Below are 57671 nucleotides of genomic sequence, written 5' to 3'. Positions count from 1 at the left end.
GTGGTCCCGGGCCAGGGCGGTGAGCCGCCCGTGCAGCTCGGGGTCCACGGTGAACTCGATGCGACCGCCGCGGTGGGACGGGCTGGCCGGGCGGATCCGGTCGGCGGGCAGGTCCAGCTCCTCCGGGACACCGGCGAGGGCCTGCTTCCAGAAGTCGAGCTGGCGGCCCAGCTCGGCCTCGCCCAGCACCTCACGCTGCCAGAGGCTGTAGTCGGCGTACTGGACCGGCAACGGCGGCCACGACGGCTGGTTGCCGGCCGCGCGGGCCGCGTACGCCGTGGCCAGGTCGCGGGCGAGCGGTGCCCGGGACCACGCGTCGCTGACGATGTGGTGGGTGAGCAGCAGCAGGACGTGCTCACCCTCACCGAGGGCGAACAGCACGGCGCGGACCGGGATCTCGGAGGCCAGGTCGAACCGGTGCCGGGACGCGGCGGCCAGCTCGCCCGCGAGGGACTCCTCATCGGTACGAACGACCGGCAGCTCCACCGGTGCCGGCGGCAGCACGATCTGCACCGGACCCGCGCCGTCCTCGGCGAAGATGGTCCGCAGGCTCTCGTGCCGGGCGACGACGTCGGCGAGGGCCGTCCGCATCGCCGCCGCGTCGAGTTCGCCGGTCAAGCGCAACGCCACCGGCGAGTTGTACGCCGCACTCGGACCCTCGAACTGGTGCAGGAACCACAACCGCTGCTGAGCGAACGACACCGGCACCCGCTCGGGGCGCGGGCGGACCGCCACGACGCGCGCCCGGACCCGGTCGGGGTCGGCGGCGTCGAGGGCGTCGGCCAGGCCCGCCACGGTCGGCGTCTCGAACAGCTGCCGCACGCCGACCTCGACGTCCAGGACCGAGCGGATCCGGCTGATCAGGCGCGTGGCGAGCAGCGAGTGGCCGCCGAGGGCGAAGAAGTTGTCGTCGATGCCGGCCGACTCCAGGCCCAGCACCTCGGCGAACAGACCGCAGAGCACCTCCTCGCGCGGGTTGCGCGGGGCCCGCAGGGTCGCCTCCAGGTCGTACGCGGGGGCGGGCAGCGCGCGGCGGTCCAGCTTGCCGTTCGGCGTCAGCGGGAACACGTCGAGGACCACGAACGCGGCCGGGACCATGTAGTCGGGCAGCAATTCGGCGACCCGCTCACGGAGGCCGTCGGCGTTGCCGCGGACGTACGCGACGAGCCGCTTGTCGCCGGGCCGGTCCTCGCGCACCAGGACGGCGGCCTGGGTGACGGCGTCGTCGGCGGCGATCACGGACTCGATCTCGCCGAGCTCGATGCGGTAGCCGCGCAGCTTGACCTGCCCGTCACCGCGGCCGACGAACTCCAGCTGACCGTCGGTGTTCCAGCGCACGACGTCGCCGGTGCGGTACATCCGCGCGCCCGGCCCGTCGAACGGGTTGGCGACGAACCGCTCGGCGGACAGCCCCGGCCGCCGCCAGTACCCGCGGGCCAGCCCGGTCCCGGCGATGTACGCCTCACCGGGCACCCCGGCCGGCACGGGCCGCAGACCGGCGTCGAGGACGTAGACGCGGGTGTTCCAGAACGGGCGTCCGACGGGCACCGGCCCGGCGGGTGCGGGAGTCCCGGCCGCGAGCCGGTACTGGACGCTGTTCACGGTCGCCTCGGTGGCGCCGTACACGTTGAGCAGGTCGGCGCCGGGGTGCCGGGAGCGCCAGCGGTCGGCGGCCTCACCGAGCAGCAGCTCACCACCGAGCATGATCAGCTCGCTGGGCGACACGTCGTCGGGCAGCGCGTCCAGCATGGCCAGGACACTGGGTGTGCCCTTGAGGAAGGTCGGGCGCGGCCCGTCGGCGGCAGCCCGCTCGTCGAGGTCGGCCACGCGAACCAGGCCACCCGCGACCAGCGTGGTGTAGAGCGCGGTGACCGTCAGGTCGAACGAGATCGGCGAGTGCAGCAGCGACGTGCCGGACATCGCCGGGTAGGCCTGCCGCGCCCACTGCAGATAGGCGCCGAGCGACCGGTGCTCGATGACCACACCCTTGGGGCGCCCGGTCGAGCCGGAGGTGTAGATGACGTAGGCGGGGTGCCCGAGCCGGACCGGCGGCAGGTCGGCCGCGGCGGCTCCCGCGGGTTCCAGGTCGTCGACGAGCAGCAGGGGTGCCTCGGCCGGCGGGAGCGCAGCGGCCGAGGCAGCCGTCGTGACGATCAGCGCGGGCTCGGTGTCGGCCAGCATGAAAGCGATGCGGTCGGCGGGGTGGCTCAGGTCGATCGGCAGGTACGCGGCGCCGGTCTTGAGGACGGCGAGCAGCACGACGACCAGCTGGGCGTCGCGGGGCAGGGCGATGCCGACGAACCGTTCCGGTCCGGCGCCGCGCTCCCGCAGCGCCCAGGCCAGCCGGGTGGACCGGGCGTCGAGCTCGGCGTAACTCAGCACGACCGGCCCGGCCTGGACCGCGGCGGCGTCCGGCGTCCGCGCGACCTGCGCGCGGAACAGGTCGAGGAGTGACGCGTCGGGCACGTCGTGGGCCGTGTCGTTCCACTCCCGCAGCACGGTCCGCTGCTCGTCGGCGGTGAGCAGGTCGAGCCGTCCGACCGGGCGGTCCAGCCCGGCGGCGAACTGTGCCAGCACCCGGGCCACGCGCTCGACGATGCGCCGGGCGGCGGGTTCGGCGTACAGGTCGGGGCGGTAGCTCAGGCGCAGCTGGACGGTGTCGCGGGCCGCGGCGATGAGCAGTAGCGGGTAATGGGTGGCCTCACGGTTGTTGCCCGCCGCGACGGTGATGCCGACACCGAGCTCGCTGCCCGCGTCGGCGGCCGGGACGACCGGGTAGTTCTGGAACACCATCGAGGTGTCGAACAGCTCGGTGTGCCCGCTCTCACGCCGGATCTCGGCCAGACCGAGGTGCTCGTGGGCCGTCCGGGCGGCCAGCTCCCCCTGAACCCGGGTGAGCAGCGCACCGGCGGTCTCGGCCGGGTGCAGCCGGATCCGGGTCGGCACGGTGTTGATGAAGAGACCGACCATCGTCTCGACACCGTCCAGCTCGGGCGGGCGGCAGGACACCGTGCTGCCGAAGACGACGTCGTCACGACCGGTGAGCTGCCCCAGGACGATGCCCCAGGCCGCCTGGACCATGGTGTTCAGGGTGACACCGTGCTGCCGGGCGACCGCGGTGAGCCGCTCGGTCTCCGGCGCGGACAGCAGCGTCTCGACCTCAGCACCGGTGACGGCGGTGCGTGCCGCGCCCGGATGGACCAGCGTGGGCTCCTCCAGCCCGGCCAGGGCCGTGCGCCAGGCCTCGCGGGCGGCGTTGTTGTCACGGGCGGCGAGCCAGGTCAGATAGTCCCGGTACGGCCGGACCCGCGGCAGCGCGCCGGCGTCACCACGGGCGGCGTACAGGGCGAGGAGCTCGCCCATGAGCACCGGCAGCGACCAGCCGTCGAGGAGCAGGTGGTGGTTGGTCAGCACGAACCGGCGGCGGCCCGCGCCGAGGTCGACGAGGGTGAAGCGCAGCAGCGGTGGCTTGCTCACGTCGAAACGTTTGACCCGGTCGGCGGCCAGCACCTCCGCGACGGCCTCGTCCTGGGCGGCGCCGGACAGACCCGAGAGGTCCACGTCGGTCCAGGGTGTCGGCACGTCCCGGACGACGAGCTGCGCCCAGTCGCCGCTCTTGCGCTGACGGAACGCCGCCCGCAGGTTCGGGTGGCGGCGCAGCAGGGCGTCGGCCGCCAGCCGCAGGACCCCGGCGTCCAGGGTGCCGTCGATCGTGAACGACACCTGCACCACGTACGGGTCGAGGTCGTCGCCGTCATAGACGCTGTGGAAGAGGAAGCCCTCCTGGAGCGGCGTGAGCGGCAGGATGTCCTCGATCTTGCGGTGGTTACGGCTCACAGCTCGTCCTCTTCCTCGGCGTCGAACTCGTCCTGGAACTCATCCTCGAATGCGTCGATCTCGTCCTGGGTGACGGCCAGCGGCACGTCGGACGGCGTGAGCCCGCCCGCGCCCGGACCGTCGGCGTGGGCGACCAGGGCCTCCAGCGCCTCGAACCACAGACCGGCCAGCTCGTCCACCTGCGCGGTCGTGAGGAGCTCACCGGCCCAGGTCCACATCGCGGTCAGGCTCGGCCCGTCCGCGGTCTCCTCGGTGCGGGCGTTCAGGTCGACGGTGTGGGCCAGGGGCAGGCCGTCCTCCTCGCCCGGCACGGCCTCGAGGCCGAAGACCGGCGTCCAGCCGGCGGACCCGGGCGCCGGGGCGGCGAACCGTCCCAGGTAGTTGAATCCGGCCTGGGGTGCGGCTGTCCCGGCAAAACCGGGGGCGGCGCCCGGGTCGAGGTGGCGGGCCAGCCCGTGACCCAGGCCCTTGTCGGGGATCGCCCGCAGCTGCTCCTTGACCCGCTTGAGCACCGCTCCGGCGGCCGGTCCCCCCGCGAAGGCGTCGGCCAGGTCCACCGGCCCGGCGTCCAGCCGGACCGGGAAGATCGCGGTGAACCAGCCGATCGTGCGGGACAGGTCGGCGCCCGGGACCAGGTGCTCCTCGCGGCCGTGACCCTCGAGGTCGAGCAGCAGCCCGGTCGTCCGGTCACCGCGCCAGCGGGACCAGGCCAGCACGAACGCGGTCAGCAGCACGTCGTTGATCTCGGCGTGGAACAGCGCCGGCACCCGGGTCAGCACCGCCTCGGTGACGACCGGATCCAGGTGCCGGGTGAGCGACCCGGCCGTTCCGTACGTGTCGACGGCCGGATCCAGCGGGCGGGCGCCGAGCAGTGGGTCGCTGTGCCGCAGCACGTCCCGCCACCAGCCGGCCTCGGCGGCCCGCAACGGGTCACCGGCCGCCGCGACGAGCCCGTGAGCCCAGCGGCGCAGGGACGTGCCGACCGGCTGCAACCGCACCTCGGTGCCGGCCTCAGCAGCGCTGTACGCCTCCATCAGGTCGGGCAGCAGCACCCGCCAGGACACGCCGTCCATGACGATGTGGTGCACGAGCACCAGCAGCAGCCCGGCGGTGGACGGGCCCCGGTCGAACCAGACGAGCTGCAGCTGGACGCCGCGAGCCGGGTCGAGGCGGGACCGGGCGGCGTGGCCGTGCTGCCGGACCAGGGTGTTCAGGGCAGGCTCGTCGAGGTCGGTGGCGTCCACCCGCGACACGAGGGTCGTGGCGTCGACGCTGCCCGGCTCGGGCACGGTCAGACTCCACGTGCCCTCGGTGTGCAGGCGGGCCCGGAGCGCATCGTGGCGGTCGACCACGGCCTGCACGGCGGTGGTCAGCGGTGCGACCGCCAGGGTCGCCGGCACCTGCAGGACGATCGACATGTTGAAGGTGTCGACCACGGCGGCCGTGGTGACCCGGTCGGCGAGCCAGTGCATGATCGGGGTCGCCGGGACGTCGCCGTAGGCCTCGCCCGGCGCCTCCGCCGGGGCGGTGCCGACCTCGCGGACGACCGGCGCGAGGGCCTCGACCGTGCGGTGCTCGAACACCTCCCGCACCGACAGCTCCAGACCGGCCCGCCGAGCCCGGCTGACCAACTGGATCGACATGATGCTGTCACCACCCAGGTCGAAGAAACCCTCGTCCACACCGACCTCGGCCACACCCAGCACCTCGGCGAACAACGCCGCCAGGAGCTTTTCCCGGTCGTCGCGCGGACCGCGGCCGGTGCTGCCACCGAACTCCGGTGCGGGCAGGGCGGCCCGGTCGAGCTTGCCGTTCGGCGTCAGTGGCAACACGTCCAGCAACACCACGGCCGCCGGCACGAGATAGCTGGGCAGGTGCTCCTCGAGGTGAGCGCGCAGCCGCCGGCCGCCGTCGGGGCCGAGGTCGTGCTGCGGGTCCGGTACGGCGTACGCGACGAGGCGTGTCCCACCCGGCAGGTCGTCGCGCGGGACGACCACGGCGGTCGTGACGCCGGGATGGGCGGCGAGGACACCCTCGACCTCACCGGGCTCGACCCGGAAGCCGCCGATCTTGACCTGGTGGTCGCCGCGGCCGAGGAACTGCAGCTCCCCGTCGCGGGTCCACCGGACGAGGTCGCCGGTGCGGTACAACCGGTCCCCGGGTGCGCCGAACGGCGAGGCGACAAACCGTTCCGCGGTGCGCCCGGGGCGGTTCAGGTAACCGCGGGCCAGCTGAGCGCCACCGACGTAGAGCTCACCCGGCGCGCCGAGCGGAACGGGTTGCAGACGGGCGTCGAGGACGAACACCGTGGCGTTCCACAGAGGACGGCCGATCGGCGCGGTCGCGGGCCAGGCAGCCGGATCAGCGGGCATCGTCGCGGTGGTGACGGCGTGCGTCTCGGCCGGACCGTAGACGTTGTGCGCCCGGCGGTTGCCGCCGGCCGCCCAGGCCCGCAACTCGTCACCGAGCTGGAACGCCTCGCCGCCCTGGAAGACGTCGGTGAGCGTGCGCAGGTCACTCCCCCGGTCGGCGGCGGCGGCCAGTACGGCGTCGATGACCAGGCGCGGTGCGAACAGCTCGTTGACGGCGTACCGGTCGATCCACGCGGCCAGCTCGTACGCGTCGTGGCGTACGTGCTCGGCCGGCAGGACCAGCGTCTTGCCGGCCACGAGCGCCTGGAGGATCTCCTGGACGGCGAAGTCGAAAGAGACCGCGAGGAACTGCGCCGTCCGGGTGCCGGGGGCGGCCGGGTACGTGCCGGTGTGCCAGGCGAGCAGGTTGGTGAGCGAGCCCATCGGCATGACGACACCCTTGGGCGTACCGGTGGAGCCGGAGGTGTAGACCACGTAGGCCGGGTGGCGGGGGTCGAGCGGGCCCCGCCGGTCGGCGTCGGTGATCGCGGTGCCGGGCTGTCCGGTGACGGCTGCGGCGGTCGCCGGGTCGTCCAGGACGACAGCCCGGGAGGTGCCGTCCAGGCGGGGCGCGATCGCCGTGTCGGTGACCACCGCGACTGCGCCGCAGTCCGCGACGACGGCCCGCAGGCGCTGGTCGGGCACGGCCGGGTCCAGGGTCAGGTAGGCGGCGCCGGTCTTGAGCGCGGCCACCATGGCGACCACCATGCCGGGCGTGCGGGGCAGCGCGATCGCGACGACCTGTTCCGGGCCGGCGCCCAGGCCGATCAGGTGACGGGCGAGCCTGTTCGCGGCGGCGTCGAGCTCCCCGTAGGTCAGCTCCGCGCTGTCCGCCAGGACCGCAAGCTCGCCGGGCCGGGCCGCCGCCTGCCGCGCCAGCCGGTCCGGGACCAGATCGGCCGCAACCGGGTGTGGTGCGCGGTTCCAGTGCCGCAGGACGCGGTCACGGTCGGCGTCGTCCAGCACGTCGACCCGGGAGACGGGGACGTCCGGGTCGGCGGTGACACCCGCGCAGACGCGCAGCAGCGTGGCCAGCATCGCCTCGGCGGTGCTGCGGTCGTACAGGTCGGTGCTGTACTCGAGCGCGGCGGTCAGGCTCTGCGGGGTGCCGTCCGGGGCGTACGCCTCGTCGAAGAAGAACGACAGATCGAACTTGGCGCGGCCGGTCTCCGGTGCGCCGGCCTCGACGGCCAGCCCGGGCAGGCGCAGCGCCGACAGCGCCTCGGTGTTGTCGTCGAAGCCGAGCAGCACCTGGAAGAGCGGGTGCCGGGCCAGCGAGCGGGCCGGGCTCAGGACGTCGACGAGACGCTCGAACGGGACGTCCTGGTGGGCGTACGCGCCGAGGTTGGTCTCCCGCACCCGGGCCACGAGGTCGCGGAAGCTCGGCTCGCCGCTGACGTCGTTGCGCAGCACCAGGGTGTTGACGAAGAAGCCGACGAGGTCCTCGAGGGCGGCGTCGGTGCGCCCGGCGATCGGCATGCCGATGGGCACGTCGGTGCCCGCGCCGAGCCGGCTCAGGGTGGTGGCCAGCGCCGCCTGGACGACCATGACCAGGCTGGACCGCGTCTCGCGGGCGAGCTCCCGCAGCGCGCGGTGAAGCTCGGCGGGGACCCCACGGCTCACGCGGTCGCCGCGGTACGATTGCCGCGGCGGCCGCGGGCGGTCGGTGGGCAGCTGCAGTTCCCCGGGCAGGCCGGCCAGGGTCTCCCGCCAGTAGCCGAGCTGGCGCCCGAACTCGCTGCCCGGGTTGTCCTCGGCGCCGAGCATCGTGCGCTGCCACAGGGTGTAGTCGGCGTACTGGACGGGCAGCGGGGCCCACGCGGGGGCCGATCCGGCGGCACGGGCGGCGTACGCGGTGGTGAGGTCCCGGGCGAGCGGGCCCATCGACTGGCCGTCACCGGCGATGTGGTGCAGGACCACCAGCAGCACGTGCTCGCCGGTGCCCTCGAAGAGCGTGACGCGCACCGGCAGCTCCCGGCCGAGGTCGAACGGCTCGGCCGCCGCCTCCCGGACGGCCTCCTCGCGACCGGCGGACGGCAGAGCACGGACGATCAGCTCGGGCCGGGCCCGCTCCCCGGGCAGGACCACCTGGTACGACCCCGACTCGTCCTGGGCGAACACCGTACGCAGGCTCTCGTGCCGCAGCACCAGGTCGGACAGGGCCGCCGTGAGCGCCGAGCGGTCGAGGTCACCGGTGAGCCGCAGCGCCACCGGGATGTTGTAGGTGGCACTCGGGCCCTCGAGGTGGTGCAGGAACCAGAGCCGCTGCTGGGCGTAGGACAGGGGGAGCCGCGCCGGGCGGGCCGCCGTCTCGATCGCGGGACGGGTGGCCGTGCTCAGGTGCGGCAGCAGCCCGGTGACGGTCGGGTGCGCAAAGAGCGTGCGGATCGAGACCTCCGCGCCGAGTTCGGCGCGGATCCGGCTGAGCAGGCGCACCGCCGACAGCGAGTGCCCGCCCCGGGCGAAGAAGTCGTCGTCGACGCCGATCGCGTCCGTGTCGAGGGTCTCGGCGAACAGCGTGCACAGGATCTGCTCCTGCGGCGTCCGCGGGGCCCGCGACCGCACCGCCGGCACCACGACCGGCTCGGCAGGAGTGAGACCCGGCCGCGTTCCCAGAGCAGGAACGTCCACCTCGGACAGACGTTGCCGTGCGTCGGCCGCGACCGAGGTGAGCACGGCGGCGAACCCGTCCGTGAGCGCCCGGACGGTGGCCGGGTCGAAGAGTCCGGCGGCGGCGTCGAGATCGACGCGGACACCCGCGGGCCGGCCGTCGGGGGTGAACCGCTCGGTCAGCTCCAGGTTGAGGTCGAACATCGCGTCGGCGCCCGGCACCGGCAGCATCCGGACGGCAACACCGGGCAGGTCGGTCACCTCGGCGACCACGGTGGCCGGATCGGCATGGTGCAGCGTCAGGCAGACCTGGAAGAGCGGGTGCCGGGCCAGCGACCGCGGCGGGTTCAGCTCCTCGACCAGCCGCTCGAAGGGGACGTCCTGGTGGGCGTAGGCGGAGAGGCTGGTCTCCCGCACCCGGCCGAGCAGCTCACCGAAGGTCGGGTCGCCGGTCGTGTCGGCCCGGATCACCAGGGTGTTGGCGAAGAAGCCGACCAGGTCCTCGACCGCGGCGTCGCTGCGCCCGGCGATCGGCGTGCCGAGCGGGATGTCCTCCCCCGCCCCGAGCCGGGTGAGGAGGGCGGCGAGGGCGGACTGCACGACCATGAACAGGCTGGCACCGTGCTCACGTGCGACCGCGTGCAGCGACTCGTGCAGCTCGGCGGGCAGGTCGGCCGAGGCCCGCTCGGCGTGCGCGGGCATGTCGTCGTGACGGGCCCGGTCGACGGGCAGGGCCAGCTCGGCGGGGAGACCGGCCAGGTTCTGCCGCCAGTAGCCGAGCTGTTCACCCTCGGTGTCGAGGACCTCGTGCTGCCAGAGGGTGTAGTCCGCGTACTGGACGGGCAGCGCCGGCCAGGACGGCTCGCCGCCGGTGAGCCGGGCCCGGTAGGCCGCGGCGAGGTCACGGGCGAGGGGCCGCATCGACCAGCCGTCACCGGTGATGTGGTGCAGCACGAGCAGCAGCACGTGGTCCTGCGGGCCGAGGACGAAGAGCCGGGCGCGGATCGCCGGTTCACCGGCCAGGTCGAAGGGCTGCGCGGCCTCGGCGGCGAGCCGGTCCGGCAGGGCGGCCTCGTCCAGCTCGGCGACCGGCAGCGGCACCGGCGCCTGCTCCGGCGTGAGGATCACCTGGTGGAAGCCCTCGTCGTCCGCGGCGAACACCGTCCGCAGGCTCTCGTGCCGGACGACCAGATCGTTGAGCGCCGCGGCCAGCGCGGTGCGGTCCAGCGGTCCGGTCAGCCGCAGCGCGCCCGGTGCGTGGTAGGCGGTGCTGTCCTGCTCCAGGAGATCGAGGAACCGCAGCCGCTGCTGGGCGAACGACAGCGGCACCCGGCCGGGCCGGGGCCGTGCGGTGATCGGGGACCGCCCGGCCCCGGCCCTGTCCAGGCCCGCGGCCAGACCGGCGACGGTCGGGCTGCGGAAGACCTGGCCGATGGTCAGCTCGGCGCCGAACACCGACCGGACCCGGCTGACGAGCCGGGTCGCGAGCAGGGAGTGCCCGCCCAGGGCGAAGAAGTCGTCGTCCGCGCCGACCCTCGGCACACCGAGGGTCTCGGCGAACAACCCGGCCAGGATCTCCTGACGCGGCGAGGCGGGCGCGCGGCCGGCGACCGGCGCCTGCTGCGGGGGTACGGGCAACGCGCGCCGGTCGACCTTGCCGTTCGCCGTCCAGGGCAGCTCGTCCAGCCCGACGATCGCGGACGGCACCATGTACGCCGGCAGCCGCGCCGCCAGGTGAGCGGTCAGCGCCGAGGGATCGACCGTCCCGTCCGCCGCCACGACATATGCGACGAGCCGCTGGTCGCCGGGCCGGTCCTCGCGCACGACGACGGCGCAGCGGGCCACCTGATCGGCGCTCGCGAGCACCGCCTCGATCTCACCGGGCTCGACCCGGTAGCCGCGGATCTTCACCTGGTCGTCGATGCGGCCGAGGTATTCGAGGTTGCCGTCGGCCCGCAGGCGGGCCAGGTCGCCGGAGCGGTACATGCGGGCGCCGGGGCCGGCGTAGGGGTCGGCGACAAAACGCTGCCCGGTCAGGCCGGGACGGTTGACGTACCCCCGGGCCAGGCCGGTGCCGCCGATGTAGAGCTCCCCGGTGGCGCCGGCCGGCACCGGCTGCAGCGCCGGGTCGAGCACGTACAACCGGTTGCCGGGCAGCGGACGGCCGATCGGCACCGCACCCGCCGGTGTGTCGTCGCCGGGCTCGAGCAGGTAGTCGGCGCAGTTGACGGTGGTCTCCGTCGGCCCGTAGTCGTTGAAGACGGCGGCCTGCGGGTGCCGCGCACGCCAGGGTGCGAGCGCCTCACCGAGCAGTTGCTCGCCACCGAGGACCAGGGCGCCGGTCGGTGAGGCGTTGTCGCCCGGGCCCTCCAGCAGCGCGAGGTGGCTCGGGGTGGCCTTGACGAAGGCGGGCGGCCGGCCGTCGTTCGGAAGGTCGGCGACGTCCACGCAGCCACCGGCCACCAGGGGTGTGAACAGCACCGTGACGGTCAGGTCGAAGGAGATCGAGGAGTGCAGCAGGGCTGTGCCGGCCGCCTGCGGATAGCGGTCGCGGCAGGTGGTGAGGAACTCCCCCAGCGCCCGGTGGTCGATGAGCACACCCTTGGGCCGGCCCGTCGACCCGGACGTGTAGATCACGTACGCGGGATGCTGGGGCAGCAGGGGCGTCCGGCGCTCGGCATCCGTGACGGGTGTGCCGGGCAGACCCGCCGACGCGGCGAGCACGGCGGTGTCGTCGACCAGCAGCACCGGGCGCGCGTCGTCGAGCACGGCGGCGATCCGGTCCGGCGGGTACGACGCGTCGATCGGCAGGTACCCGGCACCGGCCTTGAGGACGCCGAGCAGCACCACCATGAGGTCGGCCGAGCGGGGCAGGTGGACGCCGACCAGCCGCTCGGGCCCGGCGCCGCGCCCGATCAGGTAGCGGGCGAAGCGGTTGGCGCGTTCGTCGAGCTCGGCATAGGTGAGGGCGGTGCCCGCCTGCCGGACCGCTACCGCGTCCGGCGTCCGCGCGACCTGCTCGGCGAAGAGCTCGGGCAGGTAGTGGCCGGTGTGCAGCGGCGCGGTCTCGTTCCAGGTGTGCAGGAGGTGGTGGCGTTCGGTGCCGTCGAGGAGATCGACCGCGCCGATGCGGGTCGCCGGGTCGTCGCCCAGGGCCGTCAGCAACCGGACGAGCCGCGTCTGGTGCGCCTCGACGGCGGCCGCGTCGTAGAGGGCGGGGTCGGCGTCGAACTCGAGGCGGACGCCTGTTGCGGGCGTACCATAGAAGTTGATCTTGAGGTCCTGGACCGGGCCGGTCGCGAGCGGGTGCGGCACCGCGGTGAGCTCACCGAGGGCGAGGTCCCCGCCGAAGCCCATGACGTTGACCGTCGGACCCCAGAACGCGCGCTCGCCGGTCAGGCCGAGCTCCTGGAAGAGCTGCTCGCCGCGGAACCGCTGGTGCCGCAGGACGTCCGCGAGCCGCCGCGCGGCCTGCCCGGCGAGCTCGGCAAACGTGTCGCGGGAGGACACCGTGAGCCGGATCGGCAGCACGTTGACCAGCGCGCCCGGGGTGGTCAGCGACGTGCGCCCGCGGCGACCGGCGAGGGGCAGGGCGAAGACGATGTCCTCGCGGCCGGTCAGCCGGTGGTAGTAGGCGGCGACCGCGGCGATCACGGCTGCGGGCCAGGTGCTGCCCACGGCACCGGCGGCCGCCGCGAATCGGGTCGCTGTCTCGGGCGTGAGCGCACGGATGCGGCGCAGCTGCGTCGGCACCGCGCCGGCGCTACGCCCGGCGAGCCCCGCCGGTTCGGGACGGTCCGCGAAGGTGTTCAGCCAGTAGTCGCGGTCGGCGGCGTAGCGGCGGGTGGACGGGTCGACGGCCGCGTCCGCGTGCACCTCGTCGAGGGTCGTGAACACCCGTGGCGGCGGCGCCTGCCCGGCGGCGAGGGCGGCGTAGACCTCGGCGACGCGGGAGGCATAGACGGACTGCCCGAAGCCGTCGAGCACCGCGTGGTGGTAACCGTGGAACCAGAGCCGCCGGTCCGCCCCGAGCAGCAGCACGGCCTGGCGGCTCAGCGGTCCCCGGCCGAGCGGACGGACACCGGCCATCGCGGCCCGCATCCAGCTCTGCGCGGCCTCCTGCGGGTCGGCCTCCGCGCTCAGGTCGACGACCTCCAGGGGTTCGGGCTCGGCCGGGCCGACCAGCTGCCACAACTCGTCGTCGATGGTCTCGAACCGCGACCGCAGCGCCTCGGTCTCGGCGACCGCGTGCCGGACGGCCCGGTCGAGCAGGACGGGGTCCGCCGCACCGATCTCGTAGTAACAGCCGCAGTTGTAGAGAGGACTGTCCGGCAGCACCTGCTGCGCGACCCAGATGCCCAGCTGGGCGGCGGAGACGGGACGACGATCGACCGATACGTCGGTCATGGTGGCGGGATCCTCTCGCGGTCGGGCGGTGACGCTCAGGCGGAACGCAGCTCGGCCACCAGGGCCGTGCTGAGGGCGTCGATCGTGGGGTGGTCCCAGATCAGGGTCGGATCGAGCGAGACGTCCAGGTGGTCCTCGAGCTCCGCGGCGATCGACAGGGCATAAACGGAGTCGAGGCCGTAGGACGTCAGCGGCAGGTCCGTGGCGATGGTGGCCGCGTCGAGGCCGAGGTGACCGGCGACGCAGTCGACGAGCCAGACGCGCAGGCTGTCGAGGGTGGGTGCGGTGCTGAGGTCTGACATGACGCTCCTCAAGGGGATCAGGGCCGGTCCGGCAGCGGCCGGCGGCTCAGGTCGAACGAGCGGTTGCCGTGGTAGCGGTCGAACAGGTCGTCGACGAGGTCCGCAGCGGGTCCCGGCGGGGTCCGCCAGCCGCCGCGGTCGCGGTGCAGGGCGGGCGCGTCGACACCCGGCAGCAGCGCCCGGACGTCCGTCACCGGGGCGGGTCCGGCGGTGCCGAGCGCCAGCAGGTCGTCCTGGGTTTCGCGGAACAGCACCGGGAAGATCGCCTGCTCGCCGACGCGGATGTAGAACCGGGAACCGAGCAGGACCGACAGGCCGTCCATCGCCCCGAGCAGCGCCTGCGGCACCAAACCCCGGGCCACGCGGAGGTCGGCCGCTGCCAGCAGGCGGTCGCAGAGCAGCAGATCGGCCAGCACTCCGGCCAGGGCCGAGCGCAGGTACGGGATCTCGGTCGCCGGGCGGTCGTAGAGGCGACGGGCGCGCAGGTGCCGGAGTGTGATGCGCAGACCGCTGTCGACGGCGCCGATCGCCGCGCCGAGCCGGCGCCGGTCGTCCACCGCCGGGTGAGCGGCCCGGGCGGCCCGCGGCGACCGGCGGTAGAGCGCCCGCAGGTCCTCGCCGGTCCCGGAGCCCGCGGGCAACGCGGCACCGGCGCCGATCGCCGCGAACCCGTACGGGTTGGCGGCGTCGTACGGGTCACCGAGCAGCTGGTCCAAGGTGGTCATCGGGCACCGACCCCGGTCAGGGCCCGCTCCAGCAACGCCACGAGACGGGTCTCGCCGGCGGGCCGGGGCTCGTGCAGCCACAGGTGAATCCCGGCGGCGGCGGCGTAACAGAGCTCGTAACGCTCCGCGAGCTCGAACGCGGCCGGCGGCACGGCGTGCGGCCGGATCGTCAGCGCCGCCATCTCCTCGTGCACGCCGGTGGTCGCCGCGACCACCCGGTCGACGAGTCCGGTCAAACGGTCCGAGGCTGTCATCGCACGGGCCGCGCCGGGCAGAGCGGTCAGCACCGAGTTGCCGTCGGTGACCAGCGACAGGGCACCCGGCCGGAAAGGGCTGGGCGCCGCGTCCGGGGTGGTCACCTCGGCCAGGCCGGAGACGTTCCACTCCCCCTTGCGCCAGGCGCGGGACAGCCGCCGGAACTGGTCGATCAGGGAGTTGCGGTTGACCAGGCTGGACCCGTCGAAGATGCCGATGATGCGGGCGTCGCGCTCCAGCTTGGCGAAGGCGCCGTGCCGGAAGTCCGCACCCAGCAGGCCGTACGGGCCGAGGGCGACGGTGAGCCGGGCGATGAGGTCGTCGACCTGGGCCGGCACGAACGCCTTGGCGACGGCCGAGTGCACGCTGAGCTCGCGGGGCAGACCCGTGATGGCCCGCACCGCGACCGTCGCTGCCGCCGAGGCGAGGTCGAGGGCGGCCGCCGCGTCGGCGAGCACCCGCTGGATCGCGGGCCGGTCGGCGAGGGGACGCCCGTCCACGACCGTCTCGCGGGCGAACGCCCCGGCCAGCTCCAGGGCGTGGTCACCGGCGCCGAGCGACATCGCCACGCAGGCGGTCCGCGTGATGTGCAGCGCCTTCAGGATGATCTCGATGCCGTGCCCGACCGGTCCGATCACCGCGTCCGCCCCGACCCTGGCATCGCGCAGGACGATCCCGCTGATGTCCGCGCCGCGAACCCCGTACGTCGGAACCTTGGGCGAGGGTGTCAGGGCGCCGGGTTCCAGCCGGTTCTTGTCGAGCAGGAAGAGCGTGAAGCCCCGAGGGCCTCCGGCGGGGTCCGTCTTCGCCAAAACGGTGACCAGCTCCGCGCGGGTCGCGTTGTTGATCAGCCACTTCTCGCCGTCGAGGGTCCAGCCGTCGCCGGCCGGACGGGCGGTCACCTCGCCGCCGAGGAGGTCGCTGCCGTGGGCGCGTTCGGTCAGGGCGCAGGAGACGACCGCACCGGCCCGGATCCGCTCGCCGAGCCGGGCGGCGGCAGCGGGCTCACCGGCGATCCAGGTGGCGACGGCACCGAGGTAGGTCTTGCCGTGCGCGACCGCCACCGTCAGATCACGGCCCGCGACCTCGCGCAGCAGGGTGGCGACCTCGTCGAAACCTCGCAGCACACCGCCGTGCTCGGCGGGCACGTAGTAGCCGGGCAGGCCGAAGTCGTCGAGGGCCGCGCAGGCGTCGGCCGGGAACTCCTCGGCCTCGTCGAGCTTCGCCAGCGTCGCCGGGTCGAACGCGGCTCCCCGCAGCAGGGTGGACAGGTCCGTCATCGGGCCGCCACCGCGGCCGGGCCGGCGACGTGCCGGTGGTCGACGTCCCCGGCGACGGGCTCCAGCGCGCCCGTCTCGAAGAGCTCCCGCATCGCCGCCCGCTGGATCTTGCCGCTGGTCGTGCGGGCGACCGCACCCGGGCGCAGCAGCAGAACCGCCGCGCTCTGCACACCGAACTCCCGGGCCACGGTCAGCCGCATGGCCGCCGCGAGGGCGGACAGCCGGTCCGGATCGGAGATCCCCCGCACCTCGTGGGTGACCACGAGGACCTCCTCGCCCCCGCCCGCCTCGTCGCGCGATCGCACGGAGAAGCAGGCGCCGACGCGCCCGGACAGCTCGGGATGGTGCACCCGCAGCTCGTGTTCGATGTCCTGCGGGTAGTAGTTGCGGCCGCGCAGGACGAGCATGTCCTTGCGCCGGCCGGTCACGTAGAGCTCACCCTCGAAGAGCGTGCCGAGATCACCGGTACGCAGATAGCCGCCGTCACCGGTGCTGGTCACCGCACCGAAGCCCGCTGTCCCCGCGTCGCGTCCCCAGTAACCGCGCCCGATCGACGGGCCGCGCAGCCAGATCTCGCCGACCTGACCGTCCGCGAGGACCTCGGTGCTGTCCGGGTCGACGATCCGCACCTCGACGTCCACGGGTGCGCCGCAGGACACCACGTCACGGCCGGGCCGGTCGCCGGTCGCGGGCCGGAACTCGTTGCGCTGCAGCAGATCCGTGTCGGCGTGACGGATGACGAACGGGGTGTCCGGGGCGCCGGAGACGAACAGTGTCGCCTCCGCCATGCCGAAGCTGGGGGTCACCGCCTCGGGCCGCAGCCCGGCGGCCGCGAACCGCTCCTGGAAACGGGTGAGGACCGCCGCGCGGACGGGCTCGGAGCCGTCGATGGCCACCCGCCAGCGCGACAGGTCGACGCCGGCGAGCTGGGCGTCGGTGACCTTCGCGACGCACAGGTCGTAGGCGAAGTCGGGGGCGGCACTGATCTCGATGTTGAACCGGTCGATCATCTGCAACCAGAGCAGCGGGCGCTTGAGGAACGCCATCGGGCTGGTCATCACGCTCGCCGAACCGGCCAGCAACGGCGGCAGCAGCAGGCCCATCAGCCCCATGTCGTGGAAGTGCGGGAGCCAGCCGCCGACGGCGTACCCCGGTCGCATCCCGGTCACCGCGATGATCGTGGCGGCGTTGTGCAGGATGTTGCCGTGGTCGATGACCACACCCTTGGGGTCGCCCGTGGACCCGGACGTGTACTGCAGGACGGCGACCGTGTCCTGGCTCAACGGCGGCGGTGTCCAAGCGTCCGCGTCGGCGGTGCCGTCCAGCGTCAGCACGGGAACCGCGCCGAGCTCCTGCTCGGCGGCCCAGCCGGTGACCTCGTCGCGGGACTCGCCGGCGGTCAGCACGGCCGCCACGTCGGCGTCGGCGGCGATCAGGCGCAACCGGCGGCGCTGGTGGGCGTACCGGCCGGGCAGGGGGGACGGGACCGCGACCAGGCCGGCGTAGAGACAGCCGAGCAGCGCGATCAGGAAGTCGGGCCCGGCCGGGTGCAGCAGCAGCATCCGGTCGCCGGGGGCGGCGTGCGCCGAGAACTGGACGGCCGCGGCGCGGGCCCGCCGATCCAGCTCGGCGTAGGTCAGCCAGGCGACACCGGTGGGGTCGTCGAGATGCGTGACAAAAGCCGAGGCTCCGCGGTCCGGCGTATTCTCCACGCTTTTCCGCAAGACCGCCGGAATGCTTTCTGCCGTCCGCAGCTCCACCATTTCGCCCGCTCCCCGATCGTCCGTGCCGATGTCGGCCCCGTTACTTCTACCGGGACCGGGCGAGTGCGGGGAAGCGTCTGACAGCAAACTGCATGGGATGGGCCACGGCGGTGCGACGGTCCGAGCAAATCGCCCACATCGGTCGCCGTTCCCGGGCCGTAGCGGCCGGTTGCGGCCACCGTACGGGCCTCCGGGCACCGTCCGGACACAGTAGAGTCGGCGCGAAACCAATTGATCCCGGCTGATTGCCGCACAATTTCGGGTCGCTCATGAATCTCACGTACGCCATTCCGGGCCCGTCCATTCTGGTGACCGGGACCTCCTCCGACTCACACACCTGGAACCTCGTCTATCTGCAATTGATGCTGGAGGAGATGGGCTGCCGGGTGCACAATCTCGGCGCCTGTGTCCCGCCCGCACTCGTCGCCGCGGAATGCCTCGGCGACAATCCCGACCTGGTCGTGGTCAGCAGCGTCAACGGGCACGGCTTCCACGACGGCCTGCGCCTCATCGAGGAGCTGCGCGCCCGGCCCGAGCTGGCCGGCACGCCCGTGGTGATCGGCGGCAAGCTGAGCACCGACGGGCTGCGCAACGTCGGCCTGGTCCGCCGGTTGCGGGCCGCCGGGTACGACGCCGTGTTCGAGAACGGCGACCTGACCCGCTTCCGCACCCTGGTCGGACGGTTGAGCGCCCGAGTCGCGTCGTGACCGCCGCGGCGCCCTTCGGCGAGTTCGTCACCCGCGCGCAGAGCCGGGGCGCCCTGGTCGTCCAGCCCCGCATGGGGTTCGGCGACCCGGCCCTGATGCGCGAGGGCCTGGCGGCGACGAAGGCCGCCGCGGCCACCACGGTCGGCACCCTCACGCTCGACAGTTACACCCGGGTCGGCGACGACGAGTCGGTGGCCCGGGCACTGCGCGAGAACGCCCCGCTGAACGGCTATCCGATCGTGGCGCTGCCCCGGGCCACGTCCCTGGCCGTGCTCGACGGGCTGCGGGACGCCACCTTCCCGGTGCAGGTACGCCACGGCTCGCCACGGCCGGAGCACATCTTCGCCGCGCTCATCGAGCTGGGGCTGGACGCCACCGAGGGCGGGCCCGTCTCCTACTGCCTGCCGTACAGCCGGACTCCGTTGCGCGACGCCGTGGCCAGCTGGCGGCGGAGCTGCCTGATGCTCGCGGACACCGCCGGGCACGGCGTCGTGCCGCACCTGGAGTCGTTCGGCGGCTGCATGCTGGGCCAGCTCTGCCCGCCCGGACTGCTCGTCGCGATCAGCCTCCTCGAGGGGCTGTTCTTCGCGCAGCACGGGTTGCGCAGCATCTCGCTGTCCTACGCCCAGCAGCAGAACCCCGGACAGGACCGGCAGGCCCTCGCGGCGCTGCGCCGGCTCGCCGCCGACCTGCTGCCCGGGGTCGAGTGGCACATCGTGCTCTACGCGTACATGGGGGTCTATCCCCGGACGCACGGCGGCGCGCTGCGCCTGCTCGGTGCCGCCGCCGAGCTCGCGGTCACCGCGGGCGCCGCCCGGCTCATCGTGAAGACCGCCGCGGAGGCGCACCGCATCCCGACCATCGCGGACAACGTCGAGGCCCTGGAACTGGCGGCGGACCGGGCCGCCGGCGTCCGGCGGCTGCCCGATCAGGACGGCGCCGAGGTCTACGAGGAGGCGCTCGCGCTGGTCGAGGCCGTGCTGAGCCTGGACCACGACGTCGGTGACGCGCTGATCGCGGCGTTCGCCCGCGGGCTGCTCGACGTGCCGTTCTGCCTGCACCCCGACAACGCCGGCCGGTCCCGCAGCTACGTCGACGACCACGGCCGGCTGCTCTGGTCCGACACCGGCGCGATGCCGATCCCCGCCTCCCGCGCGGGCCACCCGGCCCGGCGGCTCACCGCGACCGGCCTGCTCACCGCGCTCTCCGGGATGCAGCACCGGTACGACGAAGGAGCACCATGACCGCCCAGGCCGAGGCTGCCGCACCCCCGGTGACGGACCCGTTCCCCGCCCGCTGGACCGGCGTGGCACCCCCCACGCAGCTGCTGATCCTGACCTCGCGGGCCGTCCGGGCGCAGCTGGCCAACCCGCGCGCCCTGGTGCTCAACCTGTTGCAGCCGGTTTTCATGCTGTTGCTGCTCAGCCAGGTCTTCGGGGTCATCGTGGACCGCAGCCACCTCCCGGGCGACCTGCCCTACATCGACTTCCTGCTGCCCGCTCTGCTGGTGACCACCGGCATCGGCCCGGCGGTCGCCTCCGGTATCGGCCTGGTCCGCGACATGCAGAACGGCGTGGTCAGCCGCCTGCGGACGCTGCCGGTCAACGCCGCGACGCTGCTGTTCGCCCGCAGTTTCAGCGATCTGCTCCGGACCGCGCTGCAGCTGGTGGTCCTGGTGCTGTGCGCGGTGCTGTTCTTCGGCGCCGACCCCGGTGGCGGCCCGCTCGGCCTGCTCGCGGCGCTGCTGCTGACCTGCTTTGTCATCTGGGCGCTGACCTGGGTCTTCCTGGCGCTGGCCGCCTGGCTGCGCAACGCGGAGGCGCTGCAGAGCGCGGGCTTCCTGGTCACCTTCCCGCTGATGTTCGCCTCCAGCGCCTTCGTGCCCACGGATCGGCTCCCGGGCTGGCTGCAGGCCCTGGCCACCGTCAACCCCCTGACGTACGCCATGGACGCGGCCCGCGGCCTCGCCCTGGACCTGCCGGTCGGCAACCGGATCTGGCTGGCTCTGGGCATGAGCGTGCTGGTCGCGGTGGCCGGGGCGACCGTCGCGGTGCGCGGATTCCGGCGCCCGCTCATCTGAGAGAGGAAACCCTGCGATGTCGACACTCGAAGCAACCGGTGACACGGACTGGCTCGCCGCGCACCGCGACAAGATTCGATCCCGGGCGGCGATCGAGGGCTGGGTCCGGATCCGCGGCCTCCCGATCACCGACCGGGCCCAGGCCGCTGCCGTCATCCGTACGCTCACCGCCGGCCCCCTGGACGAGCGCGAGGGGTTCGCACCCCGCGAGAACCACGGCGCCGGTGTGCACTCGTCCAGCGAATGGCCGCCGGACCAGCCCATGTGCATGCACAACGAGCTGAGCTACCGCGCCGAGGTGCCCCGCCAGCTGGTGCTGGCCTGTGTCACCCCGCCGGTCTCCGGGGGCATCACCGCGCTGGCCGACACCCGCGCGGTCCTCGCCGGCCTCCCCGCCGATCTTGTACGCCGCAGCACCGCAACGGGCTGGCGTCTGCTGCGCAGCTACACGGGAGTGGTCGGGATCAGCTGGCAGGACGCGTTCGGCACCACCGACCGGGAGGCCGCGCAGGCGTACTGCGCCGAGCACGGCATCACGACGACCTGGGACGCCGACGGCACCCTGCGGACGGTCCAGCAGCGGCCGGCCGTGGTCCGCCACCCGGTGACCGGGGAGGACTGCTGGTTCAACCAGCTCGCGTTCCTCAACGAGTGGACGATGGACCCCGACGTGCGGGAGTTCCTGGTCGCCCAGTTCGGCTCGGACGGGCTGCCGTTCACCACCGCGTACGGCGACGGGACGCCGCTCGACCGGGACACCGTCGACACGATCAACGAGGTCTACGAGAAGCACACGGTCCGCGAGCCGTGGCAGCGCGGGGACGTGCTGGTGCTCGACAACATCCTCACGGCGCACAGCCGCGAGCCGTACCGGGGTGCCCGCGAGATCCTGGTCGGCATGAGCGATCCGGTCCGCCTCTGACAGACACCGAAGGCCGCGCTCATCGTCGATGAGCGCGGCCTTCGTGCGTACCGGATCAGCCGAAGCTGAGGGTGTGGAAGACCGTGACGTTGCCGGCGAGCCGTTCGCAGGCCTGTGCGGCGGCGGTGAGCCGGCCGGCGCAGGCCGGGTCGGCGCTGTCGAGCAGGATGCCCAGGGTGGTGCCGCTGTGGCCGACCACCACGCCGAGGCCACCGACCGCCTCGCAGATCTCGATCATCGAGGGCAGGGACCGCTTGTGCCGCAGGATCTGGTTCATCTGCGCGCTGCGGGTGGTGATCCGGCCGACCGCGGCCAGGTCCTGCGCCGCCACCGCACCGGTGAGCTCGGCCAGGAGCCCGGCATATTCGCGCTTGTCCGCGGCGGTGAACGGCTTCGGGATCCGGTTGAAGTCCACGGTGTCGACCGCACCGCCCTCGTCGATGCTGACCACGGCCATCGACGGCAGCGAGCCGAGCGTGGCCCGCAGCCGCACGCTGCGGTGGTGGAACGCGACGATCGCCGGGTAGAGCACACCGTCGGTCGGCTCGATCCGGGCGAGATAGGACTCGATCCGGCGCGGCGGCATGGGTACGCCCAGAGCGTTCCCCACCGCCCGTGCCGTGGCCACCAGGTCGGCCGACGAGCTGGCCAGGCCCTTGCCCTCGGGCAGCGTGCTGTCGATGGTCAGCAGGCCGCCGACCGGCTCGGCCACATCCGCCATGATCATCTCGGTCAGGCGCAGCGCCTTGGACTTGTGCGGTGGCCAGACGGTGAGCCGGTCCGAGCCCGGCGTCTCCTGGAACCGCGCCATCGTCCAGCGGGCGACCGGCAGGGTCACCAGGAAGTCGCCGTCGTCCTCGGGCAGCACACCCTGGAGCAGCTCCCCGAAGGTCCCGAACGCCGAGCTGACACCGGTGGCGCCGGCCGAGCGTGGCCGTAGTGACGTGGTGCTCGTGATGGTCATGCCGCTCCTCCCACCGGGGCCGGCTGCCGCACTGCGCAGGCCGCCCGGACCAGCTCGGCGGTGGCCTCCGGACGGGACCCCGCAAAATAGTGGCCGCCGTCGGCGACCTCGTGCAGCTCGACCCGGTCGGCGACCAGCTTCCAGTCCGCGTACCGGGTCTCGTGACCCGGGGTGGTCGGGTCGTCGGCCGCGGCGACCACGTGCACCGGCGCCTCGATCCGGTGCCGGTGCGGCTCGGCCAGCAGGTCGAGCAGATAGCGGTTCGCCGTCACCACGTCGTGGCGGTACGACGAGCCCACGATGTCGAGCCGTTCGGGCTGCAGACCGTCGAGCTCGACGTACGCGCTCTCGGCCCGCAACCGCGCCAGCAGGGTCGGGTTGTCGGCCGCCTCGGCCTCGGCCGACTCCCGGCGCAGCTCCCCGGCGCTCTCGACCAGCAGGGCACCCAGGAACACCCGCTCGGCCGGGGCGCCGGCCTGTTCGAGCAGGCGGGCCGTCGCCAGCGCCGCCGCGGCACCGGCGCAGTGGCCCCACAGCAGCACGGGGATCCGGAGCTGGTCCCGGATCTCGGCGGCGACCCGCGCGGCGATCTGCGGCACGTCGGCCATCGGCTCGCGGTCGGCGGCCAGGTCGTGGCCCGGCAGCTCGACACCGTAGACGGCGATCCCGTCGTGGCGCAGGGCGGTGGCGAGGGCGCGGAAGTTGACCGCGTTGCCACCGGCGTACGGGAAGCAGACGAGCGCGTGGTGCGGGTTGGTCACGGTGGAGAGGGGTTGCACGAGGCCGCTGCGGGTCTGCGCGGTCTCCCGGCCGTCGAGGACGGTGGCGAGCTCGCCGAGCCGCGGGTTGCCGACGAGCTGCTTGAGCGACAGCGTGCCGTTCATGCTGATGAGCATCCGCACCGCGGCCAGGGACGTCCCGCCGAGCTCGAAGAAGTCGTCGTCGCGGCCGAGGCGTTCCAGGGGCACACCGAGGACCTCGGCCCAGAGGGTCGCGAGCCGCTGCTCGGTCGGTGTGGTCGGGGCGACGTAGGTCGCACCGCCGTGGCCGAGCGTGCCGGCCAGCCGCTTGAGCACCTTCTTGTCGACCTTGAGGTTTTCGGTCAGCGGCAGCTGCTGCAGGCCGTGGAAGTACGTCGGCACCATGTATTCCGGGAGCAGCCCGGCGAGGAAGTCCCGCAGGTGCTCGGGCTCGACACCGTCGCCGCTGTAGAACGCGACGAGGTTGCGCATCTCCCCCGCGCCGTCGTCGATGACCACGGCGGACTCGCGGACACCGGGGAAGGTGAGCAGCTTGTTCTCGATCTCGCCGATCTCGATACGGAAGCCACGGATCTTGACCTGCTCGTCGCGCCGGCCGAGGAACTCGATCCGCCCCTCGGGCAGCCAGCGGCCGAAGTCGCCGGTGCGGTACATCCGGGTGCCGGAACGGTACGGGTCGGCGACGAACGCCTGCCGCGTGCGCTCCTCGTCGTTGATGTACCCGCGCCCGACGCACACCCCGGAGAACGCGATCTCCCCCGGCGACCCGAGCGGCACCAGCGCCAGGTTCTCGTCCACGATGTACGTGTTGATGTTGCGCCGCGACGTGCCGACGGTCACGAAGTCCCGGTCCGGCAACCCGTCGAGGATCTCGTGCATCGTGTCGTCGGACACCTCCGTCGCGCCGTACGCGTTCACCAGCGCGATGTCCGGGTAGGCGGCGAACCAGCGCTGGACCAGCTCCAGCTTGAGCGCCTCGCCGGTGACCGACAGCGACCGCAACCGGCCCAGCGGGCGTGGCCACTGCTCGAGGTGGGTCAGCACGACCTCGAGGTACGACGGGACGATCTGGGCGACGGTCACGTTGTTGCCGACCAGCTCGTCGAGGAAACCGCCGACGGAGAGCAGCACGTCGGTGTCGACGATGCGCACACTGCCCCCGGCCATCAGCGGCGCCGCGAACTGCCACAACGAGATGTCGAAGCACTGCGACGCGGTCTGGGTGACGACCTCACCCTCACGGCCGGTCATGCCCATGTCCTCGAGCTTCATGAGGAGGTGGTTGAGCATCCCGGCGTGCTCGCACAGCGCGCCCTTCGGCGTGCCGGTCGACCCGGAGGTGAAGTAGATGTACGCCGCCTGCTCCGGCGCGACGGGCACCCCGGGATCGGTGGTGGCGGCGTCCCCGGCCAGCACCTCCGGCACGGACAGCACCTGCGCGTCGGCCCCGGCCACGGCGACCGCCCGGTGCGCGAGGTCCTCGCTGCCCGGCTCGGCCAGCACCAGCCGGCACTCACTGCGCGCCAGCTGGGCGGCGATCCGGTCGGCCGGGAAGTCGGGCCGCACCGGGAGGTAGACGCCGCCCGCCTTGAAGACGCCGATCGCGGCCGCCAGCCAGTCGAGGGTGCGGTCGAGGACCACCGCCACCGGCGCCTCGGCGGTCAGCCCGGCGCCGAGCAGCGCGTGGGCGATCCTGTTGGCGCGGGCGTTCAGCTCCTCGTAGGTCAGCGTGGCCGTGCCGTGGCTCGCCGCCACCCGGTTCGGGCCCGCCTGCACCTGCTCCTCGAAGACCTCGGGGAACGTGGTGCGCGGCAGCTCGGCCCGGCGCCCGGCGAGGTGGTAGAGCTGCGTCTCCATCTCGGCGTCGGAGAGCAGGCTGCGGCGGTGGTGCGGCGCGTCCGGATCCTCCGCGTACGCCCGGAGAGCGGTGAGGTGGTAGCCGGCGAGGCGCTGGGCGTACGTGTCGTCGAGCACCGCCCGGTCGTGCCGCACGGTGAGATGCAGGTCGTCGCCGCCCGCGTAGGAGAGGCGCAGCGGCTCACCGCCGGCCGGAGCGGCGGGGTCGCCGTCCAGGGCGGACAGGTCGAGGACAACTTCGCAGTCACCGGCGATCGCGACGGCGGCCCGGGCCTGCGCGGTGAGCTCACGCCAGGTCGACTTGGTCACCTCGAGACGGCGGCCCGACTGCGCCGCCGACCCGGGCGCGACGAGGCCGAACTGCACCTCGTGCTCGGCGGTCACCGTGGCCAGCACACGGGCGTGCACGGCGAGCAACACCGACGCCAGGTCCGCTCCGCTCGACCGCAGTGCGCGGACCAGGTCGTCGGGCAGGCGTACGCGCTGGAGCCCCGGACCGGTGGCGGTGTTCCCCGCCCCGGTCCAGCGTGGCGCGGCGGTGCCTGTCAGTTCGGCGGCGCTCGTCATCGTCCCCGTCCTCCTTCGTACACGTCTTCCAGTGCCTGGATGTCGATCGAGAAGAGCGGTGCTGCCCGCTCGGCGTTGCGCTGGGCCGCCGCCGCGTCGCGCCCCTGGGCGACCACGCAGGCGAGCCGGTCCTGGAACGAGTTGGTCCTCCGCACGACGGCGCCCGGCACGGTCAGGGCGTTCGCCACGACCACTCCAGGGCTGGCCGCGGCCTGGGCGCGGCCCCGGACGGCGGCGACCCGGCCCTCGCGGGCCAGCAGCTGGAACCGGATGGCGGCGTGCCCGGCGGCCGGTGCGATCACGGGTGACGGGCCGCCGCTGGCCCGGGCGATCACCGCGTCGACCAGGTCCAGACCGGTCGCGGCCCGGACGGCGGCCGGGATCATGCCGCCGGCCAGTCGCGGGTTCACCTCGATGACCACCGGTCCGGCCGGGCCGAGACGCAGCTCGGTGTGCGCGGCCCCCCAGCCCAGCCCGAGGGCGGCGAGAGCACGCCGGGCCGTCGCACCCAGCTCGGCGCGGACCGTCTCCCCCACCGGTGCCGGAACGTCGTGGCCGACCTCGACGAACCACGGCTCGGGCCCGAGGCGCTTGCCGACGACCGCCCGGACCACCCCGTCGAAGGTCTCCACGGAGAACTCCGGCCCCCGGACCGCGGTCTCGACCAGGATCGGCGACCCGTCGTCGCCGACCAGGCGGGCCGCCCAGCGTGCCACCTCGGTGCTGTCGGTGCACAGCCGCACGCCGACCGACCCGGAGCCGGTGATCGGCTTGAGCACCACGGGCAGGCCCAGCTCCGCGGCGGCGGCGACAGCCTCTCCGGCCGACCTCACCGTCCGGAAGCCGGGCACCGGGACCCCGGCGGCCGAGAGGGCCCGCCGCTGGTGGCTCTTGTCGCGGCAGCGGGCCACGGCGTCGGCGTCGGGCGCGGGCAGGCCCAACTCGGCGGCGGCCCGGGCCGCCGGAGCGACGTAGTACTCGGAACTCGACGTGACACCGGCCAGACCGCCGTCGCGGGCCAGCGCCCGGCAGGCCGCGAGGACCTGACCGGCGTCACCGGTGTCCAGGACGCGGGTGTCCAGGCTGTCGTCCACGACGTACGGGTATCGGGACGGATCGCGCGACAGCAGCACCGGCCGCAGACCACGGGCCAGCGCGGCCGCGGCGAACTGCCGTCCGGTGCCGGTGGTGTTGCTCTCCAGCAGGGCGAACCAGGTCATGCCGTGGCCCCCGTCCGGATCAGGTCGTGGACGGCCTCGTCGAGCGCGCGGGACGCGGCCCGGGACGCGGCCTCGCGGGCTCGGAACCACGAGGCGTGGTCGGCCAGGCCGGCGACAGCAGCCGCCCACGCCGCGCTGTGCTCGCCGGGGCCTCCACCCCGGTCCTGCTCGGCGACGAGCGCCCCGATCGGCGGCATCGGCGCGTCGAGCTCCGCGATCGCCGGCAGCTCGGTCTCACCGGCGTCGACCGCCGCGCGCACGGCCGCACCGACCGTGTGGTGGGCGGCCCGGAACGGCACACCCTGACGGACCAGGCGGTTGGCGATCACAGTCGCCGTGACGAACCCCTCGCCGGTGCGCTGCAACATCCGGGCGGCATCCGGCTGTGCGCCGCTGACCAGGACCTGGGCGAGCTGCACGGCATCGCTGAGGGCCGCCAGTGCGGCGCCCGAGCCGCCGACGGCCTCGGTCCCGACCTCGATCGAGTTGGTGAACGGCGCCGACTTCATGGTCGACGCCGCCGCCGTCCACGCGCCGATCGCACCGCCGGCCGCGGCCTTGACGTGCTCCAGCAGGAACGCGTTGCGCTTCTGCGGCATGGCCGAGCTGCCACCGACGAGGCGGTCCGGGAAGACCAGGAAACCGAACTCCTGGGTGCTCCAGAGCTGAAGATCGGTGCCGAGCCGGCTCAGCGTCACCCCCGCGGTGGCGGCGGCGGCCAGGGCGCGCAGCACGCCGTCCCGGCTCGCGACGGCGTCGGTGGCGTGCACCGGCGGACCGGCAAAACCGAGCAGCTCCGCGGTCCGGGCCGGCTCGATCGGCAGGTCCGTGCCCGCGACAGCACCCGCACCCAGCGGGCTGCGGTCGAGTCCGGCCAGGACCTGCCGCAGACCGAGGACGTCCCGGCCGACGGCCAGCGCGAGCCCGGTCAGGTAGTAGCCGTAGGTGACCGGCATGGCCGGCTGGAAGTGCGTGTAGATCGGCATCACCGTGCCGGCGTGGACCCGGGCCCGGTTCAGCAGGATCGCCTGCAGGCGCAGCAGCTCGGCGGCCAGGGCCGTGACCTGCTCGCGCAGCCGCAGGGCGGTCGTGGTCGCCTTGATGTCGTTGCGCGACCGTCCGGTGTGCAGCTTGCCGCCGACCTCGGTGCCGAGCTCGGCGGTGAGCAGATTCTCGTACGCCAGGTAGAGCCCGCGCGGCGCCGGCACGTCCACCATGGCGGCGAAGCCCGTCCCGCGCAGCTCGGTGATGCGTTCCAGCAGGCGGCCCGCCACGTCGGCGGGCAGCAGCTTCTGCTCGGCCAGCATGATCACGTGAGCCAGGTCGACGGTGCTGATCGGACCCAGCTCGGCCCGGATCTCCGCCGGTCCGGGCGTGCCGTAGACGATGCGCCGGGTGCGCGGCCCGATGGTCGCGGTGAGGCGGCCCGTTCCGCTCATCGGGCGGCCTCGGCCGGTACGGGACCGGCCGTCCGGGCCACCGCACCGGGGATGTCGTCGTACGACCGGCGGTTCCAGCGCAGCCACGACCAGGCGTCGGCCGGGCGCTCCGGAGTTGCCGTCTCGACCGGACCGGCGGGCGCGTCGCCCAGCGAGTAGCCGTTGGCGGCCAGCCAGCCGTCGTCGTAGGCGGTGGCCTGGTAGCGGTAGCCCTCGTCCGGGAGCATGACCACGCAGAGCTCACCGGGGTTGCGGCGGGCGTACCAGTCGGCGACGAGGTAGGCCGCGCCGCTGGTCGGGCCCTGGTAGAGCGCGTGACGGCCGTGCAGGCGACGGGTGGCGGCGTACGCCTCCCCGGCGGTGCACCAGTGCACGTCGTCGAAGACGCTGTGGTCGAGATTCTCCGGCCAGAGGCTGTTGCCGAGCCCGCGCAGCGACCGGTGCCCGTCGGGCTGTCCGAAGAGCACGCTGTGGTGGGTGTCGACGCCGATCGCCCGGGTGTGCGGTGTCGTGGCGCGCAGGCCCCGGACCGTGCCGCACATCGAGCCACCCGAGCCCACCGGGCCGATCACGGCGTCGACCTGTCCGAGGGTGCGCGCCAGCTGGTCCGCGACCACGCCGTACGAACGCGGGTTGTCGGGGTTGGTGTACTGCTCGGGGCAGAACGTGCGCTCGCGTTCGGCCCGGACCTCCGCCAGCCGGTCCAGCCGCGACCGCTGGTACCCGCCGACCGGCGCCGGGTCGCGGCAGATCTCCACCTGGGCGCCGAGGTCGTTGAGCCGCCGGTGCAGGTGCACGTCGATGGCGGGGTCGCTGACCAGGATCAGTTCGCGCTCGAGCAGCGCCGACTGCATGGCCAGCGCCAGTCCGAAGGTGCCGGAGGTCGTCTCGACGACGGCGGTGTCCGGCTCCAGTTCACCGCGTTCGATGGCGCGGCGCAGGATGTACCGGGCCGGCAGCAGCTTCATCAGGGTGAAGACGGCGCCGTAGAGGTTGGGGCCCAGCCGCACCAGACGCGGCATCATCTGCGCCTCGGTGATCTCGTCGAACAAGGCGGTGGTGGCGTTCATGGTGTGCTCCCCCGATGGTGTGGTCGGACGTGGGACAGATAGACGTCGTCCAGGGTCGGCTTGGCGACGGAGATGTCGGCGATGGTGACGCCCGCGCCGTCGAGGGCGCGGACCACGGCAGCCACGTCCACGGAGCTGGCCACCGGGACGCTCAGACGACCCTCGCCGGGCGCCGCCGTCGCTTCCCGTCCCAGCGCCCGGCGCAGGCAGGTGATCGCGGTGCCCGCCGTGCCCGGGTCGGCCAGGACCACGTGCACGGCGCTCTCACCGACCCGGCGCTTGAGCTCCTCGACGGTGCCCGCCGCGACGGTGCGGCCGTCGGACAGCAGGTGGATCCGGTCCGCGAGGCGCTCGGCCTCCTCGAGATACTGCGTGGTCAGCAGCACTGCGGTGCCCTGGTCGGCGGTGGACCGGATCAGGTCCCAGAGTGCTGTCCGGCTGACCGGGTCGAGACCCGTGCTGGGCTCGTCCAGGAAGAGCACCGCGGGTGACGCCACCAGGCTGGCGGCGAGGTCGAGGCGGCGCCGGGTGCCCCCGGAGTAGGTGCGTGCCTGCCGCCCGGCCACCTCGCTCAACGCGAACGTGTCGAGCAGCTCACCGGCCCGTTCCCGCGCAGCCCGCCGGGAGGCGCCGCACAGCCGGGCCAGCAGGACCAGATTGTCGCGGCCGGTCAGGTTCTCGTCGACCGAGGCGTACTGGCCGGCCAGGCCGATGCGGCTGCGCACCTGCGCCGCCTGGCTCAGCACGTCGAAACCGGCCACCCGGGCCGCTCCCGCGGACGGCGGCAGAGCGGTCGAGAGGATTTTGACGAGTGTGCTCTTTCCTGCCCCGTTGTGCCCGAGCAGGCCCAGGATCTCGCCTTTCTGCAGCTGCAGGGAAACGTCGGCAAGAACCGTCCGGCGACCGAATTTCCGGCCGATTGCAATTGCTTCGACAGCCGCAGGGCTCACGGTGCGCCATTCTTTTCCGGGAACAAAACGCAGGGCTGGGTACGAGCTATTTCTACTGCGTTTCGCGGACCCCGGGCAATGCGCGGGCAACTACCTGCCAACAGCACCGGCGCCGGTGCCGGACGGGCCGGCCGGCCTGGCCACTAATCGCCAGGACCGGCCGTCGGTGAAGCCCCGCTCAGGCCGCGCCGGCGTCCTGCGGATGCAGCAGTCCCAGCTCGGCGGCACGCACTCCGACCTGGAAACGGGAACGCGCACCCAGTTCGCGGGCGATGTCGGCGACATTGCGCCGATAGGTGCGGACGGACATTCCCAGATTGCGGGCGGCGGCCTCGTCGGTGACACCCGAGCTGAGCGCCACCAGGATCCGCCGGGCCGCGACGGTGCGCGACCGCTCACCGAGCCGCCGATGATCGGCCAGCGGCACACCACCCTGCCACGAGGCGGCGAACAACGCCCGCAGGTTGCGCAGCAGGGCCGGGGAGCGCACGACGCAGGCCTCGTCGCCCGCACCGCCGCCCTGGGTCCGGACCAGCGCCGAGGAGTTGTCCACCAGCAGGGTCTCCTGCAGCGGGGCGGCGACCAGCCGGATCTCGGAGCGGTGGGCGACACGTTCCAGCCGCTTCACCGCGTCGGTGTCGTCGAGAACCCGGGTGGCCGCCAGGATCTTGACCTCGATCCCCGTCGCGCCGGCCCGGGTGAGCACGTCCAGCAACGGGATCAGCGACCGGGAACCGTCACCCGGGAGCACGACCCCGACAAAACCGCGGGCGGTGGCGGTCAGGCTCTGCGCGGCGTCGGCGACAGCGGTGTCGCCGGCCTCGAGAGCCGTCACGGAGTGCTCGTTGAGATAGTTGCGATGCTTGCCGACCGCACCCTCGACCAGGGCCCGGGCCTGCAGCAGCATGTGCTCGATCTCGTTGCCGGGCGTCGGCGCCGCGATGGTCAGGGAGTGGAGGCGTTCGCTTTTGGACACGCGGACGTCATCGAGAAATCTTGTCACAGCTTCCCCTCAAGCTTGACTAGATCAGAGGTGCCGCCCCGGCGTCCGGGGCGAGCACGCACAAAGTCAGAATGGCGACAGACCGGTGGCGAATTCCGGGCTTCGGCAGTAGCCGGAATCGCTGGGATGATGGTCGGCCCGGCGCCGCAAGGCACACGTCAGCCACTGATTTATTCGATATAACCCCCGTGGTCAGCCGGTATCGTCAACACTCCTACCAGCAACACCGAGCGTACATAGTCGACACATGTGGGTCAAGGCTGAGACGTTGACGCGCGTCACTTCCTGGCCATTGTTGAACGGCTCCTGGAAACCTGTGAACAAACTGCAAGAACGGCGAACGCCGACCATTGACCAGGGAAAACGTACAGGCCACCGGCCGCGGTTGCCTCGAAGGCATTCCGCGGCCGATGGCCGGGCCCTGATCGGTCCTTTCCGGATCAGGCAATTATTACGAGATTCTCACACCATTCGGCGAGTGAATTCTTTGCCAACCGCCGGCGGCGCGGGGTCGAATGTCGATCACCGCTGCTCCGGGTACTGCCGGGGCGAGCCGTAGACGCGGCCCGGGCCTGCCTCGGGCTCCTGCTGCGAGTGGCTGCGCAGGTCCTGGTGCGACGGAGCCGGGTCGACCGCCGGGAGGAAACCCTCACCGTCGGCGGGGGTCTCGCCGGCGCGGCGGCGACGCGCCTTCACGATCCGGTTGACGACGAACCAGCCGAAGATCAGGGCGCAGACGGCGATGACGATGTTCTGGTAGGTGCCCACCCAGGTCTCGATCTCCGTCCAGTTCTCGCCCAGGCCGTAGCCCGCGAAGATGAAGATCGAGTTCCAGATCAGGCTGCCCAGGGTGGTGAACAGCAGGAACGTGCCGAGCTTCATGCGTTCCAGACCGGCCGGGATCGAGATCAGGCTCCGGAAGATCGGGATCATGCGGCCGAAGAACACGGCCTTGACACCGTGCTTGGCGAACCACGCCTCGGTGCGGTCCACGTCGGCCAGCTTCACCAGCGGCAGCCGCTCGACGATGCGGCGCACCCGGTCGCGGCCGAGCAGCGCGCCGACGTAGTAGAGAGCCACGGCACCCACCACCGAACCGATGGTGGTCCAGATGATGGCGCTGGCCAGACTCAGGTCACCGCGGCTCGCGGCGAACCCGGCCAGCGGAAGAATGACCTCGCTGGGAATCGGAGGAAAGAGGTTCTCGAGGGCGACGGCGAGGCCGGCGCCCGGGCCACCGAGCTTCTCCACCAGATCGGTGACGAAGCTGACAAGGCCGCTCTGCTCGGTTGACGTCTCTGCTGCCAGAACTGCGGTCCGGTCGAACAACGCCAGCGTGGTGTCCATGCAAACGACGGTATGGCGCGGGGCCCCGCACCCACCATGAGCTGCGCCGTTGACTATTCGGTGGTGATCCGCAGCGTCCACCTGCGGAAAACCACACCGTCCGGGCCGGCGGGCAGAGTTTGTTGCGCTGCGGTAAAAGTCTCGGCGCGGCATTGACCCTGCGCCGCCGCCTGATGATCCTGTCACCACGACACGACGGAAGGTGCCGGCTCTGCACACAGACGAGTTCGATGTGGTGGTGGTCGGCGGTGGGACAGCCGGCGCGGTGGTCGCCTCCCGGCTGTCGGCCGATCCGGGGGTCCGGGTCTGCCTCGTCGAGGGTGGACCGTCCGATGTCGGCGACGACCGGGTGCTCCAGCTGCGCAACTGGCTGAACCTGCTCGAGACCGAGTACGACTACGACTATCCGACCGTGGAGCAGCCGCGCGGCAACTCGCACATCCGGCACTCCCGCGCCCGCGTGCTCGGGGGCTGCTCGTCGCACAACACGATGATCAGTTTTGTGCCGCCGCCCGGTGACTTCGCCGACTGGGTCGCCGCGGGGGCCACCGGCTGGTCCTGGGACGAGATGCAGACGTACTGGCAGCGGCTGGCGGTGCAGATCCAGCCGGTCGCCGCCAAGGACCGCAACCCGCTCACCGAGGCGTTCGTCGCCTCCTGCCACACCGCGCTCGGTGTGCCGGTGCACGAGGACTTCAACACGAAGCCGTTCGCCGACGGGACGGGCTTCTTCCCGGTCGCGTACTACCCGGAGACGGGGGTGCGCTCGTCGTCGTCGGTGGCTTATCTGCACCCGTACCTGGATCGGCCGAATCTGACCGTGCTCACCGAGACCTGGGCTTCGCGGCTGGACGTGGACGGTGACCGGGTCACCGGCGTGCGGGTCACCCGGGACGGGCACGAGGAGGTCGTCCGGGGTGCGGAGTACGTCCTGTGCGCCGGGGCGATCGACACGCCGCGGCTGCTCCTGCTCTCCGGCATCGGCCCCGCCACCGACCTGCGTGACCTGGGCATCGAGGTCGCCCTGGACGTGCCCGGTGTGGGTGAGCACCTGCTGGACCACCCGGAGTCGCTGATCCTGTGGGAGTCGACCCGGCCGATCCCGCCGCAGTCGGCCATGGACTCCGACGCCGGTCTCTTCGTGCGCCGCGACACCGGCGACGAACGCCCGGACCTGATGTTCCACCTCTACCAGCTGGCGTTCACGGTCAACACCAAGCGGCTCGGTTACGACGTGCCCGAGCACGGCTTCGGCATGACGCCGAACATCCCCCGGCCGCGCAGTGTCGGCCGCCTCTGGCTGACCAGCGCCGACCCGTCGGTCAAACCCGCGCTGGACTTCGGCTACTTCACCGACCCGGACGGCTACGACGAGCAGACCATCGTGGACGGGCTGCGGATCGCCCGCGAGGTCGCCGCGACCGAGCCGTTCAAGTCGTGGATCGCGCGGGAGATCGCCCCCGGGCCGCACCTGCAGACCGACGAGGAGCTCTCCGCGTACGGGAGGGCGGCTGCTCACACGGTGTATCACCCGGCGGGCACGTGCCGGATGGGTGCGATCAGCGATGATCTGGCGGTCGTCGACCCGGAGTTGCGGCTGCGCGGGTGCACCAACGTCCGCATCGCCGACGCCTCGGTGTTCCCGACGATGCCCTCCGTCAACCCGGTGGTCGCCGTGCTCATGATCGGCGAGCGGGCGGCCGACCTGGTCGCCGAGGGGCTCGCACGGACTCAGGAACACCCACCGCCCGAACAGTGAGGCCCCGACCATGACACCCACCATCGCCGTCGAGCACCTGTGGAAGGTGTTCGGTCCGAAGCCGGACCGCATCGTCGGCACCCCGCTCGCCGACCTGTCGCGCGCGGACCTGCGAGCGCAGACCGGCTGCCTGGCCGCCGTCAAGGACGTGAGCTTCGACGTCGCCCCCGGCGAGGTGTTCGTCGTGATGGGCCTCTCCGGCAGCGGCAAGTCCACCCTGGTGCGCTGCCTGACCCGCCTGATCGAGCCGACCAGCGGCGAGGTCCGGATCAACGGTGAATCGGTCCGCGAGATGAACCCGCGGCGGCTGCGCGAGCTGCGCCGCCACGGCGTCGCGATGGTCTTCCAGCACTTCGGCCTGCTGCCCCACCGCGAGGTCGTCGACAACATCGCGTACGGCCTGGAGATCCAGGGCATGTCGAAGGCGGACCGGCACGCCCGGGCCGGTGAGGTGCTGTCCCTGGTCGGTCTCGACGGCCACGAGCACCAATATCCGCACCAGCTATCGGGCGGCATGCAGCAGCGGGTCGGCCTGGCCCGCGCGCTGGCCACCGACCCGGCCGTGCTGCTCTTCGACGAGCCGTTCAGTGCGCTGGACCCGCTGATCCGCCGGGACATGCAGGCCGAGGTGCGCCGCCTGCACGCCGAGGTCGGCAAGACGATGGTCTTCATCACGCACGACCTGGCCGAGGCGTTGTCTCTGGGTGACCACATCGCGGTCATGCGCGACGGTGAGCTGGTCCAGGTCGGCACCCCCGAGGAGCTCGTCGGCGCCCCGGCGGACAAGTACGTCTCGGACTTCGTGTCGGAGGTGCCGCGCGCGGACGTGCTCAGCGTCCGGTGGATCGTGCGCCCGGCGAAGGACGACGAGGAGATCGAGGACCAGCCGTTCCCGGCCGGCACGGTGATCCGCGACGCGGTCCCGCGGGTGCTGCGCTCCGCTCACGCCATCCGGGTCGTCGACGGTGACGAGGTGCTCGGTGTCGTCGACGCCGAGCAGCTCGTGCCGGCGTTGATCGGGCACCGGCCGCAGGTGCCGGCGTGACCGCCACGGTGGCCCCGGCCGAGGCCGTGGAGACGACCGAGCTCTCCGGCCCGGAAGAGCCCGCCCGCCCCAAGGTACGGGTGTCACGGCGTACCGTCGTCGCGGTCCTGGTGGTCGCGACCGTGGTCGCCTATCTGAGCTTGCGCAACGGGGGCGCCGCGGAGGAACCCGACGCGTGGGCGTTCCGCTTCTTCAGCGGTGTCCGCGACTGGGTCGACGACAATCGCGACACCAGCCCGGTCTTCCTGTACGGCGTCAACTACCTGCGGCTCGGCGTCGTCGAGCTGGTCGGGCTCGTGCAGAGTCTGCTCTACGGTCTCGGCTGGACCGGTCTGGTCGCGACGGTCGGTGCGCTCACAGCGGTTCTCGCCGGCTGGCGGCTGGCGATCGGCGCGGTGGCCGGTTTCCTCTTCCTGGGCGTGCTGGGCCTGTGGGAGGAGAGCGTCGACACGCTCGTGCTGACGCTGTCCGCCGTGCTGCTCGCGGTGCTGATCGGTGTGCCGATCGGCATCCTCGCGGCCCGGGTGCCCGCGGTCGGCGCGGTGCTGAAACCGGTGCTGGACGTCATGCAGATCATGCCGACGTTCGCCTATCTGGCCCCGATGACGCTGCTCTTCTCGATCGGTGAGCCGGCCGCGGTGATCGCCACCCTGATCTTCGCGATCCCGGTGACGATCCGGATCACGGCGCTGGGCATCTCCGAGGTGTCACCGACGACGGTCGAGGCGGCCACCGCGCTCGGCTCGACACGCTGGCAGCTGCTCGGCAAGGTGCGCCTGCCGATGGCCCGCCCGACGATCGTGCTCGCGGTCAATCAGACGATCATGATGGCGCTGTCCATGGTGGTCGTCACCGCGCTGATCGACGCGCCGGGCCTGGGACAGACGATCGTGACGGCCCTGGAGCGTGTCAACGTCGGTGTCGCGTTCGACGCCGGTCTGGCTATCGTCGTGCTGGCCGTGGTGCTCGACCGGATCACCACCAAGGCCGCCGGGCGCCGCCCCAGGCTCCCGTACGTCGCCGGCGCCCTGGTCCTCACCGCCGTGCTGGCCCTGCTGCCGCTGAGCTCGGAGTTCCCGGAGCGCTGGCAGTTCTCCTTCGCCGGCCCGGTCAACGACATCACCAGCTGGGTCGAGTTCCACTGGTACGACGCCACCGAAGCCCTCAAGAACGTCATCAGCGCCGGCCTGCTGGACCCGCTGCAGACGGTGCTGGTGACCACACCGTGGTGGCTGTTCGTCGTGGTGGTGCTGGTCTTCGGCAGTCTCGCCAGCGGGTGGAAGTCCGGGGTGATCGCCGCGCTCGCCGCCGCCGGGATCTCCGGGCTGGGCCTGTGGCAGCACGCGATGCAGACGCTCGCGACCGTGCTCGTCGGCACCGTCGCCACGATGGCCTTCGGGGTCCTGCTCGGGGTGCTCTGCGCCCGCCACGACCGCTTCGCCCGCGGGCTGCGGCCGTTGCTGGACGCGGCGCAGACGATGCCGTCGTTCGTCTACCTGCTGCCGGCCGTGGCGCTCTTCGGCGCCAGCCGCTTCACCGCCATCGTCGCCGCGGTGATCTACGCCGTGCCGCCGGTGGTCCGCCTGGTCGAGCGGGGTGTCCGCGACGTGCCGCCGACCGTCGTCGAGGCGGCGCTGTCGGCCGGTTCCACACCCCGGCAGCTGCTCTGGAAGGTGCAGCTGCCGATGGCCCGCGGCGGTCTGCTGCTCGCCACCAACCAGGGCATCGTCATGGTGCTGGCCATGGTCGTCGTCGGCGGTCTGGTCGGCGCCGGTGCGCTCGGCTACGACGTCGTGACCGGCTTCGCCCAGCGCGAGGACTTCGGACAGGGACTGGCCGCCGGATTTGCCATCGTGCTGCTCGGCGTCCTGCTCGACCGGCTCACCCAGGGCCTCCACTCCGCGAAGGGAACACGAGCATGAGACATAGATTGACCGCTGCCGTGGCCGTACTGACCTTGGGTCTGGCCGGTTGTGGCGGGGCGACCTCCGATGCCGGCACCGACGACAAACCCGCCGCCGGATCCAAGGGCACCGTCAAACTCGCCATCAACCCCTGGGTCGGCTACGAAGCCAACGCCGCCGTCCTCGGATACCTCCTGGAACACGAACTCGGCTACACCGTCGACAAGAAGAACCTCAAAGAGGAAATCGCCTGGCAAGGCTTCGAAACCGGTGAAGTCGACGCCATCGTCGAGAACTGGGGCCACGACGACCTCAAGAAGACCTACATCACCGACAAAAAAACCGCCGTCGACCTCGGCCCCACCGGCAACAAAGGCGTCATCGGCTGGTACGTCCCCCAGTGGATGGCCGACAAGTACCCCGACATCACCGACGGCAAGAACCTCAACAAGTACGCCGACCTCTTCAAAACCAGCGAGTCCAAAGGCAAAGGCCAGCTCCTCGACGGTGACCCGTCCTTCGTCACCAACGACAAAGCCCTGGTCGCCAACCTCAAACTGAACTACGAGGTCGTGTTCTCCGGCAGCGAGGCCGCCATCATCAAGGCCGCCCAGCAAGCCACCGCCCAGAAAAAACCCCTGCTGTTCTACTTCTACGAACCGCAGTGGCTCTTCGCCAAAGAGAAGTACGCCCGGGTGAAACTCCCCGCGTACACCGCCGGCTGCGACGCCGACCCCAAGAAGGTCGCCTGCGACTACCCCGACTACATCCTGGACAAGATCGCGTCGAAGAAGTTCGCCGACACCAACAGCCCCGCGTACCAGCTCATCAAGAACTTCACCTGGACCAACGACGACCAGAACCTCGTCTCGGACTACATCACCAACCAGGGCATGACCGCCGAAGCCGCCGGCGAGAAATGGGCCAAGGAACACGAAGCCACCTGGAAGCCGTGGATCCCGTGACAGTCGTCATCGTCGGGGCGGGCATCGTCGGCTGCGGTCTGGCCGACGAGCTCACCCAGCGCGGCTGGACGGACGTCACCGTGCTCGAGCAGGGCCCGCTCTTCACGACGGGCGGGTCCAGCTCGCACGCGCCGGGCCTGGTGTTCCAGACCAACCCGTCGCGGACGATGGCGGCGCTCGCCCGCTACACCGTGGAGAAGCTGACCGAGCTGGACTGCTTCGACGCCGTCGGCAGCCTGGAGGTGGCGACGACCCCGGAACGCCTCGCCGAGCTGCACCGCCGGCACGGCTTCGCCACCTCGTGGGGCATCGAGGCCGAGATCCTCGGTCCCGAGGCCTGTCGCGAGCTCTATCCGCTGCTGGGTGACGTGCTGGGTGGCCTGCACGTCCCCGGCGACGGGCTGGCCCGGGCGGTCGCCGCCGGTGAGGCGCAGGCCCGGCGGGCCGTCGAACGCGGCGCGCGCTTCCTGCCGCACCAGCGGGTGGTCGCGATCGAGCAGAGCGACGGCCGGGTCACCGGCGTCCGCACCGACGACACGACCTACCCGGCGGACGTCGTCATCAGCTGTGCCGGCTTCTGGGGGCCTGCCGTGGGCCGGCTCGCGGGCGTCCCGGTGCCACTGCTGCCGATGGCCCACCAGTACGTCCGCACCGCTCCGGTCGACGCCGAGCTGCCGGCCACGATCCTGCGGCATCAGGACCGTGACCTGTACTTCCGCAGCCACGACGACCGGCTCGGTATCGGCTCGTACCTGCACCGGCCCATGCCCGTGGACCTCGGGGACCTCTCCGAGGGCGCGCAGCCGTCCATGTTGCCGTTCACGGCGGAGGACTTCGCAGAGTCGTGGACGGCCGCGGGTGAGCTCCTGCCGGTTCTGGCGGGCTCGGAGGTCGGTGAGGGCTTCAACGGCGTCTTCTCGTTCACCGCGGACGGGTTTCCGCTGCTCGGGGAGTCCCGCGAGGTCCGGGGCTTCTGGACGGCCGAGGCGGTCTGGGTCACCCACTCGGCGGGTGTCGCCAAAGCGGTCGCGGAATGGCTGGTGGACGGTCGTCCCGGGATCGACCTGCACGAGTGCGACCTCAACCGCTTCGACGTCTCGCAACTGTCCCCGGCCTACGTGCGGGAGCGATCGATCCGCAGCTTCGTCGAGGTCTACGACATCATCCATCCGCTGGATCCGCCATCGGTCCGTGACCTGCGGGTCAGCCCGTTCCACACCCGGCAGGCCGAGCTGGGCGCGGTCTTCGGCGAGGGCGCCGGCTGGGAGCGACCCCTCTGGTACGCCGCCAACGCCGGACTCCCCCGCGACGACGTCGAGCGGGACGCCTGGTCGGCGCGGAACTGGTCACCCATCGCCGCGGGTGAGGCGCGGGCCACCCGCGAGGGTGTCGCCCTCTACGACATGACCCCGCTGACCCGCCTGGAGGTGACCGGCCCGGTCTCCTTCCTGCAGGGCCTGACCAGCAGCAACGTCGACCGTCCGGTCGGCACGGTCGTCTACACGCTGCTGCTCGACGAGGCCGGGGGCGTCCGGAGCGACGTGACCGTGGCCCGCCTCGCCGAGGACCGTTTCCAGGTCGGCGTCAACGGCCCGCTCGACCTCGACTGGCTGCTGCGCAGGAAGCCCGGCGGCGTCTCGGTCCGGGACGTCACCGGCGGCACGTGCGGTGTCGGCCTCTGGGGGCCGCACGCCCGGGATCTGATCGCACCGCTCGCGGACATCGACGTCTCGCACGGCGCGTTCGGGTACTTCAAGGCGCGCCGGGGGCATCTCGGGACGGTGCCGGTGACCATGCTGCGGCTCTCCTACGTGGGTGAGCTCGGGTGGGAGATCTACACCACGGCCGAGCTGGGGCTCAAGCTCTGGGACACCCTCTGGGCCGCCGGGGAGCCGTACGGCATCGTGGCCGGCGGCCGGGCCGCGTTCAACAGTCTGCGGCTGGAGAAGGGGTACCGGGCCTGGGGCACCGACATGACGGCGGAGGACGACCCGTACGAGGCCGGGCTGGGGTTCGCGGTCCGGCTCGACGGCGAGGACTTCACCGGACGGGCGGCACTGCTGGACCGTACCGAGCCGCAACGCCGGCTGACGTGCCTGCTCCTGGACAACGAGGGTTGTGTCCCGATGGGCAGGGAACCCGTGTATGCCGACGGCAAGCCCGTCGGCTACGTGACCAGCGCCGCTTACGGCCACACCATCGGGGCGCCCATCGCGTACGCGTGGCTCCCCGCGGCTGTGGCGTTGCCGGGCACGTCTCTGCAGATCGGCTATTTCGATCGTCGTCTCCGTGCCACCGTCGCCGAGGAGCCGCTGTTCGACCCGAAACATGAACGCATCCGCCGTTAGGAGTACTTGTGCCTGGTTATGACGTCATCGTGGTGGGACTCGGCGGCATGGGCAGTGCGGCCGCCTACCACCTGGCCGCCCGCGGCGTACGCGTGCTCGGCCTGGAGAAGTTCGGCCCGGCGCACGACCGGGGTGCGAGCCACGGCGGCTCGCGGATCACCCGCCAGTCCTACTTCGAGAGCCCCGAGTACGTGCCGCTGCTGCTGCGGGCGTACGAGTTGTTCGACGGTCTCGCCCGGGACTCGGGCCGTGACGTGATCACGCTGACGGGCGGGGTGATGGTCGGCCGGCCGGAGAGCCTGACCGTCTCGGGCAGCCGGCTCAGCGCCGAGCGGTGGGGTCTGGAGCACGAGATGCTCGACGCCGGTGACCTGCGCCGCCGCTTCCCGACGCTGAGCCCGGAGCCCGACGAGGTGGCGCTCTTCGAGGCCAAGGCCGGTTTCGTCCGGCCGGAGGCGACGGTGTCGGCGCATCTGGAGCTGGCGGACCGTGCGGGCGCCGACCTGCACTTCGACGAGCCGATGACCAGCTGGAGCGCGGCACCCGGCGGCGGCGTCCGTGTGGAGACGGCCGCCGGCAGTTACGAGGCCGGGCAGCTGGTCATCACGCCCGGACCGTGGGCGCCGCAGCTGCTGTCCGACCTCGGTGTGCCGTTCACGATCGAACGCCAGGTCCAGTACTGGTTCCAGCCCACCGGCGGGGTCGAGCCGTTCGTGCCCGAGCGACATCCCATCTACATCTGGGAGGACGCGGCCGGCAGCCAGATCTACGGCTTCCCCGCCATCGACGGCCCGGACGGTGGCGCCAAGGTGGCGTTCTTCCGGCGCGGGATCGTCACCACCCCGGAGACGATCGACCGCGAGGTCCACCCGGACGAGATCACGGCGATGGCCGACCGGACCCGGCGCAACCTGCCCGACCTGCCCGGCACCTTCCTCACGGCCAAGACCTGCCTCTACAGCAACACGCCGGACGAGCACTTCGTCATCGCCCGGCATCCGGCGCACGAGGCGGTCACCGTCGCGTGCGGCTTCTCCGGGCACGGTTTCAAGTTTGTCCCCGTCGTCGGCGAGATCCTCGCCGACCTGGCCACCACCGGCACCACCCAGCACCCGATCGGCCTGTTCGACCCGCGCCGCCTGTCAGGGGTGACCATTTGACCAGTCTCCTGCCCACCCTTCCCGGTTCCTACTACACCGATCCGGCCGTGTTCGCGGCCGAGCAGGAACACATCTTCGAGCAGATGTGGTTCTGCGCCGTCCGCGGCGAGGACATCGCCGACGCCGGCAGGTACCGCACCGTGCAGGTCGGGCGCGAGAGTCTCCTGGTCACCCGGAACAGGGAGGGTGCCGCCCGGGCGTTCCTCAACATCTGCCGGCACCGCGGGGCGATGCTCTGCGCCGACGGCGAAGGCTCGGTCAAACGCACCTTCCGCTGCATGTACCACGCCTGGTCGTACGACCTCGACGGCAAGCTGGTGGCGGCCCCGAACCTGGTGAAGATGCCCGACGTCGACCGGGTCGAGTACGGACTGCGGCCCGTCCACGTCCGCGAGTGGCTCGGGTACGTGTGGGTGTGCCTGGCCGAGACGGCGCCGTCCTTCGAGGAGACCGTGCAGGCCGCGTGCGAGGAACGGCTCGGCGACCTCGCGGCCGTCGAGCGGTACGGCATCGAGAGCCTGACCGTCGGCCGGAGGATCCGTTACGACGTGAAGGCCAACTGGAAGCTCATCATCGAGAACTTCATGGAGTGCTACCACTGCGCGACGATCCACCCGGAGCTCGTGCACGTGCTCCCGGAGTTCGCCGGTGGGTACGCCGCCCAGTACTACGTGGGGCACGGCGCGGAGTTCGGGCCGGGCATCGAGGGCTTCACGGTGGACGGCAGCGCGGGCGTGACGACGATCGCGAGCCTCGAGGAGGAGCAGGACCGGCGCTACTTCGCGGTGACGATCAAACCCCAGGTCTTCCTCAACCTGGTGCCGGACCACGTCATCTTCCACCGCATGTACCCGCTCGGCCCCGACCGGACGATCGTCGAGTGCGACTGGCTCTACCTGCCCGAAGTCGTCGCCGAGGGCCGTGACCTGACCCGCTCGGTCGAGCTCTTCGACCGGGTCAACCGGCAGGACTTCGAAGCCTGCGAACGCTGCCAGCCGGCGATGTCGTCCCGCGCGTACGCCGGCGGCGGTGTCCTGGTGCCCAGCGAGCACCACATCGCCGGCTTCCACGACTGGTTGCGGGACCGTCTGGGTGAGCGGCCCGCCGCCGGAGTGGCAAACTGGCGGGATGGTGAGCCCTTCGCGTGATCGTGACGCCGCCGGGCGGCCCCGCAACGCCCGGCCGCGCGACGGTCTGGGCCGGCCGCTCCCGCACGGGGCGCCCGGCATCCCGACCACCCCGGACGACCTGATCCTGCCCCCGGCCGAGGCGCTGCGGGAGGCCCAGCGGCTGCTCGACGCCGGGCGGCCGTTCCACGCCCACGAGGTGCTCGAGGGCACGTGGAAGGCCGCCCCGGACACCGAGCGTGACCTGTGGCGGGGCCTGGCCCAGCTGGCCGTCGGGGTCACCCACGCGCGCCGCGGCAACCACACCGGCGCGGCCCGGTTGCTCCAGCGTGCGGCGCTGCGGATCGAGCCGTACGCCGCGGCGGCGCCGTACGGCATCGCTGTGGCCGAGCTCGCAGCCTGGGCCCGGGGACTGGCGTCCGGCGGCCCGGACCAGGACGCCGTACCGCCGCGGCTGACGTCCTGATGCGGCTCGTTGCGCTCACCGCGGCCGGCGTCACGGTCCTCGTCGACGTCGGTTCCGCGCAGCTTCCCGCGATCACGTACTGGGGTCCCGAGCTGCCCGGACTCGACGCGGCGCAGGCCGGGGCGCTCGCGACGGCCGCAGTCGCGGTCCCCGGCTCCAACGACGTCGAGCCGCGACCCCGCGTCGCCCTGGTGCCCGAGCACCGCACCGGCTGGACCGGGCGCCCCGGTCTGAGCGGCTCGTTCGAGGGTGCCGGCTGGTCACCCGCCTTCTCCACCACCGCCGTGACGCTCGACGGCGTCCCGGTCACCGGCTTCCGGTCCGGCGGCGCGGGCAGCCTCGAGGTCCTGGCCGTGGACGACGCCGGCCGCCTCGAGCTGCGGATCGTCCTCGAGCTGCTGCCGTCGGGGCTGCTGCGCTCCCGGGCCACGGTCCGCAACCTGGCCGCCGGGACGTACTCCGTCGACGACCTCGTGCTGGCCTACCCGGTGCCGTCCGACGCGGCCGAGCTGCTCGACTTCACCGGGCGCCACAACCTGGAACGTGTACCCCGGCGCGGCCCGTTCCCTGCGGGCATCCACCTGCGGGAGAACCGCAAGGGCCGTACGGGTGCGGACAGCGCGTACCTGCTGCACGCGGGCACGGCCGGTTTCGGCTTCGCCACGGGTCAGGTGTGGGCGGTGCACACGGCGTGGAGCGGCAACCACACGCACTACGCCGAGCAGGTGTTCACCGGCGAACGGCTGCTCGGCGGTGGTGAGCTGCTGCTGCCCGGCGAGATCCGCCTCGCCACCGGTGAGAGCTACGAAACGCCGTGGGTCTACGCCGCGTACGGCGACGGCCTCGACGAGGTCGCCCGGCGCTTCCACCGGCACCTGCGCGCCCGCGAGCCGCGGGTGTCCACCGACCGGCCGGTGACCCTGAACGTCTGGGAGGCGGTGTACTTCGACCACAACACCGACCGGCTCGTCGACCTCGCGGAGCGGGCCGCGGCCGCCGGTGTCGAGCGGTACGTGCTGGACGACGGCTGGTTCGGCTCCCGCCGCGACGACACGTCCGGTCTCGGCGACTGGGTGGTCTCCCCCGACGTCTGGCCCGGTGGCCTGCACCCGCTGGTCGACCGGGTCCGCGCGCTGGGCATGCAGTTCGGCCTCTGGTTCGAGCCGGAGATGGTCAACCCGGACTCCGATCTGGCCCGCGAGCACCCTGAGTGGATCATGGCGGCGCGCTCGGAGTGGCCGGTCGAGTCGCGGACCCAGCAGGTGCTCAACCTCGGCATCCTCGAGGCGTACGAGCACGTCAAGGCGCAGATCTTCGCGGTGCTCCGGGAATACACGATCGGCTACCTCAAGTGGGACCACAACCGGGACCTGATCGAGGCCGGTACGCAGACCGCGGGCGGGCGCGCCGGTGTGCACGCGCAGACCCTCGCCTTCTACCGGCTGCTGGACGAGATCCGGGCCGCACATCCGGGGCTGGAGATCGAGTCGTGCTCCTCCGGGGGCGCCCGCGCGGATCTGGGCGTGCTGACGCGTACCGATCGGATCTGGGTGTCGGACAACATCGACCCGCACGACCGGCAGCGGATGATGCGCTGGACCACCCAGCTCGTCGCCCCCGAATATCTCGGCTCGCACATCGCCTCGGGCCGCTCCCACGTGACCGGCCGCCGCCACGACCTGGGCTTCCGCGCGGCGACGGCCGTCTTCGGCCACCTCGGCATCGAATGGGACCTGGCCGAGGCGACCCCCGCCGAGCTCACCGGACTGGCGGCCTGGATCGCCTTCTACAAGGAGCACCGCGACCTGCTGCTCGGCGGTGACGTCGTCCGCATGGACGGCTACGACGACACCATCTTCGTCCACGGGGTCGTCACCCCGAACCGCTCCCGGGCGGTGTTCGCCATGGCCGTCACGGACAGCATCGCGCCCGATCCGGCCACCCGGCTGCGGGTGCGCGGCCTCGATCCCGGCCGCCTCTACCGGATCCGGCCGCTGCTCCCCGGTCCGCCGCCGTCGGGTCTGATCCCCCCGCTCTGGTGGGGTGACGACCACGCCGGTCAGGTCCTGAGCGGGGCCGCGCTCGAACGGCCGGGTGTCGCCTGCCCGCGGATCCACCCCGACCAGGTGATGCTCTACAGCATCGAGGCAGTTCCTTCACAGTGACGGGTCGACACCCTCGAACCCGACCCGGAACGTGGCGGCGAACCCGGTGCCGCCGACCATGAAGGTCCAGCCGCCGGGGATCCGCTCGGCCCGCTGGACCTGAGCGGTCACCTCCGTGAGCGCCATCCCCTGCAGCTCGGCGCGCGTGACCGGCTGCCGTCCCGTCAGGTACTGCTGGTCGGTGTGCACGTAGAGCTCGGCGTCCTCACCGGGCACGACCTGCACGAAGTACTGCTTGCGGAAGATCACGTCGTCGGACGAGCGGAAACCCCGGTTGTCGCGCTCACCGACGTAGACGTCCAGCCGGAAGACGAGAGCGTTGTCGGTGGTGTCACCGGGTTTAGCGTCGACGTCCAGGCAGCCTTCCCAGATGAGGCGGTCCGGTCCGGCCCACGTCGTCGTCCGGTCCCCGGCCGCCGCGAGCGGCTCGGACAACTCCACGGCCAGATCACCGAGCTCATCGCCGAGATCCCGGTTGCGGAACGGGCCGTAACAGTTCTCCGCCTCGGTGCTCTGATGGAAGAGGTCGAAGTCGACGTAGCGGGGCTTGATCGAGACACCGAAGTAGAACTCGCTGTCACCGATCCAGTCGCCACCCCGGCGGATCTCGGCGGTGTCCAGCCACAGCCGCACCCGGTGCGACCCGTGGAAGAACCGCATGGCGATCTCGTACGCCTCCCGCGACGTCACCAGCGAATCGGCGCCGCCGTGACACTTGTGCACGAACGTGCGCGGCGCACCCGGCAGCTGCGCCGACGACTGCTTGACGAGCCCGTCACTGCGGTTGGTGGCGAGGGTGCCCTCGTCGAGCAGGCTCGAGAAGCGGTTCAGGGCCGACGCCGCCGAGTTGCCGTAACTGCGGTAGTCGGTCCCCACGACCGTGAGCAGCCGCGACAGCGGGAACCAGTCGGCGACCTTCCGGAACGAGGTGTCCGCCGGGTCGAAAGCGGCCACCTCGTCCTTCGCCTTCCGCACGGCCGGGAGACGGTCGAGGAGCCACCGCGGCGCCCGCTGGAACGCGATACCGCGGTGAGGGGTCCCGAGCGTGACGATCCGGTGCACCTTGCCGGGCGCCGACCCGTTCTCGCGCTCGTGCAGCAGACCCAGCGCCGCCCGGACCACCAGACCACCCATGCTGTGGGCCACGATGTCGACACCACGGAAACCCTCGTTCCGCTCCACGGCCGCCGCCTCGACGATGTCGATCAGCTTGACGAGCCCTTCGCCGTACCGTGCCAGGGCTCTGGGGGTGAGGTCGTAGTAGCGGTAGACCCAGATGGTGCCGGCGGTGCCGCGGCGCAGCACCCGCTCGGCGATGAAGGGGTCGATGACGATCGAACCGGCCGACGGCGGGCCGCCCGGACCCGAGGAGGACCGCACCTCCACGTCACGGTCGTAGTACCCGACGACGTTCGTCGCGTCGGTGTACGGGTACCGGTCGGACTTCAGGGCCCGCAGGATGAAGCCCTCGTAGATGTAGTTCTCCCCGCGTTTGCCGGGATAGGCCGTGCCCTCGTTGAACCCCTGGTAGGGGCTGCGCTGCTCGTCGGTGACATCCGGACCGCCGAAACCGCGGACCAGGATCATCGGCCGGACGCCGTTGTCGGCCATGGCTTCCTCCTGAAGAGTCGCGGCAATTCTCCGGCCGATCGGCCCCGGGGAGCGCCGGTGCGTAGCGAAGCCGACACTCACCGAACGCCGATGTCATCCGTACGGGGCAGGGGTCTAACCTCGCGAAGGTCAACCGCGAACGCGTACCCCTGGGGAGAGACCATGAGCCAGCCCGACGACGAGTGGGACGCGGTCGAGGACGACGGTGTGCTCGACAACTCCGACACCCTCGACGACAACGCGGCCGGTGACCCGCTGGACGTCGGTTACGAGGCCGCCGACAAGTGGTCCGGCGCCGACCGGTTCGGGACCACGGCCGCCGAGCAGCGTCAGGGCGAGTCGCTCGACCAGCTGCTGGCCGAGGAGGAGCCGGACGTCGACCCGTACGCCGACCCGGACCCGGACGCCGACGAGGACGACATCTCCCGCCGCGGTGAGGAGCCGGACGACCGCGCCGGCCGCCTGATCGCGGAGGACGAGGGCCTCGGCCCCGACGACGAAGCCGACTCGGTCGCCTCCGACGCCGGCATCGACTCCGGCGCGGCCAGTGCCGAGGAGGCCGCGATCCACGTCACCGACGATCCCGACGGACCCGGCGAGGGCCCGAGACTGTAACGAGCACAGCGCGCCGGGCCCTACGCGACCCCTGACGAGGCCAGCGTCGGGTCTCCGGCGAGCATCCGCTGGTGGAGCTGTTGCAGCTTCACCGCGGGCTCGACCCCCAGATCCTGCACCAGCACGTGGTGGGTGCGGCGGAAGGTCTCCAGCGCATCCGCCCGGTTACCCCCGCGATAGAGCGCGAGCATGCGCTGACCGCGCAGCCGTTCCCGGTACGGGTGTTCGCCGATCATCGCGTCGAGCTGGCCGACCAGGTCGCCGGTGGCTCCGGCGTCCAATTTGAAGTCGATGTACTCCTCGAAGGTGCTGAGCCGCAGTTGCTCGAGGCCCTCCGCAGTGCGCTCGACCAGGGCGGTGTCGCGCTGGCCGTCGAACGCCCGGCCCCGCCACAGGGCCAGCGCCGAGCGCATCGCGGCAGCCGCGGCCGGCCGGTCGCCGGTCGCGTGGGCCTGCGCCGCCCGCTCGGTGAGCTGCCGGAACGCTTCCGCGTCGAGCTCGCCCGGGCGGGGACAGAGCGCGTAGAAGCCCGGCGAGGACTCCACGCGGTCGTCGTCGCCGAGCAGCTTCCGCAGCCGCGACACGTACGCCGACAGGGTGCGCCGCGCCGACCGCGGCGGTCGTTCGCCCCACAGTTCGTCGATCAGCAGGTCGACGGACGCGGGTGTGCCCGACCGGGCCAGCAGCACGGCCAGCACACGCCGCAGCATGACGGTCGGAACCGTCAGGGCCCGCCCGTCACGACGCAGCGTCAGAGGACCCAGAACGCTGAACTCAAGCATGTAACTCCCCCGAGAAATCACATGGTCATCGATGCGCATCAGCACCCTAGCGGAATTTCACCCTCCGGGTCGACATGGTGATCGTGAGTGATCATCTGGCCCTGACCTTGACTGCAACAGGGCTGCAACGGCACCCCACGAGGATCGGGAACCTGTCCGAGCTGGAGGATCGATGCCGTCACCGCCACTGCCACCCGAGCCCGGTGCCTGGCGTTTCCTCCCGCTGATCATGGTCCGGATGCCCGCTCTGAGCCTGGCCGCTTTTTCCCGTACGACCACCGTCGACGAGTCGGATCCGGTCGGTGCGCTGTGGCGCTGCCCCGAGCTCCGTGACGCCGTCCGGCTGGCCAATCCGCAGCTCGCCGCCGCTGCCGACCGCTCGCGGACCGGCACTTCTGACCGACGGGAGCGGCTGGCCGCCGCGCTCACGAAATACACGATCCGGATGGCGACCCGGCCGACGCCGTTCGGGTTGTTCGCGATGACGGGCTTCAGCACCTGGGGTGACGGCCCGCTGGGGCCACCCGCCACGCCACCGGTGCGGCGGCGGCGCATCGACAGCCGCCGGGCCGCCGGCCTGCTGCGGGAGGCTGCCCGTGGCCGGCCCGTCGCGGCGAATCCCACCGCCCGGGTGCTGGCCGACCGGATCACTTTTCAGCCGCCGTACGCCACGCGGCGGCGTACGCTGCGCCGATCGAGGAGGATCGACACGCTGCTGGCCTTCACCGCCTCGCCGCAGCCGTGGGCCGCGGTCGCCACCCTGCTCGGCGACGAGACCGTGGCGTCGCGCCTGCTCGACGAGGGTCTGCTGGTCAGCACCCTGCACCCGACCGCGCCGGAGGGTTTTCCGCCGCACTGGCCCGCGGACGGCCGGGCCGACCTGACGATGCACCCGACCGGCACGGTCGACCGCCGGCTGGCCGAAGGGCTGTCCGCGGCACTGGCAGTGCTGCAGAGGGCCGGGCTGGCCACCGAGGCGGATCCGGGACTGCGGCACTACGCGGCTGCCTTCGCCGAACGGTACGGATTTGAGGAGGTCCCGCTCGAGGACGTAGCCGACCCGGCCTCGGGTCTGGGACCGCTCCCTCCGCTGGGCGCCTCGGAGGACGCCCCGGCGCTGGACGGCCTCCGGCGGCTCCTGGTGCGGCGCGGCCCGGTCGCGGTCCTGAGCGCATCCGATCTGGCCGACCTGCCCGCCCTGCACCGCGGTGCCGCGCCGTCGTGCGACCTGTTCGTCCAGCTCCTGCCCGACGGGCGCGCAGCCGTCACCCCGCGCGGCGCGGTCGTTCCGGGCGGACGCGCGTTCGCCCGCTTCGCGGACGCCGACGACCGGGTGCCCGAGCACGTCCGCACCGCCGCGCACGCCCCCGGCGAGGAGGACATCGACCTGGTCGCGATGGACTACTGGCACGAGAGCACGATCAACCTGGGCGAGGGCGGCTCCGCGTACGACACCGTCCTGCTGTGGTCGTCGGTGCGGCCCGGGCGCCGGGCGCTGCGGGTGAAGGATCTGCTGGTGGGGGTCCAGGACGGGGCGCTCTACCTGCGATCACGGCTCGACGGGCGGCGTGTGCTGGTGCGTACCGATCATCTGGTGGCCACCGAGACCGCACCCGCCCTGCTGGACCTGGTGCACAGGATCTCCCGCGCCCATGTCGCGACGCCGGGCTGGTCCTGGGGCCGCTTCGCCGACGCCCACTCGGCGCTCCCCCGCGTCGAAACCGCCGGCGTCGTCCTGTCCGCGGCCCGCTGGCGTCTCCCGGACGACAAGATCACCGCCTGGCGCGAGGACCTCCAGGTGCCCCGTTTCGTGTACGCCGGCACCGGCGACACCCGCCTCCTCCTCGACCTCGACCACCCCCGGCACCGCGCACTCCTCCGAGAACAGCGCCGCCGCGGCGCCGAGTGGGCCGAGGAGTGCCTCTTCGACCCGGACGGGACAGGCCACGTCACCGAATTTGTGGTGACCGCCGTCAACGACGCCTACCGCCCCCTGCCACCGTTACGCACCGCTCGCCCGGGCGATTTCACGGGTACGACCCCGGCACGCCTGCCCGGTGACGGCTGGTGGTCCACGCACGTCACCTGCGCACCCGGATCGCAGGACGAGGTGCTGGGCCTGCTCGCGACCTACCTGGCGGGTCAGGACGCCCGCTGGTTCTTCACCCGGTACGACAACCCGGCGCCGCATCTCCGCGTCCGCGTGCACAGCGAAGTCCTCGACGTCGCCCAATGGTGCGCCGCACTTCGCCTGATCGCCCGTCGCGGCCCGGTGCTGCGGTTCACGCTCGAGCCGTACGAACCGGAAACCCGCCGCTACGGTGGCCCTGCGGGCCTGGCGCTGTGCGAGCAACTGTTTACTGTGGACACGCTCGTGGTCCTCGACGCCCAGCACCCCGCCGACACGGACCCGTCAACCCTCGCCGCGGTGCTGATCGACCTGTTCGCCACCATGGTCGGCGCGGCGCCCGCCACCCTGGAACGCGCGGTGAAGCGCCTGGCCGGACCGCCCCCAGAGGGGGACCGAGGTGCCCGGGCCGAGGAACACCGCCAGCGCCGGATCCTCGTCGACCTGCTCACCGCAGGCCCCGGCAAGGAGCTGGCGGGCGCCTACGACAGCCGCCCGATCGACCCGGCCCTCACCGACCTGATCAACGGCGAACACGGCGAAGCGGTCCTGGCCGGCCTTCTCCACATGCACCTCAATCGGCACGGCCTGCCCCCGACCGCCGAGCCGGCCGGCGCCCGCCGCCGGCTCGCCGTCCAGCACAGCCTCAACCACCGGCCCCGGCCATAGCAGCCCCACCCGTTGTGCCGAACGTCCGCTGTCCAGATGGAGATCGCAGCGCCGGTACCTGCTGGCCAACGAGGCGTTCCAGGGCGTGCAGGCCGGGCCGCAACCGGGCGGCCCGCGTTGTCGAGCGGAGTGCCTAGAGCAGGAGCAGTGAGTAGCGCTGCCAGCTTCCGCGGGCGGTGAAGCCGAGTTCTTCATAACCGGTCACCACGGGGTCTCCCAGGCGGTTCGGGACGCCGAGGCTGATCGTCGTGATGCCCGGAGGCGGCTGCCGGGTGATGTCGGCGATCATGTGCCGCACCAGGTCCAGGCCGCGTGCGGCAGGACGTAGTCCGATCGTTTCGATCCACAGGTCGGCGGGGTCGGCCGGCCACGTCACCGCAAGCAGGTAGGCCAGCAGACCACCGCCGGCAGCCGACCGAGCCACCCGCGACGCATCAACCCGCAGGCCCGGGTGGGCCAGTGCGGCCGTGATGGCCGCCCGCCCGCGCCCCGCGTGCGGATCACCGGCGAACACCTGCGCGTAGAGCTCACCGATCGCCGCGTAGTCCACCGGTGTGAGCGGCGCAATCGTGGCGGCGGGCTCTCCGGACGTCAGCAACGGCGGCCTCAGCGGACGGGTCAGCTCGGTGAACACGGAGGCCGGGGTGAACCCACGCTCGAGAAGCACCGGGCCGAGATACTCGTCGGCCACGTCGATCAGCACCTCCACGGCCCCGCCGGCGCCCGCTGCTGCCCGGTCGAGGGACCAGTCGACCAGGCTGGTGCCGGCCCCGCGACGACGCCAGGGCGGGAGCACCTGACCGGCGACCTCGACCAGCGCGTGCCCGGCGTCGGTGCTGCGTTCGAGCCGGACGAAACCCGCAACAGCCCCGTCCACCCGTACCACCGCAACGTCACCGTCGGCGGCCGCCACCAGCGGGCGTTCCAGGCGCGCATGCCGCAGCTCGCAGGCGTCCCCGCCGGCGCACGCAACTCCCGTCTCGGCGGCGCAGAGGGCAGCCACGAGCCGCTCCCGCACAGGATCCGTCAGCATTTCGAGCACCGCACCGCCCGCAGTCATGATCCGTCCACCTCTCCAACCCGACGCGAACCAGCCGTATCGTCGCCCGGACCCGTCCTGGCCTGGCCTGGCGGCAAACCCGGAACGACTTCTTCGAGCTCCGGAGCGGAAACCACCGAAGGAAGCGCCGAACCCGGCACAACCCGGCCGAGCGACGGCTCCGGCACCGTCGTATCGACCTTCGAACGCGAGCCGCGTCTCAACGCCGGAACCGCCGGCTCAAGAGCCGGAGCCCCCGGATCAACAACCGGAACCGCCGGCCCAAGAGCCGGAACCGCCGGATCAAGAGCCGGAGCCGGCACGGCCGCATCGGGGTCTGCGACCTGCGAGGCCCCGTCACGCTCGGATACAGCGAGGGCAGTTGCGAAGCCCGGAGCGTGGGTCTTCTGCCGGTGGAAGATGGCGTCGAGGGTGCGGAGCAGGATGTCGGCGACGATGATGCCCGGCGCGTCGGACGGCCCGGCGATCAGCTCGACCACGTCGACTCCGAGCACGTCGAGCCCGCTGCACAGGCCTTCGAGCAGTGCGACCGTCTCCAGATGGCCGAAGCCGCCCGGCAGCAGCGTGCCGGTGCTGGTCAGGACCGACGGGTCGAGGACGTCCACGTCGATGGTCACGTGCCAGCGCAGCCCTGGTGGGAGGGACGCGATGATGTCGCGTACCGGGAGATCCAGTGCGGTCCGGCCGGGCCAGCAGCGTAAGCGGCCCGGGGCCTGGCCCACCTCGTCGGTGAGCTGGCGGACGCCGACCTGGGCGACGAACGAGATCGCGGGGTCGCCCAGGGCCCAGTCCAGGAAGTTGCCGTGGTGGAGTTCGTCGCGGGAGCCGGTGCGGACCTGGCCGAAGTCGTGGTGTGCGTCGAGGTGCAGGACGCCGATGCCTTCTGCGGCGCGGGTGATGCCGTCGAGGACGGACATGGTGATGGAGTGGTCGCCGCCGAGGACGATCGGGACACGGCCGGCTTCGACGACGGCGGCGACGGTGTCGGTCAGGGCGGCCAGCATCGGGCCGCCGGGCCGGGGAGCGACCCCGGCGAGGTCACCGATGTCGAGCAGGCGGATGCCGTCGAGGATGCGGCGGCCGCGCACCGGGTCGTACATGCCGGTCGGCCGCCCGTCGCGGACAACGCTGCGGAACAGCCCGGGGCTCACCCGGCGGAGGTATTCGGGGGCGAACTTGGCGCCGGCGCGGTAGGTGACCCCAGCGTCGTAGGGGACGCCGATCACCACGCCGTGGCTGGTCTCGCCGCGGAGGGCGCCGGCGAGGTCGGTCACGGGCATGCCGAACAGGCCTGTGCGCCGGGCGACCTCGGGGCTTGCGGGCGGTGCACAGTCCCGCAGCAGGCCGTGCCCCACGAGCGACCGGACACCCTCGACAACCGCGTCCGGCCCGACGCCGAGGTCGGCGGCGACGACGGCCGCGCTGGTGGGCACGGCGAAGGCAGCCAGCAGGCGGACCGCCGAGGGGCCGAGACGTACCTCGCGGCCGGTGAGCGGCGACCAGTACACGCCGTTGGGCCGCCGCACGACGTCGCCGGCGATCATGAGCACATCGTCCGCGCTGAGCACAAAAGAAAGGTCCGCCCCGGTCATGACGGGACCGTTCGGGCCTGGCCGCCGAGCCACGCCTGCCAGAGCCTCGCGTACGGGCCGTCCGCGGTGAGCAGGTCCTGATGCGCGCCGCTCTCGGCGATGCGGCCGTCGACCAGCATCACCACGCGGTCGGCGCGGGTGGCGGTGTCGAGGCGGTGGGCGACCTCGATGATGGTGCGCCGCCCGGCGGTCTCGGCCAGGCTCGTTTCGAGGCGGGCGGCCTGGGCGCGGGAGAGTGCGGAGGTCGCCTCGTCGAGGACGAGCACCTGCGGTGCCCGCAGGATCAGCCGGGCGGCTGCGAGCTGCTGTGTCTCGGCCGGGGTCGGCAGGTACGCGTCCGCACCGAGTTCGGCGCCGAGGTCGGTGACCCAGGTGGCGCCGGCGGCTTCGAGGGCGCGGACCAGCTCCTCCGGTGAGGCTTCGGGGCGGGCGAGGAGCAGGTTGTCGGCGACCGTACCGGTGAAGACGTGGTCCTCCTGGGTGACCAGCGCGACCCGGTCGCGCAGCAGGCCGTCGGGGAGGTGGGCCACCGGGGTGCCGCCGATCGCCACGCGGCCGGTCGCGGCGGTGTGCACACCGGCGATCAGCAGGGCCAGGGTGGACTTTCCCGCTCCTGAGGCGCCGACGATCACGACCCGCTCTCCGGGCTCGACGACAAGCGTGACGTCGTGCAGGACCGGCCGGTCCGGCGCATATCCGAAGGTCACACCGGCCACCTCGACCCGCGCATCGAGAGATGGGACGGGTGTGAAGGCCGGGGAGGCCGGTGCCCGGGGCACGCCGAAGATGCGGGCGAAGGCCGCGGTGGCCGACTGCAGTTCGCCGAACCAGTACGCGAGGTCGTCCAGCGGGGTGATCAGCGCCCGGACCAGCAGCGTGATGGCCGCGACGGCACCGATCTCGGCCCGGCCCTGCTGCACCAGCACCGCGCCCCAGGCCAGGACCACGAGCAGCGGCAGGTGGTAGCCGATCTGCACCGCCGGGAACCAGCGGACGTGCAGGCCGATAGGGACCAGGGCGGCGTCGCGGGCGGTGCCGATGCGCTCCCGGACCAGGTCGCGGCGGTCGCCGGCCAGGTCGAACGCCTCGACCGTGTCGGCACCGCGCGCGGTCTCGGTGACGGCCGAGGTCAGGCGGGCCCGGGTGGCAAAACGCGCGGCGAACGCGGCCGGGGCCCGCCGGGTGTACCAGCGGGTGGCCAGGGCGATGATCGGCAGTCCGATCAGCACACCGCCGGCGATCAGCGGGTCGATCAGGAACGCGGCGACCACCGTCAGCACCGTGGTCAGCACTCCGATCAGGGTCTCCGGCACACCGGTGCGGACGATCTCGCGGATCGCCTCCATGTCGGTGGTGGTCCGCGACAGGATCTCGCCGGAGTCGGTCTCCTCGACCGTGCCGAGCGGCAGCGCCAGGATCCGGTCGGTGAAGTCCTCGCGCAGTTCGGCGAAGACGAGCTCGCCGAGGGTGAAGGCGGCCCGGGTCGCCACGAAGGCGAGCACCCCGTGGGCGAGCAGGCAGGCCGCGATGAGGACGGCGGTGAGGTCGGCGTCGTGGGTGTCGAAGCCGCCGGTGATGCCGTCGACCAGCCGGCCGAGCAGGATCGGCGGCAGCAGGCCCACCGCGACGGTGACGACCTGCAGCGCCACGATCCCGGCCAGCCGTCCGCGGTGGCGGCGCTGCAGCGCACGGATCTCCCGGGCGACCGTTCGCCGGTCCGCGACCGGCAGCGCGCTCATGCGTTCTCCCGGGCGACCAAGGTGCGGTAGTCCTCGCTGGTCGCGAGCAACTCGGCGTGGGTGCCGCCGATCGGTTCACCGGCCAGGAAGACCACCCGGTCGGCGGCCTCCAGGAAGGCGGGGCTGGTCGTGACGACCACCGTGGTGCGGCCGGCCCGCTGCGCCCGGATCCGCCCGCAGACCTCCACCTCGGTCACCGTGTCGAGCGAGCTGGTCGGTTCGACCAGGATCAGGTACGCCGGTGCGTCCAGCACCGCACGCGCCAGCGCCACCCGCTGCCGCTGGCCACCCGACAGCGTGCGCGCCTGCGCCCCGACCACGGTCGTCAGGCCGTCCGGCAGCGCGTCGACGACGTCCGTGGCGACGGCGGTGGCGAGCGCTCCGGCGACCGCAGCGTCTGCGGCGGCTGCACCCGGGTCCACGTTGGCGCGCAGCGTACCGGAGAAGAGGGTGGGCTCCGCGCCGTGCAGGCGGACCAGGCGGCGCAGGGCCGAGCGGTCGAGTGCCACGATCGGGACGCCGCCGATCGTCGTGGTCAGCGCGTCGACCGGGTCGAGCCCGGCCAGCCGGGCGCCGAGCGCACCCGCGTCACGCTCGTCGCCGATCGCCACGACGGTGAACTCCCCTTCGGCGGCCTCGACGCCGGTGGTGCCGTCCCGCAGGTCGCCGGACGCCGTGGTGCCCGTGCCGGGCCAGCCGGGCGGGTCGACGGCGAGGGCCCGCAGCACCCGGTCGGCCGCCACCCGCGACCGGGCCCGCGTCGTCACGAAGGTCGCCAGCGCACCCAGCGGCTCGACCAGGTACGCCGCGGCGGCGTAGAACGCGACGAGTTCACCCGGCTCGATGCTGCCCCGCAGGACCAGGCGGGCGCCGACCCAGGTGACCAGGATCAGCAGGACGCCGGGGAGCAGCAGCTTGGCCGCCTCGATCAGCGCCTCGGTGCCGGCGATCCCCGTGCCGGCGGTCCGGGCCTGCCGTGACGTCTCGCGGTACCGGGTGCGGAACGTCTGCTCGGCGCCGATCGACCGCAGGATCCGCAGCCCGAGGGCGATGTCGGAGCCCAGGTCACCGAGCCGGCCGAGGAGTCTGCGCTGCTCCCGCTGGCGGCCCTCGAGGGGCTCGGCGACGCGGGTCGTGGTCCACATCAGCAGCGGCACCCCCACCAGCACGATCGCCCCGAGCAGCAGCGAGCTGGTCAGGAGATAGCCGGCCACCACCGCGAACGCGACGACCGAGGCGATGAGCTGGATGAGCGCGCCGGGGTAGCCGGCGATCGCGTCGGTGTCCGAGGTCATGGCGGTGGCGAGCTCACCCGGTGACACCTCACGGCCGATCGCTCGGGCGCGGCCGGCGACGGCCAGGCCGAGGCGCTGCTTGAGCTGGAACGCCACCCGGATCCGCAGCCGTGACGAGGCGGCGTACCGCCAGACGCTGGCCACGATCGCCACGACGATCAGGACGGCCAGCACGCCCACCGGTCCGGCCGCCAGGCCTTCGCCGTCGGTTGCGGCGTTCAGCACGGCCCCGATCGCGGCCGGTGTCAGTGCTTCGGCGACGCTGCCGAGGAGCGCGACGGCGAGGATCAGGCCGAGCACCGGCAGGTGGCCGCGGACCGCCGAGCGCAGCAGCGCGCGGCGCGGCGCCGCGGCCGGGTGGGGCACGGTCATAACAGGGGAATCGCCTTCAGGTCGGGGAATCGGGCTCGCAGGGCGGCCATACCGGAAAGGCCGCCGAGGTCACGGAGGACGTCGGTGATGATGTCGAGGAACGGGCCGGACCGCGACCCGGCGGCGATCTTGAAGAGACCCTCCCGGCGGGCGACACGCGGCACGATCGTCTCGAAGCGGTGGGAGCGGAAACCGAAGCTGGAGCCGTGGGTGAAGCGGATCCCGCGCCGCGCCACCTCCCGGCGCAGGGCCGCGAGCAGCAGCCCGTGGTTTTCGAGGGTGTCCTCGGCCAGCTTCACGATCACGAACGGGCTCTGGGCGAGGCCGGGTGTGCCCGGACGCAACGCGGGGTGCACCACCTCGGCGAAGATTCCCCGGACCTCGGCCAACTC

At 72.5% G+C, this 57671-nt stretch carries 36 protein-coding genes (2 of these 36 cut by a window edge); 15 read left to right on the top strand and 21 right to left on the bottom strand.

Annotated elements, in window-relative coordinates; all coding sequences use genetic code 11:
• The 6 genes in view from AFR_RS18690 to AFR_RS18665 are tightly spaced (at most 35 nt apart) and all read right to left on the bottom strand, a layout consistent with a single transcriptional unit that may run on beyond the window.
• Positions 1-3837, bottom strand: the 5' portion of a protein-coding gene (locus tag AFR_RS18690; RefSeq protein WP_023362360.1) for a non-ribosomal peptide synthase/polyketide synthase. Its footprint begins 16149 nt before the window's first position; the window shows 3837 of its 19986 coding nt (coding positions 1-3837); the start codon lies at positions 3835-3837; its stop codon lies off the left edge, out of view.
• Positions 3834-13265, bottom strand: coding sequence for a non-ribosomal peptide synthetase (locus AFR_RS18685; RefSeq protein ID WP_023362359.1), 9432 nt, complete (start codon positions 13263-13265; stop codon positions 3834-3836). The genes AFR_RS18690 and AFR_RS18685 overlap by 4 nt, the downstream gene beginning before the upstream one ends.
• Positions 13266-13300: 35 nt before the next feature.
• Complete coding sequence (locus AFR_RS18680; protein ID WP_023362358.1) at positions 13301-13567, bottom strand: acyl carrier protein; 267 nt, start codon at positions 13565-13567, stop codon at positions 13301-13303.
• Between the two features lie 17 nt (positions 13568-13584).
• Positions 13585-14292: an oxidoreductase gene (locus AFR_RS18675; RefSeq protein ID WP_023362357.1), complete on the bottom strand. Its 708-nt coding sequence runs from the start codon at positions 14290-14292 to the stop codon at positions 13585-13587.
• Complete coding sequence (locus AFR_RS18670; RefSeq protein WP_023362356.1) at positions 14289-15827, bottom strand: acyl-CoA dehydrogenase family protein; 1539 nt, start codon at positions 15825-15827, stop codon at positions 14289-14291. Before AFR_RS18670 ends, AFR_RS18675 begins: the two co-directional genes overlap by 4 nt.
• Positions 15824-17539, bottom strand: coding sequence for a fatty acyl-AMP ligase (locus AFR_RS18665; protein ID WP_238547304.1), 1716 nt, complete (start codon positions 17537-17539; stop codon positions 15824-15826). The genes AFR_RS18670 and AFR_RS18665 overlap by 4 nt, the downstream gene beginning before the upstream one ends.
• Positions 17540-17859: 320 nt before the next feature.
• On the opposite strand from AFR_RS18665, the gene AFR_RS18660 reads away from it, so the two are divergent.
• Genes AFR_RS18660 through AFR_RS18645 form a run of 4 tightly spaced genes read left to right on the top strand, consistent with a single transcriptional unit; the run spans position 17860 to position 21299 of the window.
• On the top strand, positions 17860-18297 hold the full coding sequence (locus AFR_RS18660; protein ID WP_023362354.1) for a cobalamin B12-binding domain-containing protein: 438 nt from the start codon (positions 17860-17862) through the stop codon (positions 18295-18297).
• Positions 18294-19541 carry a methylaspartate mutase E chain family protein gene (locus tag AFR_RS18655; RefSeq protein WP_023362353.1) on the top strand — a complete coding sequence of 416 codons (1248 nt, stop codon included), beginning with the start codon at positions 18294-18296 and terminating at the stop codon, positions 19539-19541. The genes AFR_RS18660 and AFR_RS18655 overlap by 4 nt, the downstream gene beginning before the upstream one ends.
• Positions 19538-20377, top strand: a complete 840-nt coding sequence (locus tag AFR_RS18650) for an ABC transporter permease (RefSeq protein ID WP_023362352.1) — start codon at positions 19538-19540, stop codon at positions 20375-20377. Before AFR_RS18655 ends, AFR_RS18650 begins: the two co-directional genes overlap by 4 nt.
• Positions 20378-20393: 16 nt before the next feature.
• Positions 20394-21299: a TauD/TfdA family dioxygenase gene (locus AFR_RS18645; RefSeq protein ID WP_023362351.1), complete on the top strand. Its 906-nt coding sequence runs from the start codon at positions 20394-20396 to the stop codon at positions 21297-21299.
• A gap of 55 nt (positions 21300-21354) precedes the next feature.
• Here the strand turns inward: AFR_RS18645 and AFR_RS18640 are convergent, their stop codons facing one another.
• The 8 genes from AFR_RS18640 to AFR_RS18605 form a co-directional block, all read right to left on the bottom strand.
• Positions 21355-22263 (bottom strand): GHMP family kinase ATP-binding protein, encoded by a 909-nt coding sequence (locus tag AFR_RS18640; protein ID WP_023362350.1) that lies wholly within the window; start codon positions 22261-22263, stop codon positions 21355-21357.
• A complete protein-coding gene (locus tag AFR_RS18635) occupies positions 22260-25448 on the bottom strand; it encodes a non-ribosomal peptide synthetase (RefSeq protein WP_023362349.1) in 3189 nt (1062 codons plus the stop codon). The genes AFR_RS18640 and AFR_RS18635 overlap by 4 nt, the downstream gene beginning before the upstream one ends.
• On the bottom strand, positions 25445-26668 hold the full coding sequence (locus AFR_RS18630; RefSeq protein ID WP_023362348.1) for an ATP-grasp domain-containing protein: 1224 nt from the start codon (positions 26666-26668) through the stop codon (positions 25445-25447). Before AFR_RS18630 ends, AFR_RS18635 begins: the two co-directional genes overlap by 4 nt.
• Positions 26665-28107 carry an argininosuccinate lyase gene (gene argH / locus AFR_RS18625; RefSeq protein ID WP_023362347.1) on the bottom strand — a complete coding sequence of 481 codons (1443 nt, stop codon included), beginning with the start codon at positions 28105-28107 and terminating at the stop codon, positions 26665-26667. The genes AFR_RS18630 and argH overlap by 4 nt, the downstream gene beginning before the upstream one ends.
• On the bottom strand, positions 28104-29177 hold the full coding sequence (locus AFR_RS18620; RefSeq protein WP_023362346.1) for a cysteine synthase family protein: 1074 nt from the start codon (positions 29175-29177) through the stop codon (positions 28104-28106). Before AFR_RS18620 ends, argH begins: the two co-directional genes overlap by 4 nt.
• On the bottom strand, positions 29174-30127 hold the full coding sequence (locus AFR_RS18615; RefSeq protein ID WP_023362345.1) for a daunorubicin resistance protein DrrA family ABC transporter ATP-binding protein: 954 nt from the start codon (positions 30125-30127) through the stop codon (positions 29174-29176). Before AFR_RS18615 ends, AFR_RS18620 begins: the two co-directional genes overlap by 4 nt.
• A gap of 178 nt (positions 30128-30305) precedes the next feature.
• Positions 30306-31130, bottom strand: coding sequence for a helix-turn-helix domain-containing protein (locus tag AFR_RS18610; protein ID WP_148308002.1), 825 nt, complete (start codon positions 31128-31130; stop codon positions 30306-30308).
• 522 nt (positions 31131-31652) lie between these two features.
• Positions 31653-32477: a VTT domain-containing protein gene (locus AFR_RS18605; protein WP_023362343.1), complete on the bottom strand. Its 825-nt coding sequence runs from the start codon at positions 32475-32477 to the stop codon at positions 31653-31655.
• 202 nt (positions 32478-32679) lie between these two features.
• Here AFR_RS18605 and AFR_RS18600 point away from each other — a divergent pair, with 202 nt between their 5' ends.
• From AFR_RS18600 to AFR_RS18560, 9 genes are read left to right on the top strand one after another with little or no spacing between them, the layout of a single operon-like run.
• Positions 32680-34236, top strand: coding sequence for a GMC family oxidoreductase (locus AFR_RS18600; RefSeq protein WP_023362342.1), 1557 nt, complete (start codon positions 32680-32682; stop codon positions 34234-34236).
• Between the two features lie 10 nt (positions 34237-34246).
• Positions 34247-35281, top strand: coding sequence for a quaternary amine ABC transporter ATP-binding protein (locus tag AFR_RS18595; protein ID WP_023362341.1), 1035 nt, complete (start codon positions 34247-34249; stop codon positions 35279-35281).
• Positions 35278-37203, top strand: a complete 1926-nt coding sequence (locus AFR_RS18590; protein ID WP_023362340.1) for an ABC transporter permease — start codon at positions 35278-35280, stop codon at positions 37201-37203. Before AFR_RS18595 ends, AFR_RS18590 begins: the two co-directional genes overlap by 4 nt.
• On the top strand, positions 37200-38150 hold the full coding sequence (locus tag AFR_RS18585; protein WP_041840966.1) for an ABC transporter substrate-binding protein: 951 nt from the start codon (positions 37200-37202) through the stop codon (positions 38148-38150). The genes AFR_RS18590 and AFR_RS18585 overlap by 4 nt, the downstream gene beginning before the upstream one ends.
• Positions 38147-40498 (top strand): GcvT family protein, encoded by a 2352-nt coding sequence (locus AFR_RS18580; RefSeq protein ID WP_238547303.1) that lies wholly within the window; start codon positions 38147-38149, stop codon positions 40496-40498. Before AFR_RS18585 ends, AFR_RS18580 begins: the two co-directional genes overlap by 4 nt.
• An 8-nt stretch (positions 40499-40506) precedes the next feature.
• Positions 40507-41658 (top strand): N-methyl-L-tryptophan oxidase, encoded by a 1152-nt coding sequence (solA, locus tag AFR_RS18575; RefSeq protein WP_023362337.1) that lies wholly within the window; start codon positions 40507-40509, stop codon positions 41656-41658.
• Complete coding sequence (locus AFR_RS18570) at positions 41655-42806, top strand: aromatic ring-hydroxylating oxygenase subunit alpha (protein ID WP_023362336.1); 1152 nt, start codon at positions 41655-41657, stop codon at positions 42804-42806. Before solA ends, AFR_RS18570 begins: the two co-directional genes overlap by 4 nt.
• The gene (locus AFR_RS18565) at positions 42787-43251 is read left to right on the top strand and encodes a DUF309 domain-containing protein (RefSeq protein WP_041840965.1); all 465 of its coding nucleotides are present in this window, start codon (positions 42787-42789) and stop codon (positions 43249-43251) included. Before AFR_RS18570 ends, AFR_RS18565 begins: the two co-directional genes overlap by 20 nt.
• The gene (locus AFR_RS18560; protein ID WP_023362334.1) at positions 43251-45416 is read left to right on the top strand and encodes an alpha-galactosidase; all 2166 of its coding nucleotides are present in this window, start codon (positions 43251-43253) and stop codon (positions 45414-45416) included. The genes AFR_RS18565 and AFR_RS18560 overlap by 1 nt, the downstream gene beginning before the upstream one ends.
• On the opposite strand, the gene AFR_RS18555 is transcribed toward AFR_RS18560, so the two are convergent.
• The gene (locus AFR_RS18555) at positions 45408-47027 is read right to left on the bottom strand and encodes an alpha/beta hydrolase (RefSeq protein ID WP_023362333.1); all 1620 of its coding nucleotides are present in this window, start codon (positions 47025-47027) and stop codon (positions 45408-45410) included. The two genes, AFR_RS18560 and AFR_RS18555, sit on opposite strands and share 9 nt — an antisense overlap.
• Before the next feature lie 162 nt (positions 47028-47189).
• Here AFR_RS18555 and AFR_RS46790 point away from each other — a divergent pair, with 162 nt between their 5' ends.
• The gene (locus AFR_RS46790) at positions 47190-47642 is read left to right on the top strand and encodes a DUF5709 domain-containing protein (RefSeq protein ID WP_023362332.1); all 453 of its coding nucleotides are present in this window, start codon (positions 47190-47192) and stop codon (positions 47640-47642) included.
• A 20-nt stretch (positions 47643-47662) separates the two neighbouring features.
• Here AFR_RS46790 and AFR_RS18545 read toward each other — a convergent pair whose 3' ends face one another.
• Positions 47663-48424, bottom strand: coding sequence for an AfsR/SARP family transcriptional regulator (locus AFR_RS18545; RefSeq protein WP_023362331.1), 762 nt, complete (start codon positions 48422-48424; stop codon positions 47663-47665).
• 172 nt (positions 48425-48596) lie between these two features.
• On the opposite strand from AFR_RS18545, the gene AFR_RS18540 reads away from it, so the two are divergent.
• Complete coding sequence (locus AFR_RS18540) at positions 48597-51221, top strand: thiopeptide-type bacteriocin biosynthesis protein (protein WP_023362330.1); 2625 nt, start codon at positions 48597-48599, stop codon at positions 51219-51221.
• A gap of 133 nt (positions 51222-51354) precedes the next feature.
• Here AFR_RS18540 and AFR_RS18535 read toward each other — a convergent pair whose 3' ends face one another.
• The 5 genes in view from AFR_RS18535 to AFR_RS18515 are tightly spaced (each overlapping or abutting the next) and all read right to left on the bottom strand, a layout consistent with a single transcriptional unit that may run on beyond the window.
• On the bottom strand, positions 51355-52281 hold the full coding sequence (locus AFR_RS18535) for a GNAT family N-acetyltransferase (RefSeq protein ID WP_023362329.1): 927 nt from the start codon (positions 52279-52281) through the stop codon (positions 51355-51357).
• Positions 52278-53873: an arginase family protein gene (locus AFR_RS18530; RefSeq protein ID WP_041840963.1), complete on the bottom strand. Its 1596-nt coding sequence runs from the start codon at positions 53871-53873 to the stop codon at positions 52278-52280. Before AFR_RS18530 ends, AFR_RS18535 begins: the two co-directional genes overlap by 4 nt.
• The gene (locus AFR_RS18525) at positions 53870-55612 is read right to left on the bottom strand and encodes an ABC transporter ATP-binding protein (RefSeq protein WP_023362327.1); all 1743 of its coding nucleotides are present in this window, start codon (positions 55610-55612) and stop codon (positions 53870-53872) included. Before AFR_RS18525 ends, AFR_RS18530 begins: the two co-directional genes overlap by 4 nt.
• Positions 55609-57279, bottom strand: coding sequence for an ABC transporter transmembrane domain-containing protein (locus tag AFR_RS18520; RefSeq protein ID WP_023362326.1), 1671 nt, complete (start codon positions 57277-57279; stop codon positions 55609-55611). Before AFR_RS18520 ends, AFR_RS18525 begins: the two co-directional genes overlap by 4 nt.
• Positions 57276-57671, bottom strand: partial view of a hypothetical protein gene (locus AFR_RS18515; RefSeq protein WP_148308000.1) — the 3' portion only. 1071 nt of this gene lie beyond the right edge of the window; the window shows 396 of its 1467 coding nt (coding positions 1072-1467); its start codon lies beyond the right edge, outside the window — the gene reads right to left on this strand; it ends in the stop codon at positions 57276-57278. Before AFR_RS18515 ends, AFR_RS18520 begins: the two co-directional genes overlap by 4 nt.

The organism is Amorphoplanes friuliensis DSM 7358, assembly GCF_000494755.1.
Taxonomy (GTDB): Bacteria; Actinomycetota; Actinomycetes; order Mycobacteriales; family Micromonosporaceae; genus Actinoplanes; species Actinoplanes friuliensis.
Note: the sequence above shows the minus strand (reverse complement) of the source record. Positions and strands in the feature narration are given on the sequence as shown.

Bases quoted from the DNA above. Each gene is read 5' to 3' on its own strand.
- argH (WP_023362347.1), bottom strand. From the start codon at position 28,107: ATGAGCGGAACGGGCCGCCTCACCGCGACCATCGGGCCGCGCACCCGG.
- AFR_RS18530 (WP_041840963.1), bottom strand. From the start codon at position 53,873: ATGACCGGGGCGGACCTTTCTTTTGTGCTCAGCGCGGACGATGTGCTC.
- AFR_RS18595 (WP_023362341.1), top strand. From the start codon at position 34,247: ATGACACCCACCATCGCCGTCGAGCACCTGTGGAAGGTGTTCGGTCCG.
- AFR_RS18560 (WP_023362334.1), top strand. From the start codon at position 43,251: ATGCGGCTCGTTGCGCTCACCGCGGCCGGCGTCACGGTCCTCGTCGAC.
- AFR_RS18650 (WP_023362352.1), top strand. From the start codon at position 19,538: ATGACCGCCCAGGCCGAGGCTGCCGCACCCCCGGTGACGGACCCGTTC.
- AFR_RS18620 (WP_023362346.1), bottom strand. From the start codon at position 29,177: ATGAACGCCACCACCGCCTTGTTCGACGAGATCACCGAGGCGCAGATG.
- AFR_RS18545 (WP_023362331.1), bottom strand. From the start codon at position 48,424: ATGCTTGAGTTCAGCGTTCTGGGTCCTCTGACGCTGCGTCGTGACGGG.
- AFR_RS18540 (WP_023362330.1), top strand. From the start codon at position 48,597: ATGCCGTCACCGCCACTGCCACCCGAGCCCGGTGCCTGGCGTTTCCTC.
- AFR_RS18640 (WP_023362350.1), bottom strand. From the start codon at position 22,263: ATGACCATCACGAGCACCACGTCACTACGGCCACGCTCGGCCGGCGCC.
- AFR_RS18660 (WP_023362354.1), top strand. From the start codon at position 17,860: ATGAATCTCACGTACGCCATTCCGGGCCCGTCCATTCTGGTGACCGGG.
- AFR_RS18645 (WP_023362351.1), top strand. From the start codon at position 20,394: ATGTCGACACTCGAAGCAACCGGTGACACGGACTGGCTCGCCGCGCAC.
- AFR_RS18525 (WP_023362327.1), bottom strand. From the start codon at position 55,612: ATGAGCGCGCTGCCGGTCGCGGACCGGCGAACGGTCGCCCGGGAGATC.
- AFR_RS18675 (WP_023362357.1), bottom strand. From the start codon at position 14,292: ATGACCACCTTGGACCAGCTGCTCGGTGACCCGTACGACGCCGCCAAC.
- AFR_RS18630 (WP_023362348.1), bottom strand. From the start codon at position 26,668: ATGACCTGGTTCGCCCTGCTGGAGAGCAACACCACCGGCACCGGACGG.
- AFR_RS18680 (WP_023362358.1), bottom strand. From the start codon at position 13,567: ATGTCAGACCTCAGCACCGCACCCACCCTCGACAGCCTGCGCGTCTGG.
- AFR_RS18565 (WP_041840965.1), top strand. From the start codon at position 42,787: ATGGTGAGCCCTTCGCGTGATCGTGACGCCGCCGGGCGGCCCCGCAAC.
- AFR_RS18670 (WP_023362356.1), bottom strand. From the start codon at position 15,827: ATGACGGACCTGTCCACCCTGCTGCGGGGAGCCGCGTTCGACCCGGCG.
- AFR_RS18635 (WP_023362349.1), bottom strand. From the start codon at position 25,448: ATGACGAGCGCCGCCGAACTGACAGGCACCGCCGCGCCACGCTGGACC.
- AFR_RS46790 (WP_023362332.1), top strand. From the start codon at position 47,190: ATGAGCCAGCCCGACGACGAGTGGGACGCGGTCGAGGACGACGGTGTG.
- AFR_RS18520 (WP_023362326.1), bottom strand. From the start codon at position 57,279: ATGACCGTGCCCCACCCGGCCGCGGCGCCGCGCCGCGCGCTGCTGCGC.
- AFR_RS18685 (WP_023362359.1), bottom strand. From the start codon at position 13,265: ATGACCGACGTATCGGTCGATCGTCGTCCCGTCTCCGCCGCCCAGCTG.
- AFR_RS18605 (WP_023362343.1), bottom strand. From the start codon at position 32,477: ATGGACACCACGCTGGCGTTGTTCGACCGGACCGCAGTTCTGGCAGCA.
- AFR_RS18535 (WP_023362329.1), bottom strand. From the start codon at position 52,281: ATGACTGCGGGCGGTGCGGTGCTCGAAATGCTGACGGATCCTGTGCGG.
- AFR_RS18555 (WP_023362333.1), bottom strand. From the start codon at position 47,027: ATGGCCGACAACGGCGTCCGGCCGATGATCCTGGTCCGCGGTTTCGGC.
- AFR_RS18585 (WP_041840966.1), top strand. From the start codon at position 37,200: ATGAGACATAGATTGACCGCTGCCGTGGCCGTACTGACCTTGGGTCTG.